Below are 56,872 nucleotides of genomic sequence, written 5' to 3' on the forward strand. Positions count from 1 at the left end.
GCCTCGGCGCCGATGCCGACGCCTCCTGCACGAGCTCGGCCAGCGTGTAGCCGAGCAGTTGCGCGATCTCGGCAAGGCGCTCCAGCGTGAAGCGGCCGCTGGCGAACAGCCGCTTCACGCTCGTCTCGGAGACGTCGAGCGCACGCGCGACGTCGCGGTAGGTCATGCCCTGCGCCTTCAACTGGCGCTTCAGCGTTTCGATGAGTTGGGCGGTTTCGGTCATATCGGTATCGAAAAATGATGCTCCAGGTCAGATATTAGGCTACCTGCGCTCACAGATGAGCACTTTCCGTTACTTGTCTGCATAATCCGCTCCGTCCTGTCACTCAACGACGGAGCCGAAATGACCACCCGAACCGAAACCGCCGCCTGTGAACCGCACCACACCGCTCCGCGCGAAGCCCGCGACACGGCTCGCACCCTGCCGCTCTCGACCGTGCGCACACTGGCCGCCGGCGCGCACGTCGGCGATCTCGTGTTCATCCGCGTGCCGGCCGGTGCGCCGCGCGACGCGGCAGGCACGACGGGCTCGACCGGTGCGTGGGCCAATCGCTTCGGCATCGTCGTCGATACGTCGGGCGACGAACCGGTGATCGCCGAATCTGCCGCGCTGGCATGGACGACGCTCACGCCGCTGTCGCGCTTCGTCGCCCGTACCGACGGCGGGCGCATCGCACTGGCCCGCCGCGTCGCGGCGCCGACCGCCGACGCGCAGCGCCGCGTGCATGCGACGGCCGAACAGCGGATCGACGCACTGCTCGGCAAGCGCTTCAACCCGCGGGTGCGACGCGGGTTCTGCGCGCGGTACGTGAGCGACGTGCTCGGCACGGACCCCGCTGCGACGCCGGCCGCCTTGCTGCGCAGCGGCGCGCTGACACTCGAATTCGACGGGATCGTGTTCGATCCCGGCCATGCCTGACAACGGGCGCGCTCGGGGAGACCGCATAACAACAAGAACAAAAGACAAAAAATAGCGACGGGCTGGCTGGAGGGCCGTGCACGGGGTCGTCACCGACGACGCGAAGCCCGATCGCTTTCATCCGCCGGACAGGCATCCTGTCCGGCGGATTTTTCATGGGCGCGCCGAACATAACGAACAGTTATGCGATTCGCTAAAAAAGGTCATTTTGCATAACTTTCCGGATTGGCTAAAGTCCTGCCATCCACTTTGCGAAAAACCTATCAGGAGACGCCCGATGGATTCCCCCACGATCCTCACGCCGCGCGACTGGCCGTCGCATCCGGCCTATGTCCACCCCGAGTACCGCTCGTCCGTGAAGCGCGGCCCGACCCGCCCGCTGATCCCGCTGAAAGAGAAGTTGCGCGACCAGTACGCGCCCGTCTACGGCGCCGAAGATCTCGGCGCGCTCGACCACGACCTGACGAAGAACGCCGTGAAGAACGGCGAGCCGCTCGGCGAGCGCATGGTCGTCACGGGCCGCGTGCTCGACGAAGGCGGCAAGCCGGTGCGCAACACGCTCGTCGAGGTGTGGCAGGCGAACGCGGCCGGCCGCTACGTGCACAAGGTCGACCAGCACGACGCGCCGCTCGACCCGAACTTCCTCGGCGCGGGCCGCTGCCTGACCGACGACGAAGGCCGTTACCGCTTCCTGACGATCAAGCCCGGTGCGTATCCGTGGGGCAACCATCCGAACGCGTGGCGCCCGAATCACATCCACTTCTCGCTGTTCGGCGATTACTTCGGCTCGCGTCTCGTCACGCAGATGTACTTCCCCGGCGATCCGCTGCTCGCGTACGACCCGATCTTCCAGGGCACGCCCGAGGCCGCGCGCGATCGACTGATCTCGCGCTTCTCGATGGACATCACCGAAGAAGGCTACGCGCTCGGCTACGAATTCGACATCGTGCTGCGCGGCCGCGACGCTACCCCGATGGAGCGCTGAACCATGACGACGCTGAAGCAAACCCCTTCGCAGACGGTCGGCCCGTACTTCGCATACGGCCTGTGCCCGCAGCAATACGACTACGACCTGAAGAGCCTGTTCACGCCGACGATCGCCGCGGCACACGCCGAAGGCGAGCACGTGCTGCTGGTCGGCCAGGTGTTCGACGGCGACGGCAACGTCGTCGGCGACGCGGTGCTCGAATTCACGCAGGTGGATGGCGCGGGCCGCTACCCCGCCTCGCGCGACGACATCGCGACTTCCGGCTTCACGGGCTTCGCGCGGGTCGGCACGGGCACCGATGCGCAGCAGCGCTTCGTCGTCGAGACGGTGAAGCCCGGCCGCATCGCCGCCGACGAGGCGCCGCACATCAACGTGACCGTGATGATGCGCGGGATCCTCACCCATGCGTTCACGCGCGTGTACTTCGACGACGAAGCCGCGGCGAACGCGACCGACCCCGTGCTGAATGCGGTGCCGGCCGAGCGCCGCGCGACGCTCGTCGCGAAACGCGACGCGCAGCCGGGCCGCCCGGTCGTCTACCGCTTCGACATCCGCATGCAGGGGCCGGACGAAACGGTATTCTTCGACGTTTGACGCGTGCGCCGGCGCATGCCGGCTTCGCACGCAACCGCACGCCGCGTGGCGCGATACCGACGGGCATCGCACCACGCGGCGTTTTTCTTGAGCCGTCGCGATCGTTCGATGATGCGTCGCATCGTGGCGAGTGGCGGCGGCGAACCCCGGTCGCCCGAGGCTTCCCGCCTCGATATCGAACGCCCGATTGAAACGCATGCTGCGACCGCACATGCATCGTCGGGCCAACGGGATATCGTTTGCGCGTTATGCGGCGTATCCTTCGTTATCCGCAACGAGCCGGAAGGATTAAATCGGGCGAGGCAATAATTACGCAATTCGTGCGCGACGCCGCCGAACGGGCCGTTCGCGCATTTTTTCTGACCGAGTGCCTTTAAACGCGTCCGACCGAATTTGGCGGGCGCGTATTTTTTTGCGCTGCGTCCGGCTAGCGCCGGATCTCCAGATATCGGCTCGGCGTGTCGCCGAGGATGCGGCGAAACGCCGACGTGAATGCGCTTGCGCTCGCGTACCCGAGATCGAGCGCGACGCGCGTCACCGGCTGCCCGTCGGTCAGGCGCGTAATCGCCGCGAGCATGCACACCTGCTGGCGCCATGCGGCAAAGCTCACGCCCGTCTGCGCGCGGAACTGCCGCGTGAACGTCCGCCGGCTCACGCCTGCATCGGCCGCGACCTGGTCGAGATCGGCCGCGATCGACGGCGACGCGAACAGGTGCCGGCACACCTTCGCCAGCCGTGCATCGGCCGGCAGCGGCGCATGCAGCGACAGGCGCGGCATCGTCGCGATTTCCGCGACCAGCAGGTCCATCAGCTTGCCCGCACGTCCGTCGACGTCGTACATGGCCGGCAGGTCGATCGCATCGTCGATCAGGTGCCGCAGCAGCGGCGACACGCCATACACGCCGCACTGCCCGGGCAGGCCGGCCGCCTGCGCGGCGTCGCCCGACACGAACGTATTGAGCATCGTGACCGGCCCGGTCATCGTCATTTCGTGCCGCACGCCCGCCGGCACCCAGCACGCGCGCTGCGGCGGCACCAGCCAGCGTCCGTGCGGCGTCGACACGCTGATCGTGCCGCGCGACGCGAACGCGAATTGCCCGCGCCCGTGCGCGTGCTCCGGAAACGTCGTGCCCGCCGCATAGTCGTTGGCGGTCACGACCACGTTCCGCGGAATATGTTCGTAGGGATCTAGCAGCGTATTTCTCACGGCCTGAATTCTATAGTTAATGACCCGATATCGAAGGCAGGTCGCCTTCGAACGATCTACGATCCGCTCCACCGTTGCGCGACCTCACGGCCGCCACACCCGTCGGCCTGATCGGCCGGATTGCAACTTCATCGGAGCGGACATGCCGAATACGTTTCATCGCGTGGGGGCCGGCCCCCACCCTGTTCTTGTACTGCCCGGCTGGTTCGGCGACGCCCATGCGTTCGAATCCGTCGAACCATGGCTGTCGCACGCGCACTTCACCTACGTATTCATGGACTACCGAGGTTACGGCCGCATGCGCGACGCGGCGGGCGACTACACGATCGACGAGATCGCCGCCGACGCGCTCGCGCTCGCCGACGCGCTCGATTTCGCGACCTTCAGCCTCGTCGGCCACTCGATGGGTGCGATGGCGGCCGAGAAAATCGCCGTCATGGCGCCCGAGCGTGTGCGCGCGCTGGTTCCGATCACCCCCGTGCCGTGCGGCGGCCTGCCGTTCGACGCGGAGAAGCGCGCGCTATTCGAGCGCGCCGCCGACCACGTCGCCGACCGCCGCACCATCATCGACCGCAGCACCGGCGGCCGGCTGCCGGCCGCCTGGATCGAGTGGAAAGCCGCGTATTCGGCAGCCTGTTCGTCGGCGCAGGCTTTCGGCGCGTACTTCCGCGCGTGGGCCGATACGGATTTCAGCGACGAGATCGCCGGTACGCACCCCGTCAAAGTGCTGATCGGCGAACACGATCCCGCGTTCGACATGGCGCTGATGGCGCGCACCTACCTGCGGCGCTATCCGCTCGCCACCGTCGACGTGCTGCCCAATGCAGGCCACTATCCGATGAACGAGACGCCGCTCGCGCTGGTCGCGGCGATGGAAGCGTTCCTGCTCGCCGCGACGGCCGGCCCCGCCGTCGTCGACTGACCGGCCGCGCGCAGGCGGCATCGTTGCGGCGCGCATCACCGCAGCATGAACGACATCGCCGACAGGCTGTTCAGCGTGCGCACCACGTGCTCGACCGACGGCCCGTCGAAACGCAGCGTCACCGCATCGACCCGCTCGAGCGACGGCAGCACGCCGAACAGGTCGGCCAGCGCGGCCGTCTGCACGCGCAGCGTGCAAGCCGCCGGCGCGGGCCGATGCGTGCCGGCACGCACGCCGGCCGACAGCGCCTGCGCCACCGCGTCGCGCGCGGCGGTCGCGATCCGCGCACACGACGCGGCCGGCGTGAGCGTGTCGCCGCTCGATGTGCCGCCGGCCGTCTTGACCGTCTCGAAACGCGCGTCCGGGAACAGCGGCCGCGTTTCCTCGGCGAACACGTCGTCGCCCGTGGCAAGCGCGACGTGCGCGCCATATTCGTGCGCCAGCGCGCCGTACAGCCCGGCTTCGCCGAGCTCGACGCCGTTCAGCCACACCTGCGTGAATGCAAAGCTGTTGATCGTGTGCGCGAGCACGCCGCGCGTCTGCGATTTCGCGTGAAAACCGATCATGAACACGAGATCGGGCCCCTGTTCAAGGCCTGCCATCATCCCGAGCGTGCGCGGCTTGCCGAGCACGACACGCGCACGCGCATCGAGCCCGTCGGGCAGCAGGTTGCGATAGCTGCCATGCGAATCGTTGACCCACACGGCCTGCGCGCCGCCCGCGAACGCGCCTTCGATCGCCGCATTCGCTTCGGCGGTCATCCAGCGACGCGCCCGTTCGTATTCCGGATTGCCGGCGCGCGTCTGCTCGGTGGCGAATACGCCGGCGACACCCTCGATGTCGGTCGAGATCAGGATCTTCATGACTGGGTCGAATACCCTTCGTTATCTTCGTTGAACAACCGCTCGAGATCGGGCACCGCGTCGCGCAGCGATTGCCGCACGTGGCCGTCGCGCCCGGCGACCGTCACGGCCTGCAGCAACGCGTCGGCGATCGCGTGCTCGACGCTTTCGGCCGCAGCCATGAACAGCGGATCGAGCGCCGCATCGGCCACGAGGGCCGGCAGCGCCATCGTCGATGCGTCGTGCGCGATCGTGCAGGCGGTCGAGAACGCAAGCGCGATGTCGCCGCTGCCATGCCCGTAGACGGATCCCGTACGGGCCAGCCCCGCACCGGCGCGGCGCGCGAGCCGCGACAACTGCCGCGCGTCGAGCGGCGCGTCGGTGGCGAGCAACAGGATGATCGAGCCCCGCTCGGGCGGCGCCGCGTGCGCGGCCTCGGCCGCCCGCCGTTGCGCGACGATGCGCCCGAGCGGCACGCCGCCGAGCGTCAGCATCGGCAACCGGCCGAAATTCGCGAGTACGAGCGCGCCGACCGTATACGGCCGGCCGGCCGCGACGGCGACGCGCGAAGCGGAGCCGATCCCGCCCTTCAGGTCGAAGCACGACATCCCGCGCCCGGCGCCAACCGCACCGCGTGCGACGTCGCGCGACGCCGTGCGGCACGCGTCGTCGTAATGCGCGGCCGTGACCGCGAACGCCTGGATATCGTTCAGATAGCCGTCGTTGCACTCGAACACGAGCGGATTGACGGTCGGCCAGTCGCGGCCGATCTGCGGATTCGCCGCGATCGCCGCGCGGATCTGCGCCTGGGCGACTGCGCCGACGCCGAACGTATTGGTCAGCGCGATCGGCGTATCGAGCGTGCCGAGTTCGCCGACCTGCACGAGCCCGACGCTCTTGCCGAAGCCGTTGATCACGGCCACGCCCGCGGGCACCTTGCTGCGGTACACGTCGCCCGGATGCGGCTTCACGACGGTCACCCCCGTCTGCACGCTGCCGGCATCGAGCGTGCAATGGCCGACCGTCACGCCCGGCACGTCGGCGATCGTGCCGCGCGGGCCGGCCGGCAGCGTCGCGGCCCACATCGGCGCAACACGCATCAGCGGCGCTCCAGCTTCGGATCGAGCGCGTCGCGCAGCCCGTCGCCGAGCAGGTTGAACGCGAGCACGGTCAGGAAGATCGCGAGGCTCGGGAAGATGGCGATGTGCGGTGCCGTCACCATGTCCGCGCGCGCCTCGTTGAGCATCGCACCCCACTCCGGCGTCGGCGGCTGCGCGCCGAGCCCGAGGAACGACAGGCTCGCGGCCGTGATGATCGACGTGCCGATCCGCATCGTGAAGTAGACGACGACCGACGACACGGTGCCCGGCAGGATGTGCCGCATGATGATCGTCCAGTCCGACGCGCCGATGCTGCGCGCGGCCTCGACATAGGTCATGTGCTTGAGCATCAGCGTGTTGCCGCGCACGAGCCGCGCGAACGCCGGGATGCTGAAGATCGCGACCGCGCAGATCACGTTGATCATCCCGTTGCCGAGGATAGCGACCACGCCGATCGCGAGCAGGATGCCGGGGAAGGCGAACAGTACGTCGGCGATGCGCATCGTGATGCGGTCCCACCAGCCTTCGTAGTAGCCGGCGAGCAGCCCGAAGAACGTGCCGATCACCGCGCCGAGCGCGACCGAGAAGAAGCCGGCCGCGAGCGAGATGCGCGTGCCGACGACGATCCGGCTGAAGATGTCGCGGCCGAGCGAATCGACGCCGAACCAGTGCACGGCCGACGGCCCCGCGTTCAGCGCATCGTAGTCGAAGTAGTTCTCCGGATCGAACGGCACGATGTGCGGGCCGACGAAGGCCAGCACGACGAGCGCCAGCACGAAGCCGCCCGCGACGAGCGCGACGGTCTGCTTGCGGAACTTGCGCCAGAATTCACGCCACGGCGTGCGGATCGCGGTCGGTGCGGCCGGCGCCGCGGGCTGGACAGTCGCGTTCATGCTCGCCTCACTCTCACTTGAACCGGATGGTCGGGTTGATGACCGCGTACAGCACGTCGACGGCCAGGTTGATCAGGATGAATTCGAGCGAGAACAGCAGCACGATCGCCTGGATCATGGGGTAGTCGCGCATCGTCACCGCATCGACCAGCAGGCGCCCGAGCCCCGGCCAGTTGAACACGACCTCGACGACGATCGAGCCGCCGAGCAGGAAGCCGAACTGCAGCCCCATCATCGTGACGACCGGGATCATCGCGTTGCGCAGGCAATGCTTGAGCACCACCATCGGCTCGTGCACGCCCTTCGCACGCGCGGTGCGCACGAAGTCCTCGTTCAGCACCTCGACGAACGATGCGCGCGTGAAGCGCGCCATCACGGCCGCGACCGCCGCGCCGAGCGTCAGCGACGGCAGCACGTAGCTCTTCCACGAACCGTCCGGCACGACCGGCAGCCAGCCGAGCTTCACCGAGAAGATTTCCATCAGCAGCATGCCGAGCGCGAACGCGGGAAACGAGATGCCCGACACCGCGATCGTCATGCCGAGACGGTCGGGCCAGCGATTGCGCCACACCGCCGACGCGATCCCGATCGCCATGCCGAACAGCGTCGCCCACCCCATGCTGACGAGCGTCAGCAGCAGCGTCGGCATGAAGCGCTCGCCGATTTCGGTCGATACCGGCCGCTTGCTGCGCGTCGACATGCCGAAATCGCCGTGCGCGATCTTCGTGAAGAAATTCACGAACTGCGCGGGCAACGGCCGATCGAGCCCGAGATCGGCACGCACGAGCGCGACCGTCGCATTGTCGGCTTCGGGGCCTGCCGCGAGCCGCGCCGGGTCGCCCGGCAGCAGGTGCACGAACATGAACACCAGCAACGCGACGATCGCGAGCGTGGGCAGCAGGCCGAGCAGCCGTTTGACGAGAAAATTCAGCATGGGGCACCGATCGAATCAGCGTGCCGGCGGCCTGCGCCGCCGGCACCGCGAGGCGGGCAAGCCGCCGTCATTTCACCGAGATTTCGTCGAAGTTGAACGAGCCGTCCGGCATCACGTACATGCCGTGCAATCGCTTGTTGCGCGCATAGACGATCTTCTCCTGCACCAGGAAGATCCACGGCGCGTCGGCCCACACCTGCTTCTGCGCGTCGGCGTAAAGCGAGGCCTTCTTCGCACGATCGGTCGTCTCGAGCGCCTTCGCGAGATCATCGTCGACGGCAGCGCTCTTGTAGTACGCGGTGTTGTAGAGCTTCGGCGGTGCCGATGCCGATGCGAGCAGCGGCGTCAGTGCCCAGTTCGCTTCGCCCGTCGATGCCGACCAGCCGCTGTAGTACATCCGCACCGGCGCCGTTGCCGGATCCTGGGCGCTCTCGACCTTCGCGACCCGCTCGCCGGCCTCGAGTGCCTGCACCTGCACCTTCACGCCAACCTGCGCGAGCTGCTGCTGGACGAACTGGATCAGCTTCTGCGCCGTCGAATGGTTGTACGCGGACCAGAGCGTCGATTCGAATCCGTTCGGATAGCCGGCTTCCTTCAGCAGCGCACGCGCCTTCGCCGGATCGTACGGCCAGGGCCCGAGCTTCGTCGCGTATTCGACGCCCATCGGCGCGACTCCGGTCTGCGGTGTCGCGTAACCGGCGAACACGACCTTCGCGAGCGCCTCCTTGTTGACCGCGTAGTTCAGCGCTTCACGCACCTTCGGGTTGTCGAACGGCTTTTGCTGCGTGTTCAGCGAAATGTAGCGCTGGATGATCGACGGCGACTCGATCAGTTCGATCTTCGCGTTGCTCTTGAGGTCGCTCGCCTGCTCGAACGGAATCGTGAACGCGAAATCCGCCTCGCCCGTCTTGATCAGTGCCGCGCGCGTGTTGTTGTCGACCACCGGCTTCCAGTCGATCGTGTCGACCTTCGGATACCCCTTCTTCCAGTAGCCGGCGAATTTCTTCACCTTCATGTCGTCGGTCTGCTTCCATTCGACGAATTCGAACGGCCCGGTGCCGACCGGATGCAGCGACACGTCACGCCCCCACTTCTTCAGTGCGGCCGGCGAGATCATCACCGCCGACGGGTGCGCGAGCGTATTGATGAACGCCGAGAACGGCTCGCGCAACGTGAACCGCACCGTGGTCGGATCGACCACCTCCGTCTTCTCGATCACGCGGAACAGGCCGTAGCGCTTCAGCTTGTTCGCCGGATCGGTCACGCGGTCGAAGTTCGCCTTCACCGCGGCCGCATTGAAGTCGGTGCCGTCGTGGAATTTCACGCCCTCGCGCAACTTGACCGTGTACACCTTCGCGTCCGGCGACGCCGTGTAGCTGGTCGCCAGGACGTTGACGAGCTTCATGTTCCGGTCGAAACCGAACAGCCCCTCGTAGAACGACTTGACGACGGCCTGCGACACCGTGTCGTTTGCGTCGTACGGGTCCATCGTCGTGAACGTCGAGTACACGGCGACCACGACGTTCTGCTGCGCGAACGCGGGCACCGCGACCGACAGCGCGAGCGCACCTGCTCCCGCCGCGAACAGCGCGCGCGGACGGAACATCGGGAACGAATACGGCTTGTTCATTTGGTCTGGCTCCTCTGGATGATTCGGTAACGCGTGGTGGAAATCGCGGTGCGACAGCATCCGCTCGGGAAAATAACGGCGTTGCCTGGCGCGTGCGCAGCTGCGGTCCATAGGCGCTCCGTCACGCAGTCAATACGCGCCGCCGACGCGATGCGTCGCGACGTAATGATCGGGACCGACCGCGACGAGCGGCGCGACGGCCGGCTCGTCGCCGATCGCGCGGATCGGGCTCGGGATTTCGTCCGCCGCGAGCTGGCGCGGCGCATGCCTGCGCGCGGGATCGGCCACCGGCACCGCGCTCATCAGCTTCTTCGTATACGGATGCTGCGGCGCCTCGAACACCGCGCGGCGCGGACCGATCTCGACGATCTGGCCGAGATACATCACCGCGACGCGATGGCTGATGCGCTCGACGACGGCCATGTCGTGCGAGATGAACAGGTACGCGACGCCGAGCTCGCGCTGCAGGTCGAGCATCAGGTTGACGATCTGCGCCTGCACCGACACGTCGAGCGCCGACACCGATTCGTCGGCGATCACGACCTTCGGGTTCAGCGCGAGCGCACGCGCGATCGCGATCCGCTGGCGCTGGCCGCCCGAGAATTCGTGCGGATAGCGGCGCGCGGCCTCGGGCGGCAGGCCGACCTTGTCGAGCAGCCAGTCGACGCGCGCCTGCGCTTCGCTGCCGCTGGCGACGCCATGCACGAGCAGCGGCTCCATGATCGAGAAGCCGACCGTCAGGCGCGGGTTCAGCGACGCGAACGGATCCTGGAAGATGAACTGGATGTTCCGGCGCAGCGCCTGCAGGTCATGCCCCTTCATTGCGCTGATGTCGCGGCCATCGAATTCGATCGAGCCGCTCTGCGATTCGACGAGGCGCAGCAGCGAACGGCCGGTGGTCGACTTGCCGCAGCCCGATTCGCCGACGAGCGCAAGCGTCTCGCCCGCGCGCAGCTCGAAGCTCACGCGCTCGACCGCATGCACGTACTGCGACACGCGGCCGAACACGCCGCTCTTCACCGGAAAGCGCGTCACGAGATCGCTCACGCGCAGGATCGGCGGCGCAGCGTGATCGACGGGCGGCTGCACATCGTCGTTCGCGGCGGATGCAGCCGCGATCGTCGCATTCGCGTCGTCCACCTTCAGCAGCGGGAATTTCTCGGGCGTGTCGGTACCCTGCATCGAGCCGAGCCGCGGCACGGCCGCGAGCAGCGCGCGCGTGTAGCGATGGGCGGGCGCCGCGAAGATGCGGTCCGACTCGCCCTCCTCGACCTTCTCGCCGCGATACATCACGAGCACGCGGTCGGCCACTTCGGCCACCACGCCCATGTCGTGCGTGATGAAGATCACGCCCATGTTCATTTCGTCCTGCAGCCCGCGCACCAGTTGCAGGATCTGCGCCTGGATCGTCACGTCGAGCGCGGTCGTCGGCTCGTCGGCGATCAGCAGCGCGGGCCGGCACGACAGCGCCATCGCGATCATCACGCGCTGCCGCATCCCGCCCGACAGTTGGTGCGGATAGCGCGCGAATACGCGACGCGCTTCCGGAATACGCACGAGATCGAGCAGCCGCAGCGCTTCCGCGCGCGCCTCGGCCGCGCCCTTCGACTGGTGCAGCGCGATCGCCTCGCTGATCTGGTCGCCGACCGTGAACACCGGGTTCAGCGACGTCATCGGCTCCTGGAAGATCATCGCGATGTCCGCGCCGCGGATGCCGCGCATCGTCGCGGCGCTCGCCTGCGCCAGATCGACGAGTGCGCCGCCGCGACGCCGGAACGCGATCCGGCCGCTCGTGATCTCGCCGCCGCCGTGCTCGACGAGCCGCATCAGCGCGAGCGACGTGACCGACTTGCCGGAGCCCGATTCGCCAACGATCGCGAGCGTCTCGCCGCGGTCGACGTGAAACGACACGTTGCGCACCGCGTCGAACGTCGCGCTTTCGCGGCGGAACGTGACCGACAGGTCCTCGACGGCCACCACGCGCTGTTCGGGCAGCACGAGGCCGGATGGGGTTCGGCTCGAAGTCATGCGGGTTCTCCTCGTGCGATCCGGATTCAGGCCGCGTCGTCGCGGTAGATGCCGACGACCGGCGCCTCGCCGACGCGCGCGTAGCCGCGGTACATCCCTTCGGTGTTGAACGGCATCGCGACATTGCCGTGCGCATCGACCGCGACGAGCCCGCCGCGGCCGGCGAGGCGCGGCAGCTTGTTCATCACGACGTCGTGCGCGGCGTCGGCGAGCGACGCACCGCGATAGGCGATCTGCGCGGCAACGTCATGCGCGGTCGCGAGGCGGATGAACATCTCGCCGGTGCCCGTCGACGAAACCGCGCAGGTCGCGTCGTCCGCATAGCAGCCCGCGCCGATGATCGGCGAATCGCCCACCCGCCCCGGCTGCTTGTTCGTGATGCCGCCGGTCGACGTCGCCGCCGCGATGTGGCCATGCAGGTCGCATGCAACCGCGCCGACCGTGCCGAGCTTGCGGTCGGGATCGAGCGGCTCGGCCGGCTGCGCCTTGCCGAACGCGAACGTCGCCGCATCGTGGTCGAGCATCACGCCGGACGCCGCGCGCGCCTTGAGCCACTGCGCATGGCGTGCCTCGGTGTCGAAGTAGCCGGGTTCCGCGAGTTCGAGCCCCTGCGCGGCCGCGAACGCATCGGCGCCCGCGCCGGCGAACAGCACGTGTTCGCTCGCCTCCATCACGCGCCGCGCAGCGAGCACGGGATTGCGCACGCGCGTCGCGCAACAGATCGCGCCGGCGCCGAGCGTCGCGCCGTCCATGACCGCCGCGTCGAGTTCGTGCTTGCCCTCGGCCGTGTAGACGGCGCCGCGCCCGGCGTTGAACAGCGGACAGTCCTCGAGCATCCGCACCGCGACGGTGACGGCATCGAGCGCGCTGCCGCCATCGGCCAGCACCTGCTGCGCGGCCTGCAGGATCGCGGTCAGTTCGGCCCGATACCGGCGTTCGGTGTCGGTATCCATCGCCTCGCGCAGGATCGTGCCTGCGCCGCCGTGAATCGCGACGATCGCGGGAGAATTCATGATTTTTTCGGACGAGAGGAAGGAGGATTGGCAGACGGCAGCGCCGCCTGCGGCTGCACGAGCCACGGCAGCAGGAATTCGGTCATCTCGGCAGCGGACTTCGCGGACCGGTGCGTGCGCAGCGCGACCGCATCGATCAGCGCCTCGATCATCGTGAGCACGGCGGCTTCCGACGTGGCCGCGAAACGCCGTTCGGCCTTGACGTACAGGTTCAGCGACGCGACCGGCGCCAGCGGCGATTGCGGGCCGTCGGAAATGCCGAGGACGCGTGCGCCGCGCGCCGCCGCCCGGCGGACCAGTTCGATCGTGTCCTTCACGTAGCGCGGAAACGCGAGCGCGATCACGAGATCGCGCGAATCGGCCGTGTACAGGCGCCGCGCCGCGTGCGACGGCCCGCCGAGCAGCGCGAGCGACTGCACGTTGTCGTGGCACACGGACAGCCCGTGCTCCATCAGCCCGCTGAGAAACGCGCTCGACCCGGCGCCGAGGATCAGCACGCGTCGAGCGCCGACGATCGCCTCGACCGCGGCCTCGACATCGGCCGCGTCGAGTTGCGCGCGCGTGCTCTGGATGTTGGCGGCAGCCTGGTCGAATACCGCGTCGATCCATGCCGCGCCGCGTACGCCGGGCTCCTGCTCCTGCGCGGAACGCAGCCGTTCGACCGGCCCGAGCGTCGCTTCGAAGCCGCGCACGAGCGCAGCGCGCATCGCCGGATAGCCGTCGAAACCGAGCGCCTTCGCGAAGCGGTTCGCGGTCGCGATCGACGCACTCACGGCCTGCGCGAGTTCGTCGATCCGCATCGTCGCCGCGCGAAACGGGTTCGCGAGCACGAATTCGCCCATGCGCCGGTGAATCGGCGTCATCAACGGCATCGCCGACGCGATCCGTTCGGCGATCGCGGGTTCTGCCTGAATGGCGTCGTGCGGAACGAGAGGCGTCATGCGAAGGGTCGTTGCAAGGATGATGAAAATCAATTTACACAATCCTTGTTCCGGAAAAAAATTAATTTTCATCAGGGTTGTCACGCCCTGTCGGCCGTCCGCCGGGCGCCGTGCCGTCGCCGAGCCCCGCCGCGCGGGGCTCGGCACGCGAGCGCCGTCCAGGTTCGCGCCCCGCCGCCGCCAGCACACCGGGAAAACCCCGATCATGTTCGTTCGAATGCAAATTGGCGTTGACCTGATTCGAATTCGAACATAGGATGCTCGAAAATGATCAGTCGTCAGATAACAATCGCGCCCAACAGCGACATAATTTTCGCTCGAACGGCGTAATTTCGACAAAAGCCGCTGGGAAGCGGCGGCCAGAATGATCGGACATCGTACAAATAAGGTAAAAGAGCCTTCCTGACCGGACGGCTCGCATGGATCAAGACAGGCTTTGCATGCCTGTCCTGCCCAACAGGAGACAGCAGTGAAAACAGTCAAGGCATTGCGCTGGTGGATCATCGTGCTCGTGTGTCTCGGCACGATCCTCAACTACCTCGCACGGAATTCCCTCGCGGTGCTCGCGCCCGAGTTGAAGCAGGTGTTCGCGATCTCGACGCAGCAGTACTCGTACATCGTCGGCGCGTTCCAGATCGGCTACACGATCATGCAGCCGGTGTGCGGATTCATCGTCGACCTGATCGGGCTGCGGCTCGGGTTCGCACTGTTCGCGATGCTGTGGTCGATCGTCGGCGTCGCGCATGGTTTCGCGTCGGGCTGGCTGTCGCTCGGCATCCTGCGCGGCTTCCTGGGGCTGTTCGAGGCCGCCGCGATTCCGTCGGGCATGAAGGCCGTCGCCGAATGGTTTCCCGATCGCGAGAAGTCCGTCGCGGTCGGCTACTTCAATGCGGGCACGTCGCTCGGCGCCGCGATCGCACCGCCGCTCGTCGTGTTCCTGTCGATGCGGTTCGGCTGGCAGGCCGCGTTCATGGCCACCGGCGCGCTCGGGTTCGTGTGGGCCGCGCTCTGGTACACGCAGTACCGGTCGCCGGCCGATCATCCGCGCATCACGCCGCGGGAGCGCGCGCTGATCCGCGACGGCCAGGCGACGATGCCGCCCGTGTCGAAGCGCCGCATCCGCGACGTCGTCACCGCACGGCGCTTCTGGGCCATCGCGCTGCCGCGCTTCTTCGCCGAACCGGCATGGCAGACATTCAGCTTCTGGATTCCGCTGTATCTCGCAACCGAGCGCCACATGCCGCTCACGCAGATCGCGATCTTCGCGTGGATGCCGTTCCTCGCGGCCGACGCCGGCGGCATCGCGGGCGGCTACCTGTCGCCGTATCTCGCGAAACGCTTCAGGCTGCCGCTCGTGTGGTCGCGCGTCGCCGGCGTCGCGCTCGGCGCGGTGCTGATGCTCGGGCCCGCGATGATCGGCCTCGTCTCGTCACCGTACACGGCCATCGCGCTGTTCTGCGTCGGCGGTTTCGCGCACCAGATGATCTCCGCGCTCGTCAACACGCTGTCGGCCGACGTGTTCGATTCCGAGGAAGTCGGCACCGCGAGCGGCTTCGCGGGAATGGCCGCGTGGATCGGCGGGCTCGGTTTCTCGCTGCTGGTCGGCGCGCTCGCCGACAAGATCGGCTACGCGCCGCTGTTCGCGTGCCTCGGCCTGTTCGACATCATCGGCGTCACGCTGCTCGCGGTACTGATCCGCGGGCAGTCGAAGCAGGAACGCCTGCTCGCCCAGCACGCCTGACATTTGCCCTCACCAGGAATCGCCTTCATGACTTCGCTCCTTCATCCGCCCGTGTTCCGCGTTGCCGGCAAGCATGCGAACCGCGTGCTGCTCGCGTCCGATGCGGGCGCCACCGTCGAGATCTTCGTGCTCGAGGACGACATCGTGCGCGTACGCGTGCTGCCCGACGCCACGGCGCGCAACCCGCGCACGTGGACGATCGCGCCGGGCCTCGACGACGTGCCGCTCGACGGGCGCGACCGCCTCGACCTCGACGGCTTCGCGCTGCCCGCCTTCACCCTCGTCGAGGACGACGACGGCCTGCACATCGAGACCGCGCAGATCCGGCTCGCCGTGCGCTGGCAAGGCGGCCATTGCACGTGGTCGATGCGCGGCGCGGACGGTACGTGGCGAGTCGCGCTGGCCGACCGCTCGACGCAGGCCTACAACTTCGGCTGGTGGGACGACCGCGCGTATCACTACGTCACCCGCGCGCACGGCGACAAGGTGTTCGGTCTCGGCGAACGCGCGGGCGAACTCGACCGCACAGGCGCGCGCTTCGAGATGCGCAACATCGACGCGATGGGCTACAGCGCGAAACATACCGACCCGCTGTACAAGCACATCCCGTTCTACATCACGTGGTCGCCGGACGCCTGCCAGGGCTTCGGGCTGTTCTACGACACGCTGTCGGACTGCTCGTTCGACATGGGCCGCGAACTCGACAACTATCACGGCCCGTACCGCTATTTCGTCGCCGAGCACGGCGATCTCGACTACTACTTCATCGCGTCGCCCGACACGCCGCTCGCGGCCGCGCGGCGCTTCACGTGGCTCACCGGGCGCCCCGCGCGCATGCCGAAATGGGGGCTCGGCTATTCGGGCTCGACGATGAGCTATACCGACGCGCCGGACGCGCAGCAGCAGATGAACCGGTTCGTCGAGCAGTGCGACGAGCACGACATCCTGTGCGATTCGTTCCACCTGTCGTCGGGCTATACGTCGATCGGCGCGAAGCGCTACGTGTTCAACTGGAACCGCGACAAGTTCCCCGACGCGAAGGGCTTCGTGAAGCACTACCGCGACCACGGCATCCGCCTGTGCGCGAACATCAAGCCATGCCTGCTGCGCGACCATCCCGCCTTCGACGATGCCGCGCAGCGCGGGCTGCTGATCCGCTCGGCCTCCGGCGAGCCTGCGTGGGTGCAGTTCTGGGACGAGGTCGGTGCGTACCTCGACTTCACGCAGCCGGACGCGTACCGCTGGTGGCGCGAGCAGGTCACGTCGGCGCTGCTCGAGTACGGGATCGAATCGACCTGGAACGACAACAACGAATACGAGATCTGGTCGCCCGATGCGCTCGCGCACGGCTTCGGCCAGCCGTTCCCGGCGCGCGAGGCGAAGGTGCTGCAGACGATGCTGATGATGCGCGCGTCGCGCGAAGCGCAGCGCGCCCATGCGCCGGCGCAGCGGCCGTTCCTCGTGTCGCGCTCCGGCGGCGCCGGCATGCAGCGCTACGTGCAGACCTGGTCCGGCGACAACCATACGTCGTGGGAAACGCTGCGCTACAACCTGAAGATGGGGCTCGGGCTCGCGCTGTCGGGCGTGTCGAACATCGGCCACGACATCGGCGGCTTCTCCGGCCCCGCGCCGTCGCCCGAGCTGCTGCTGCGCTGGGTGCAGTTCGGCATCTTCATGCCGCGCTTCAGCATTCATTCGTGGAACGACGACGGCACCGTCAACGAGCCGTGGATGTATCCGGAGATCACCGCGCAGATCGCGTCGCTGATCAAGCAGCGCTACCGGCTGCTGCCTTACCTCTATCACCTGCTGTGGCTGTCGACGACGCGCTACGAGCCCGTGCTGCGGCCGACCCTCGCCGATTTCCCCGGCGATGCGCGCTGCTACGACGCGTGCGACGACATGATGCTCGGCGACGCGCTGCTGGTCGCGCCGGTCGTCGCCCCCGGCCAGACCGAGCGCACGGTGTACCTGCCGTCGGGCGCGCGCTGGATGTGCTGCGCGAGCGCGCAGGCGTTCGACGGCGGCGCGAGCGTGACGCTGCCCGCACCGCTCGACACGCCGGTGATGCTGCTGCGCGAAGGCCGCGTACTGCCGCTGAACGTCGCGGAGCAGCATTTCGGCGCACGTGCCGACACGCGCGGCTTCCTCGTCGCGCCGCGCGTCGAGGACGGCGTCGCGTACGGCGAATGCGTCGAGGACGACGGCGAAACGGAAGCCTGGCGCGACGGCGAATACGGACTGTGGCGGATCGAAACCGGCCGCGAGGCGTCGGGCGTGCTCGGCGTGTCGGTTCGCTGGGACGGCCGCCCGGGCCGCCCGGCCGGACGCGTCGAGATCCTGCTGCCCGCATCGCTGCAGGGCCCCGTCGCCGTGCGCGGCGCGCGTATCGAGCAGGACGTGCCGCACGGCGCATGGCGTCGCATCGTCGTCGCGCTCGACGACTGAAGCACACCCGATCGGGCGGGCCGTTCGTGCGGCCCGCCGCCCGACACAGAGGAGGCGCTCCAGCCTCCCGCCCCGTTGAAAAGATGAAGAGATCCGGAGATCGACAATGAAAGCACCCGTCAACCGCTATGCAATCCTGATTTTATCGGCCGCATCGCTCGGCACGACCGCCGTCCACGCACAGAGCAGCGTGACGCTGTACGGCGTCGTAGACGATTCGATCGCGTACGTGAACAACCAGCAAGGCCACTCGAACATCTACATGCGCGACGGCAACCTGTATGCATCCAAGTTCGGGCTGCGCGGCGACGAGGATCTCGGCGGCGGCACGCATGCGATCTTCGACCTGCAGTCCGGCTTCAACCTGAATACCGGCGCGCAGGCCGCCGCCGGCACGATCTTCAACCGCCAGGCATTCGTCGGCCTGCGCAACGATCACTACGGCACGCTGACGGCCGGCCGCCAGTACACGCCCTACTTCCTGTTCGTCGGCCCGTATGCGTCGAGCAGCTGGCTGACCGGCGCGACCGGCGCACATCCGGGCGACATCGACGGCCTCGACACGACGATCCGCGTGAACAACTCGGTCACCTATACGTCGCCGACCTTCGCCGGGCTGACCGCGAGCGCGATGTACGCATTCGGCGGCATCGCAGGCGCGACCGGCAAGGGCAACACGTTCAGCGCCGCGCTGCGCTATGCGAACGGGCCGATCGGGATCGCGGCCGGCTACCTGCGGATCAACAGCTCGGGCTCGTCCGCCGGCTTCCTGAACCCGGCCACGGCATCGTCGGGCAGCTTCGCGGTATCCGTGCTGAACCAAGGCTACCTGACCGCGAAGGCCGTCGAGCAGGTCGCGGCGGCGGGCAACACCACGTTCGGCAACCTGACGATGGGCGTCAACTACTCGAACGTGAAGTACCTGCCCGGCAACGGCTCGGCGTTTGCCGACACGGCCGTGTTCAATACCTACGGCGCGCTCGCCGCGTACCGCTTCACGCCGACGTTCTCGGTGGCCGGCGCGTTCGCGTACACGCTCGCGTCGAAGGCGAACGGCGTCGCGAGCGCGGCCCGCTACCAGCAGTACTCGCTGAAGGAGTCGTACAGCCTGTCGAAGCGCACGACGCTCTATGCGCTGCAGGCCTATACGCATTCGAGTGGCCAGACGCTCGGCGCGCAAGGCGCCGGCCATATCGTCGACGCGGCGCCGATCGTCGGCGATTCGCAGCAGCTCACACCGTCGACCACGCACGGCCAGTTCGTCGGCATGGCCGGCATCGCCGTCACGTTCTGAACCTGCCCTGCAGCGCCTTCAGCGCGCTGCCGCCGCCCCGGACGATGCGTATTCCGCATGCGCCGTCCGGGCGCCCGATGGACGTTCGCCACGGCGTTTTTCGCACGCCGCCGGCCCACTCGGCGAACCGCACCGGTTTTCTCGATCGCCCCGATACCTTACAATTCGTCAGGTTGATCCCTTCTGCATGCCCCTTCTTGCAGTCCTGACACCGCGGTACACTCGACGCACGCCGTACCAGGGTCCGACGCGCGACGTGCGCGCCGGGCGGCGTCGCGCGTCGTTGCGCCCACAACTGGATGCCCGCCATGCCGGATTCCCGCCCCCCGCCCCGCACGACGTTCAAGCCGCAAGTCGTCCTGCCCGCGCTCGCCGTGATCGGCGCGCTGCTCGTCGTGTGCGCGCTGCGCCCAAGCGAAGCCGGCGCGCTCTTCTCCGCCGGCCAGCAATGGGTCATCGCACGCTTCGACTGGTTCTACGTGCTCGCCGTCACCGGCTTCCTCGTGTTTCTCGTGCTGATCGCCGCCAGCGGCTTCGGCAACATCCGCCTCGGCCCCGATGATGCCGAACCCGAATTCAGCTTCGTCTCGTGGACGGCCATGCTGTTCGCGGCCGGCATGGGCATCGGCCTCATGTACTTCGGCGTCGGCGAGCCGATGCAGCATTTCCTGAAGCCGCCGACCGTCGATCCCGGCACGCCCGCCGCCGCGCAGGAAGCGATGCTGATGACCTTCTTCCACTGGGGCTTCCATGCGTGGGCGATCTACGGGCTGATGGGGCTCGTGCTCGCGTACTTCGGCTTTCGCTACAACCTGCCGCTGACGCTGCGCTCGGGGCTGTATCCCGTGCTGCGCGAGCGCATCGACGGCTGGATCGGCCACACCGTCGACGCGTTCGCGCTGGTCGGCACGGTCGCCGGCATCGCGACGACGCTCGGCTACGGCGTGATGCAGCTGAGCGCGGGCCTGCATACGGTCGGCGGCTGGGACACCGGCAGCAACGTGTTCCGCATCGGGCTGGTCGCGGTCGTCGTGATCCTCGCCGGCGTGTCGGCCGCGACGGGCCTCGACAAGGGCGTGCGACGGCTGTCCGAGCTGAACCTGCTGCTCGCGTTCCTGCTGCTCGCCTTCGTGGTCGTCGCGGGCCCGACGCTGTTCCTGTTCCGCGCGCTCGGCGACAACCTCGGCCAGTACCTGTCGCATCTCGTCGATCTGTCGTTCCGCACCTATGCGTACGCGCCGCCGCGCGAGGAAGGCTGGTTCGGCGGCTGGACGATCCTCTACTGGGCATGGTGGGTGTCGTGGTCGCCGTTCGTCGGCATGTTCATCGCGCGCATTTCGCGCGGCCGCACGATCCGCCAGTTCGTGATCGGCGTGCTGCTCGTGCCGACCGCGTTCAACCTCGTGTGGATGACGGTGTTCGGCAACAGCGCGATCTGGCTCGATACGCACGGTGCGGCCGGCGCGCTTGCGCAGACGGCCACCAACGTCGATGCGCTGCTGTTCCGCTTCTTCGATTTCCTGCCGTTCCCGCAACTGCTGTCGATCGCCGCGATCGTGCTGATCGCGGTGTTCTTCGTCACGTCCGCCGATTCGGGCGCGTTCGTGATCGACCAGATCGCGACGCGCGGCAACGCGCACTCGCCCGTGTGGCAGCGGCTGTTCTGGGCCGCGCTGCTCGGCGTGACGGCCGCGGTGCTGCTCGTCGCCGGCGGGCTCGGCGCGCTGCAGGCGATGACGCTGATCGCCGCGCTGCCGGTCGCGATCATCATGCTCGCGCTGTGCTACGGGCTATGGCGCGGGCTCGCGGCCGACCGCGCGCACTATTCGCAGGACGTCGCGCCCGCGACGAGCTTCTGGACCGGCCAGCACTGGCGTCACCGCCTCACGCACATCCTGCGGCAGACAACCGAGGCCGAGGCGCGCCAGTGCGTCGCGGAAACGGTCGAGCCCGCGCTGCGCAAGGTCGCCGACGAGCTGCGCGCGAGCGGCGTCGACGCGCTCGTGCGGCGCGACAGCGACGATGCGGTGCGGCTCACCGTGCCGACCGCCGAGCATCGCGACTTCGTGTACGGCGTGCGCGTGACGGCGAAATCCACGGCGGCGTTCCTCGTGCGCGAGGCTGCCGAGCCCGATGCGGCCCGCGCGCACGTATACGGGATCGTCACGTTCTTCGAGGACGGCCGGCTCGGCTACGACATCGAATACCTGCGCGGCGACGAGGTGATCGCCGACGTGCTGCGCCAGTACGAACGCTACGTGTCGCTCGCCGCCGACACACGGACGCATCTGCTGAGCCGCGCGCCCGGACATGCAACGGAGGCCGAATGAGCACGTACGCGGCACGCGTCGTTCCGCCGTATCGCCCCGCCACGCCTGACGGAGCGTCGCGATGAACGCACTCCTGCAAAGCCGCTCCGCCGACCTCGTCGCGCTCGGCACGCTCGCGCTGCTGTATCTCGGCGGCGCCGGCATCGCGATGTGGCGCATCCGCGCCGCGGCGCCGCGCGGCAAGATCTACTGGATCGTCTGCATGGCACTGCTGTCGGGCGGCGCCGTCGCAATGGGCGGCAACCTGTCGCCCGTGCCGAACACCGGTGAAATGCCGCCCGGTTTCGCGCTCGGCGTCGAGGCCGTCCTGCTCGGCCTCGCGCTGGTGGCCGGCGGTTGCGCGTGGCTGATGCTGCGCGCGAGGAAACGCTGACGCGCACGCATTGCGCGGCGCAGTTTCCTCACGCGTGAACGGCAGCGCGCGAGCGGGCCGGCGCGCGACGATGCGCCCGGCGCCGTCTTGTCGCCACTACGTCACGCGGACGGCGCGCGCGCCGTCACGAGCCAGCACGCCGCATCGAAGCGCACCTGCGCGCCGTGCACGTAACGCTCGAACGCGGCACGCACCGTATCGACCACGCGCCGCCGCGTCGCTTCGTCCGTCTCCAGCAACGCAAGGCCCACCGGGCCCAGCCGCGCGATGTAGTCGTCCAGCGCAGGCTCGGGCAACACGCACGGCTTGTCGACCGGTTCGATCGCGACGTCGGCCCAGCCGCTGTCCGACAGCACCGACGCAATTCGGCGCCGGTCGCCGAACGCGAACTGGCCCGGCGCGCCGGGTTGCCGCGCGGGCAAGTTCGGCAGCAATGGTGCAGCCACCCGCTCGGCCGTCGTCATGAACGGGTTGTCGGCCGCGCTGCGCCATGCGACGAACCGCATCAGCGCGTCCGGCCGCGCCGCTTGCCGCAGGTTCGCGAATGCGCGAACCGGATCGTCGAAGAACATCACGCCGAGACGCGACACGATCAGGTCGACGCTCGCGGGCTCGAACGCATGCGTCTGCACGTCCGCGCACACGAAGCGGGCGGGCACGCCGCAGCGTTCGGCGCGCGAGCGCGCGGCGTCGATCATCCGCGCCGAGATGTCGATGCCCGTGCAGTGCGCATCCGCGCCGAGCCGCCGCGCGATCGCGAGCGTGACCGCCCCCGTGCCGCAGCCGACGTCGAGCACGCTGCGCGCGGACGACGCGGCCGCCGTGTCGGCGAGCAGCGTCTCGAACGGTTCGAACATCCGGTCCATCGGCGCCTGCGCATCGACCCACGCGCGCCCCGACGGGCCGTTCCACAACGCGGACTGCGTTTCATTGGGCCGGCTGGTTTCCATCGTCGATTCCCCTTCCGATTCATTGATGACGAACCGGACTGTGCTGCTTCAAGCCGGCTTGAGGTCAAGCCCCCGGCGGCGATGCCTGCCCATAAGCGAGAACCGTGTCGCACGCTGTTTTTTCACATTTCTTACATTCACGCTGCGTATCGTTGACGACTTTCCTACGGTGCCTCCCATGCGACGATTCCTCACACGCGCCCTGCTCGTGCGCTGCGCGCCCCTTGTTGCCCTCGCCGCGCTGTCCGCGTGCTCGAATCACATCGATACGCCGGACGATCCGGCCAGCGCATCGGTCAACGTCCAGGCCGCATGGGTCGAGATCGGCGATGCTAACCAGGCAATCGCGCGCGTCATCACGAACTACACGCCCGCGTCGGCCAGCGACCCGCTGTGCCCGCAACTGACCGTCGACGGCAAGCTGTCGCGCATGGCGCTGCGCGCGGGCGCCGCCACGCCGGCCCAGCGGCCGACCGCCAGCGATCCGGCCGATTCGAAACCGTCGAGCTTCCCGGTTTCCGTGTGCGAAACGACGCTGCCGGCCGGCGCGCAGGCGGCAAGCGTCGCGGGCCGCGCGCTGCCGCTGCCGAAAGCGCAGCCGCAGCGCATCGCGATCATCGCCGACACGGGCTGCCGGATGAAGAAGGCCGACAACGCATGGCAGGCGTGCAACGATGCAGCGGTGTGGCCGCTCGACACGATCGCGGCCAGCGTCGCGAAGCTGTCGCCCGATCTCGTGATGCACATCGGCGACTACCACTATCGCGAGAACGCATGCCCGCCGGATATCGCCGGCTGCAAGAACAGCCCGTGGGGCTACGGCTGGGATACGTGGCAGGCCGACCTGTTCCGCCCGGCAGCACCGCTGCTCGCGAAGGCGCCGTGGGTCGTCGTGCGCGGCAACCACGAGGAATGCGCACGCGCGGGCCAGGGCTGGTTCCGCTTCCTCGATCCGCGCCCGTATTCGGCGGCCCGCTCGTGCGACGATCCGGCCAACGACAACAACGCGAACTATTCGGAACCCTATGCGGTGTCGCTCGGCGGCGGCTCGCAGGTCATCGTGTTCGATACCGCGAAGGTCGGCCGCACGCCGCTCAAGACGACCGACGCGCAATTCGGCATCTACCAGAAGCAGTTCCAGACGGTCGCGTCGCTCGCGTCGAAGGCCGGCATGACGACGACGATCTTCACGAACCATCACCCGATCCTCGCGTTCGCGCCGATCGCCGGCAGCACGCCCGCGCCGGGCAACCTTGCGCTGCAGTCGGTGATGTCGAGCCTCAACGCGCAGGCGTACTACCCGCCGGGCGTGCACGTCGCGCTGCACGGCCACGTGCACGACTTCCAGGCGATCAACTTCTCGTCCGGGCACCCGGCGACGATCGTGTCCGGCAACGGCGGCGACAACCTCGACGTCGCGCTGCCCGATCCGTTTCCGGCCGGCCTGACGCCCGCGCCGGGCGCCGTGATCGAGCGGCTGTCGCACAACAACAGCTTCGGCTTCCTGATCATGGAGCGCCGCGCGGCGCCCGCGACGGGCTGGGTGTTCCATGCGTACTCGGCGGCCGGCAAGCTGCTCGCGTCGTGTGACCAGTCGGGCACGACGCTCGCCTGCGACAAGACGGGGTTCATCGCGCCGTGAGCGAAGGCGTTCGATGCGACGGCCGCGTGGTGCGCGGCCGGCAATTGCGGCACGCGCTTGCAGCCATGCTGCTCACCGGCGTGGCGCTCGCGGCCCACGCCGCGCCGGCCGAAACGGTACTGCTTCCCGGCGCGCCGCCGTCGCGCGTCGTCGATACGATCGGCAACGGCACGCCACAGGTGACAAGCAAGATCGACGCGGCCACCGCACGCTTCGCGCCCGACCCGACGCTCGTCGCGCTCGGCCGCCGGATCTTCTTCGACCCGCGGCTGTCCGAGCCGCGCGGCATGTCGTGCGCGGGCTGCCACGATCCGGGGCGCGCCTTCGCGCCGACGCTGTCGGCCGCGTCGCTCGCGGGGCCCGGCGTACCGGAAGGCAGCCGGCCCGGGCGCTTCAGCCGGCGCAACGCGCCGTCGCTGCTCTATGTGCGCTACGTGCCGCGCCGCCACTTCTACCAGGACGACGACGCGCCCGCGCCGTCGCCGTTCGGCGGCCTGTTCAGCGACGGCCGCGCGGATACGCTCGCCGAGCAGATCCGCGGGCCGCTGTTCGATTCGAACGAGATGAACAACCGGTCGCCGGCCGCACTGCTGCGCAAGGTCGATGCGACCGAACTCGCGCCGGATCTCGCCGCGCGTTTCGGTGCGCCGGTGCGGCGCGATCCCGAGCAACTGGTGCGCGCGCTCGGTTCGGCCGTCGAGGCGTATCTGCAGAGCGACGAGATGGCGCCGTTCACGTCGCGCTTCGACGCGTTCCTGCGTACCCGCAAGCCGCTCGCGCCGGCCGAGATGCGCGGCCTCGCGCTGTTCCGGAATCCGGACAAGGGCAATTGCATGACCTGCCACACGCTGTCGGACACGTCGAGCCGCCCGGAGCGCTCGCTGTTCACCGATTTCGGCTACGACGCGATCGCGGTGCCGCGCAACCGCGCGCTGCCGGCGAACCGCGATCCGCGCCATTTCGACAACGGGCTGTGCGACACCGCGCGCCGGCTGCGCTGGCCCGAGCCGACGCAATGGTGCGGCTACCTCCGCACGCCGGGGCTGCGCAACGTCGCGGTCAAGCAGACGTTCATGCACAACGGCGTGTTCACGACGCTGCGCGACGCGGTCGCGTTCTACAACACGCGCTCGACCGATCCCGGCTTCTGGTACCACGGCGCCAACACGTTCGACGACGTACCGGCCGCCTATCGCGGCAACATCAACGTCAACTCGACGCCGATGAACCGCCGGCCCGGGACGCCGCCCGCGCTGACCGACGCGGAAATCGACGACATCGTCGCGTTCCTCGGCACGCTGACCGACGCGCGATATACGGCGGTCGCGGCCCCCGTCGCCCCCGCCGCCCGGATCACGCGAACCGCCACGCCGGCGCGTTGACCCTGGCCGGATGGCCAATCGCATCGGCATCCGCTTGCGGTCGGCGCAAACACTGGTTATATTTACAGTACTGTATTTATGAACAGTGAGGTGCGCGATGGAACATCTGGTCCGTATCGTCAACGAAGCCGATCGCCAAGTGCTGGCATGGCTTCGCGCCCAGGTCGGCGATGCCCGCGTCGAGCGCGCGGCTCGCCAGCTCGGGCATACGCGCAAGCCCTTCCCGTCCGCCGTATGCCGGTATCTGGGCATGAGCGCGCCGGCCACGCTGCGCCAGGCCGACCGGCCGCGCGCCGCACGCGATTTCTCGGTCGGCGATCGTTACCTGTCGCTGATCCGCCAGCACCTCGCCACACACTCGGCCAGCCGATGAAATGGCGGCGGCTTGCCGCGGCGGCGCCTCGGCAAGCCGGCGCGCCCGCGTATTCGCCAGTCCGGCCGGCCGCCGCTGCGCTTACGCTGCCGCCGTGGCTTCCCGTACGAGGCGGCCGAGCGTTTCGAACGCCGCTTCGTGCGCCGCATCGAACACGCGCGTGCAGGCCAGCCGGATATAGCCGTCGAAGCGGTCGGAGTTCGAGAAGATCGAACCGGGCGCGATCCTGATCCCCTGCGCTAGCGCGGCATCGAACAGCGGCTCGGAACGCACGCCGTCCGGCAATGCGATCCACAGCAGCATCCCGCCCAGCGGCTGGTTCATCCGCGTGCCGGTCGGGAAATGTCGTGCGATTGCGTCGATCGTCACGTCGCGCTGCACGCGCAATTGAGCACGAAACCGGTGCAAGTGGCGGTCGAACGCCCCCGAGCCGACGAATTCGGCGGCCACGGCCTGCAGCAGCGCAGCGTTGTGCCGGCTTTGCGCGAACTTCAGCATCCTCACGCGCGCCTGCCAGCGCCCCGCGCTCATCCAGCCGAGCCGCATCCCGGGCGCCAGCACCTTGTTGAACGACGGGCAGTAGATCACCGTGCCATCGCGGTCCCATGCCTTGACCGGCTTGACCGTCTGTGGCCCTTCGACGAGCTCGCGATACGGCTCGTCCTCGATCACGGCCACACCGTGGCGCGAGCACAGCGCGACGAGCGCGGCCTTGCGCTCGTCCGGCATCACGCAGCCGAGCGGGTTCTGCAGGTTCGGCACGACGACCACGGCCCGAATGTCCGGATACGCGGCCAGCGCCACTTCAAGCGCCTCGATCGACAGCCCGGTCGTCGGGCTCGCCGGGATTTCGAGCGCACGCAGGCCGAGACTTTCGAGCAACTGGATCAGGCCGAAGAAGGCCGGCGATTCGATCGCGATCGTGTCGCCGGGGCGCGCCACCGCGCGCAACGCGAGATTCACGGCATCGACGCCGCCGCTCGTCGACAGCACGTCATCCGGTGTCACCGCCACGCCGTACGACAGCGCGCGTTTGGCCATCGTCTGCCGAAATTCGGGCGAACCGCCGACGGGCCCCGCATCGGTCAGCAACGTGGGCTTGCGTCGCAGCAGCCGGATCGCCAGCGCCTGCAGGCGGTCAGCCGGATACAGCGTGGCGAGCGCGGACGCGCCGCCGAGATTCAACGCGTCGGTTACCGCGTTCGCGCGGTCGATCACGTGCGACACGCGTTCATGCAGGCCCGCGAACGGTGGCTCGACGCGCAACGACGGCCCGTCGCTTTCCGGCAGCGTGGCGAGTGCAGCCGCCGCGCGGCGCCGCACGAAGTAGCCCGAGCGCGGCTTGGCCTCGCACCAGCCCGTATCCTCGAGCCGCCGGAACGCCTGGGTCGCGGTCGACAGGCTTACGCCGTGCTGCGCCATGAACGCGCGCACCGACGGCATCCGGTCGCCGGGCGACAGCGTGCCGGCCGCGATGATGCGGCGGTAATGCTCGGCGAGCCGTTCGTAAAGCGGCTCACCGTCCAGCGGCAATGGCGGGCGGGATGCGTTGGCAAAAGGCGTCATCGGAGGATCGTGCCCGCGCCGCCAGGCGCACGCCAGATACAGATCGGGAGAAAACCCACCGATACAGCAATACGAAATCGCCGCCTGCACCGCAGCAGATTCCCGTCCCCTGAATCTGTCGTGTCCGCACCTGTTTCCCTAACCTGATTGCACGCTATCGCTTCGCCATCGCGAGGCCGCGCAACCGGAGCAACCGGGAAAAGGAATCGCCATGCGGACGCAACACATCCGGCTCGACGCCGGGCAAAGCCACTTTGCGTGGTTCGACAAGGGCAGCCAGGTGATCGTGCTGGACGGTGCGCTTGCGGTCACGTTGCGTCACGGCGGGCTCGACTGGCTGCCCGACGCGCCGCAATACATCCGTCGCGTGCTCAACGAAGGCGAATGTCTGACATTCGAGACGGCCGGCCACGTGGCGTTGTCGGCCGGCGGTTCCGGCGTGGTCAGTACGACGGTCGTGGCGCCTGCAAACCCGAGAGGCTTGCTCGGGGCGTGGCGCGGAATCCTGGGCCGGCTGTCAGGGCGAGTGCACGGTGGCCATCACGTGCGGGAGCATTCCTGAAATCGCGACTTGCTACGTCGCGGCAAACGCCGGACAGCCCCCCGTCATCGCAACAACTGACTAACGCACCCTGCTCCCGCCATCCTTATCCGCAGACGCCGCCACGGCCGCCGCCATCAGCCCGGCATGCGACGGCCGTCACCTCAATGCGCGTTCCGGCGCCGCTCGACCCATTCGAAAATCGCCATCCCGGCCAGCATCGCGACGACGAACGCGATCCCCTTGGCCGACCCGAAGCCGATCGACACGATCGCGGGCCCCGGACAGAACCCCGCCATCCCCCAGCCGATGCCGAACACCGCGCTGCCTGCGACCAGCCGCACCGTGATTGCCCGCACCGCCGGCAACCGGATCGGCAGGCCGAGCCACGACAGCGTCCGGCGCTTCGCCCACGCGAACGCGAACACGGCCACACCCACCGCGCCGGCCATCACGAACGCGAGCGACGGATCCCAGCGGCCGGCCAGGTCGAGAAAGCCGAGCACTTTCTGCGGATTGGCCATGCCGGACACGATGAGGCCGATGCCGAACAGCAGCCCGCCCAGAAACGCGAATCCTGCCTGCATGTCAGCCTCCCACCGCGTGCAGCCGCACGAAGACGGTCACGAAGCCCGCGACCATGAAGGTCGCCGTCGCGACCACCGAGCGCAGCGCACCGCGCGACATCCCGCACACGCCGTGGCCGCTCGTGCAGCCGCCTGCGTACCGCGTACCGATGCCGACCAGCAGGCCGGCCGCCAGCAATTCAGGCCAGCTCGCGTCGACCTGCGGTGTCAGGCCGGCTCCGGCGACACGCATCACGACCGGCGCGACGATCATCCCGCCGACGAACGCGATGCGCCAGTCGCGCTCGCCCGCCCCCGCAGTCAACAGCCCGCCGACGATCCCGCTGATGCCGGCAATCCGGCCGTTGAACGCGACGAACCACGCGGCCGCGAGCCCGATCAGCACGCCGCCGGCCAGCGACAGCCACGGCGTGAAATGAAGCGCATCAAGCTGCATCGCGCGCCCCCTTCGCGGCCGCGCCGCAGAACTGTTCGTACAGCACGCCCATCACCGCGATCACGGCCGGGCTGTCGAGCGAATAGTGGATGTTCTTGCCGTCGCGGCGTGTACGGACCAGCGCGTTGTCCCGCAATACGCCGAGCTGCTGCGACAGCGTCGGCTGGCGAATGTCCAGCCGCGTCTCGAGATCGCTGACGCAGCGCTCGCCCTGCGACAGCTCGCACAGCAGCAGCAGCCGGTCGGGATTCGACAGCACCTTGAGGAGCGCGCAGGCCGATTCGGCGGCAGCGCGCATCTGATCGGGCTCGGGCAGCCCGGCGGGAAGAGCGTCGTTCATCGGGACAGGATTTCAATTAAAGCATCAATATTATATAAATTTATATATTGATGCATCCCGCCGCGCGTCCGCTGACGCCGCTGCTGCCCGCCTTCGCTCAGGCCTGCTCGCCCGCCACGCCATCGACACCCGCCGCCCGCGCCGCTTCGGCGCGCACCATGCCGAGCACCAGCACCGCGAGCGCCGCAATCGCGCACGGTGCCGCCACGACGGCAAACGCGGTCGACAGCGGCACGCCCATGGCCAGCATCGCGCCACCTGCCATCGATCCGACGACCGAACCGCCACGGCCGATCCCGTTCGCCCAGCTCACGCCGGTGGTCCGGCACGCGGTCGGATAGAACGCGGCCGACAGCGCATTCGCGCCGACCTGCGAACCCGACACGCAGAAACCGGCCGCGAACACGGCCAGCGCGGCCCCCCACGGCGACGCGGCAAACATGCCGATCGCCGCAACGAAGATGCCGGCCGCCGCATAGCTGCTGGCCAATACGCGATGCGGGTCGAAGCGATCCATCAACCCGCCGAGGACGATCGCGCCGAGCGTGCCGCCGACCTGGAACATCGCGGTCACGCGCGCGGCTGTCTGCAGCGTTGCACCGGTCGTGCGCAGCAGCGTCGGCAGCCAGCTCGACAGCAAGTAGATGACGAGCAGACTCATGAAGAACGTCAGCCACAGCAGCAGCGTGCCGCGCAGCAGGTCGGCATCGAACAGCCGGCCGAGCGGCGACCCGGCCGGCTTGCCGCCCGGCGCGACGAACGACGCGTGCGCGAGGTGCGGATCCGGTGCGATGCGGCCGAGCATCGCCGCGATCCGCGCGGCAGGCGCGTTCAGGTTGACGAGATAGCGCACCGATTCCGGCAGCCGCCAGGCGAGCACCGGCAGGAGCAGCAGCGGCGCGGCGCCGCCGACCACGAGCACCGAGCGCCAGCTGTGATGCTCGATCAGCGACGCGGCGGCGAGCCCGCCGAGCGCGGAGCCGATCGTGAAGCCGCAGAACATCGTCGTCACCAGCAGCGAGCGGCGGCGCGCCGGGCAGTATTCGGACGTCAGCGTGATCGCGTTCGGCATCGCGCCGCCGAGCCCGAGGCCGGTCAGGAAGCGCCACACGATCAGCTCGGCCGGGCCGCCCGCGCTTGCCGACGCGGCACTCGCGATGCCGAAGCACGCCACGCACGCGAGCAGCAGGCGCTTGCGGCCGAACCGGTCGCCGAACGGCCCGAACACGAGCGCGCCGGCCATCAGCCCGGCCAGCCCCGCGCCGAACACGGGCGCCAGCTGCGCGGGCGACAAGCCCCATTCCGCACGAATGACGGGCGCGATGAAACCGATCGATGCGGTGTCGAACCCATCGATCGCGACGATCAGAAAGCACAGAACGACGATCGCGGCCTGAAACGGCGCCACGCGATGCCGGTCGATCCATTCGCTGACGTCGATGGACAGCGTATCGGCCATGATGGTGTCTCCTCCAGGAAGGCGGTCGCGCGTCGTATGTCGTTGAAATGCGCGCCGCCGGATTCGGGCTGAACGGATGCGTTACGCGACCGTCTTCAGGCAATCCTCCGCGCGCCAGCCGTGCAGCCAGTCGAGCGCGTCGTAGAACCGCGCCTGCGTGCGGCCGACCCAGAGCCCGTTGCGCACCTGCCGCTCGACGCCTTGCGCGTGATAGATCCGCCCCATTTCCCGGGCCGAATACAGCACGCGCGCGGTACGCGGAATCCGCACGCGCTCGTACAGCGCGAACGCCGCCTCGAAATCGCCGTCGGTCCGTGCAACGGCTGCGCCGAGCGTCACCGCATCCTCGAGCGCCTGGCATGCGCCCTGCGCGATGTACTGCGTCATCGGATGCGCGGCGTCGCCGAGCACCGTCGCGCGGCCCGCGCTCCAGCGCTCGACCGGATCGCGGTCGGCGGTCGCCCAGCGCTTCCACGACGTCGGCCGGTCGAGCATCTGCTTCGGCAGCGGATGAATGCCGTCGAAGTACGACAGCACTTCTTCCTTGCTGCCCTCGCGCACGCCCCAGGTTTCCTGCTCGCGGCTGTGGAACGTGACGACGAGGTTGTACTGCCGCCCGCCGCGCAGCGGATAGTGAACGAGATGGCAATGCGGGCCGGCCCACACGACCGGCGCATTGATCTGCAGATCCTTCGGCATGTGGTCGACGTCGACCACCGCGCGATACACGACGTGGCCCGTCACGCGATGTTCATCGCCGATCAGCGCCTGACGGATCGCGGATTTCACGCCGTCGCAGCCGATCACCGCATCGGCACGATAGCGTTCGCCATGCTGGTCGATCACGGTCACGCCGTTGCCGTCCTGCTCGAAGCCGCACACCTGCGTGCTCGTCCGGAACGCGATCAGCGGGTGATCCTTCACGGCCTCGTAGATCGACAGATGGATGTCCGCGCGATGGATCACCGCATACGGATTGCCGAAGCGCTCACGGTACGCGGCGCCCGTATCGATGCGCGCGACCTCGCGTGCATCGATCGCATCCATCAGTTGCAGCCAGTCGGTGAACACCGCGCGGCCGCGTGCGGCCTCGCCGACACCCAGCGCGTCGAGCGCGTTGAATGCGTTCGCCGCGAGCTGGATTCCCGCGCCGATCTCACCGATCTGCCCGGCCTGTTCGAGCAGCTTCACGCGGATGCCCTGGCGCGCGAGTGCCAGCGCCGCCGCCAGCCCGCCGATACCGCCGCCGATCACGAGTACGTGCCGGCCGTTGTTGTGTGTCTCGCCCATCTCTGTCTCCTGCTTCGTGTTATGCGACGTAATCCGGTTGCCGCTGCGGCTGCGCGGCGTCGAAAGCCGGCTCGTGGCGCGCGTGTTCGAACACCGCGAGGCTGCGCGGATACGCGCTCAGGTCGCAATCCATCCGCGACGCGTTCGCGACCTGCGGCACGAGGCACACGTCGGCGAGCGTCGGCGTGGCGCCGAAGCACCACGGGCCCTCGTCCGCGCGGGCCAGCAGCCGCTCGACGCCGGCCATCCCTTCCGCGATCCAGTGGCGATACCACGCGGTCTTCTGCTGCGGCGTGACCTTCAGCTCGCTGTCGAGATAGCGCAGCACGCGCAGGTTGTTGACGGGGTGGATGTCGCACGCGATCAGCGCGGCCAGTTCCAGCACGCGTGCCCGGCGGCGCGGTTCGAGCGGAATCAGGCGAGGCGTCGGCTGGATCTGGTCGAGGTAATCGAGGATCGCGAGCGACTGGCCGAGACGGAAATCGCCGTCGGCCAGCGCCGGCACCGCCGCCGACGGATTCACCTGCGCGACGTAAGCGGCATCGCGATGCTCGCCGGTGCGGATATTCACGGGCAGCGTGTCGTACGGCAATCCTTTCAGCGCGAGCGCGATGCGCACCCGGTAGGACGTCGAACTGTTGAAGAAGCTATGCAGTTGCACGATGTGGCCTTTCGGGGAAAGCGCGTCAGACCACGCGCACGGTCAGTTCGCCGAGGCGCTCGACGCCGACCTTCATCACGTCGCCGGCCACCACCGCGCCGACACCTTCCGGCGTACCCGTGAAGATCACGTCGCCCGGTTCGAGGCGGAAGAACTTCGACAGGTCGGCCACCGTCTCCGCTACCGACCAGATCAGGTGCGACACGTCGCTCTGCTGCTTCGTCGCGCCATTGACGGTCAGCCACAGTCCGCCCTGCTCGAAATGACCGACGTCGCTTGCCGGATGCACGGGCCCGATCGGCGCCGAGCGGTCGAACGCCTTGCCGATTTCCCACGGCCGGCCCATCTCGCGCATCTTCATCTGCAGGTCGCGGCGCGTCATGTCGAGGCCGACCGCATAGCCCCACACGTGTTCGAGTGCATGATCGAGCGGAATATCCGAACCGCCCTTGCCGATCACCGCGACGAGTTCGGCTTCGTAGTGATAGTTCTGCGTCTGCGACGGATACGCGAGTTCGAGCGTTTCGCCGTACGCGACCGGCACGACCGAATCGGCCGGCTTGCAGAAGAAGAACGGCGGCTCGCGATCGGGATCGAAGCCCATTTCACGCGCATGGGCCGCGTAGTTGCGGCCGACGCAATAGACGCGGCGTACTGCGAATCGGGCATCGCTGCCGGCGACGGGCAGCGCGACGGGCGCTTCGGGCGGGAAAACGAAAGTCATGAACGGCTCCAGCGTAGGCATGAATGAAGGCGTGCGCCGCCACGACGGCGCACGGAAAACGGATCGTCGAACGCGGGCGGTATCAGTCGCGCGCTTCGCGCAGCAGGTTCAGCGCGGACAGCACGGGCCGGTCGGAATAGCTGAACAGCACGCTGTCGGACGACGCCGACAGCCGCACCGGCGCCCATGACGGCGCGACGAAGATGTCGTGCGGCTCGAACGCGAATGCGTTGTCGCCGATGTGTGCAGTGCCGGCGCCTTCGACGACGCAGTAGATCGTCGCGTCGGTGCTGCGGTACGTACGGCCGTCGAAACCGGCGGGCAGGAACTGCATGAAGGTGGCGATGGTCGGCATCGGCCAACCGCCGGTCGCGGGGTTCACATAGCGCAGCTTCACGCCGTCCCACGCATCGAGTTCGCCGTTCCGGTACAGCGCGTCGAGCGCCTCGCGGCTGCGTGCATACGGATAGCTGAACACCGGCGACGTCGGATCGCTCACGCGATGCCGCACCGGCACCATGTTGTGACCGAAGCGCGCGAGGCTGTCGCCTTCCGGGCGATTCACGGGCTGCACGGCTTCCGGATAGTTCTCCGCGAAACCGGCGTCGAGGCTCGCGACGAGCGGAATGTCGAGCCCGTCGAGCCACACGACCGGCTCGCCGCCCTCGTCCGCCGACGGATTGCCGTGGTCGTGCCACGCCCACGACGGCGTGATGATGAAGTCGCCCGGATGCATCGTCGTGCGCTCGCCGTTCACGGCCGTCCATGCGCCGCGCCCTTCGACGATGAAGCGCAACGCCGACTGCGTGTGCCGGTGGCTCGGCGCGATCTCGCCCGGCAGGATCAGCTGCAGCCCCGCATACAGGCTCGGCGTCATGCTCGACTTGCCGGGCAGCCCCGGGTTCTCCAGCACGAGCACGCGGCGCACGGCTTCTTCCGCGCTGATCACGCTGCCGGCCTGCATCACGAGGTCGCGTACCTGCGCGTACTTCCAGATCGCGGCCTGCGCGGCCGGCTGCGGCGATTTCGGCACGAGGTTGTGCAGCGATTCCCACAGCGGCGCGAGGCGCTGCTCGGCGATCCGTGCGTAGTAGGCGGCGCGCGACGCGTCCGGTTGGGTCGTCATGATGTCTCCTTCGAGGCGGCCGATCGGCGTCGGCGCCGGGTCTGTCTGGTCGGGGACCGTGCTGCAGTCCGTGAGTGGATTTATATTCGACGCAGCCATACCCGGTAAAATGGTCAAATCATCTGATTCATATAATTCTGGATATACCTTCTCGAGACGAGGCATGCGATGGACTGGACCCACCGGCTGCGATTGCGGCATCTCCAGGTACTGCTGAGCCTGGCCGGCACCGGCAACCTGAGCCAGTCGGCGGTGGCGCTCGCGACCACGCAGCCCGCGCTGTCGAAATGGCTGAAGGAGCTGGAAGAGGATGTCGGGCTGCCGCTGTTCGAGCGGCATGCGCGCGGCCTGCGGCCGACGCCGTACGGCGAAGCGTTGATCGAGCACGCGCGTCGCGTCGAAGCGCAGCTCGACGTCGCGCGCGACGACATGGCCGCGCTGCGCGAAGGCGGCAGCGGCCTCGTGACGATCGGCACGTCGGGCGTGGCGGCGGCCGACACGGTGCCGCTCGCGGTGTCGCAGTTGCTGAAGCGGATGCCGCGCGCGCAGGTGCGGCTCACCGAAAGCACGATGAACCAGCTGATGCCGCAGCTCGCACGCAGCGAACTCGATATTGTCGTCGGCCGCTCGGGATCGACCTCCGTCGATCCGCTGTTGCATGCCGAAGCGCTGTACGTCGATCCGGTCGTGTTCGTCGCGCGGCCCGACCATGCGCTCGCCGGCGCGGCGTCGGTCGGCTGGGACGACGTGCTGGCCTACCCGTGGATCGTATGGCCGTCCGGCACGCCCGTGCACAACGCGCTGGAAGCCGCGCTGAATGCAGCCGGCCGCGTGCAACCGCCGCACTGCGTCGAATCGAATTCGTCGATCCTGAACCTCACGCTGCTGAACAACACCGACCTGCTCGGCGTCGCGTCGCAGCGTGCCGCGCGGCGCTTCGCGCAACTGAACGCGATCCGCATCCTGCCGATGGAGCTCGAGGGCCAGGGCGCGGTGTCGATCTACTGGCACCCCGACAGCGCGAACCGCGCGGCCGTGGCCGCGACGATCGAGTGCCTGCGCGCCTGTGCGGCACCGCAAGTCGGCGGATGGGAGAAAGTGACGGTGGAGTAAGCGGCGCGGCCCGGCGCGAACCGGGCCGCCTGGACGCGACGCGTCACGCGCGATCGCAGGATGCGGTGCCGTCGAGCATCAGCGTGCCGACCCGCGCGGGGACGAGCGGCGTGCGCGGCACCGGCGGCGTCCAGCCGAACAGCGTCTGCGCGGCCGCGCCGCACACGCGGCCCTGGCACGCGCCCATCCCGCAACGCGATTGCAGCTTGGCAGCCGTCCAGCCAGGTGCCTGTGCGACCGAGTCGAAGCGCACATCCTCGCAACGGCACAGCAGCGTGTCGGGCCGCGCGAGCCGGCGGATCGGCTCGCGGATCGCAAAGCGTTCGCGCACGGCATCCGCAAAAGCCTGCCAGTGCGCGCGCCGCGCGACGAGCGCAGCCAACGGCGCCGTCTGCCCGGTCGCCGCGTAGCCGGCGATTTCGCCTTCGACCATCGCGAGTTCGCTGCCGCCGACACCCGTGCACTCGCCTGCTGCGAAATACCCATCGCGGCTCGTGCGCTGGTGCGCATCGACCACCACCGCGCCGTTGTCGATCCGGCAGCCGAGATGGCTCGGCAGCACGGTGTTCGGCACGAGGCCGAAGCCGCATGCGAGCCGGTCGCAATCGACCTCGAACGCACGATCGCCCTGCCGGATCCGCACGCGTTCGAGCCGCTTGTCGCCAAACGCCTCGACGACATGCGCAGCGGGCCGGTACGCGGCCGTGACGAGCTTCGCGGCCTGCACGAGCTTCGACGGCCAGCGCCACAGCCCCGCACCGAAGCCGGCCACGTCGCCCCATGCGGCCTGCTCGAGCACGTGCGACACGCGCGCGCCGGCGTGACGGGCGGTCGCCGCGCTCGCGAGCAGCAGCGGCCCGCTGCCGGCGATCACCGTGCGCTGCCCGCGCACGTCGAGGCCGTACTTGATCAGCGCCTGCAAACCGCCCGCCCCGGTGACGCCGGGCAGCGTCCAGCCCGGAAACGGCAGCAGCAGCTCGCGGGCACCGCAGCAGAGGATCAGCGTCCGGAAATCGAGCAGCCGCCCGCGCTCGTCGTCCTCGAGCAGCAGCGTGCCCGGCTGCGTTTCGGCGACGATGCGCGTCGCCGCGAGATGCGTGACGTTCGGCTGCCGCAGCACGGCGAGTCGTTCGGCGGCGGCCGGCGCAGGCGTGGCCGCTGCACCCTGCCGCCAGATCTGCCCGCCCGCGCGCGGGTTGTCGTCGACGATCGCGACCGTCGCGCCGCTTTGCGCGGCGGCCCGCGCGGCCGACAGCCCGGCCGGGCCCGCGCCGACGATCGCGACGTCGACGCTCAGTCGTTCCTGTTTCATCGCGTGCGCTCCACGTGCATCCCGTCGCGGCACAGCGTCTGGCACGCCAGCCGGCGCCGGCCGTCGATCGTCATCCGGCATTCCTGGCAGATGCCCATCCCGCAAAACGGCGCACGCGCCGCACCCGTGCACGACACACGCGTCGTGTCGTCGCCGCTCGCCGCGACGGCGGCCGCGACGGTCGCACCGTCGGCCACCGTCAGCGCGCGACCGTCCAGATGAATGATCATGTCAGCCTCCGCCGGGCCGCCCCAAGGGCGTAGCAGGGAATTCGCAGAGCATCGCTCTGCGCCTGCGTAGCCGGCCGGCTTTGCAAAGCCGGCCGTGGGCGGCTGACCGCCCCCTCGGGGGGCGCCTCGCATGGGACCGGATTAAGCGCTGAAGCGCCAACGCCGGTCGACAGCGAACGAAGTGAGCGTGGGGGTCGTTTCATGTCAACACTCCGGCCAAGGACGACGCGGTCAGGAAGCGTCCCGGCAAATACGGTTCGATATCGATCGGCGGCCGCTCGCCGGCCATCAGCGCGGCAACGAGCCGCGCGCTGCCCGGCGCCGTCGTCACGCCGAGCCCCTCGTGCCCGACCGCGAGCCACACGCCCGGCCTTGCCGGGTGCTCGCCGAGCAGCGGCAGACCGTCGGGGCTCGCGGAGCGGAAGCCGGTCCATGAGCGGATGCCGTTCAGGTCGGCCAGATCCGGCAAATAGCCGACCGCGCGGCGCAGCATGCGTGCGAGCACGGGCGGCTCGACGCGCGCATCCTCGGTGTCGAACTGGCGCGACGAGCCGATCAGCAACTGGCCGGTCGGCCGTGGCTGCACATTGAACGCGACCGACGTGCCGTCGCTCGCATGCGCGCTCGCCGCATAGCCGAGCTCGACGAGCTGGTGCGACACGTGTCCCGGATAGCGGTCGGTAATCAACAAGTGGCCCTTTTTCGGACGCAGCGGCAATTCGGGCAGCAGCGTGCGCGCGGCGACGCCATTCGCGACGACCACGCGCTCCGCACGCAGCGTGTCGCCGCTTGCAAGCGTCACGCTCGGGCCATCGACCGCGCCATCGACCGCGACGGCCCGGTCGCGACGCAACGTGATGCGCGGCGCGCGCTGCAGCAGCCAGTTCGCGGTAACCGGCGCGTAGAGAATCGCGTCGCCGGGAATCTTCAGCGCGCCGCCGAGGCCCGTGCGCAGCATCGGCTCCAGTTGCGCGAGCGCCGCCGCGTCGATCAGTTCGCCGGCCACGCCGTGCGCGGCGAGCGTCGCCTGCTTCGCACGTGCCAGATCCATCTCGTGCGCATCGGCCGCGAGCCACAGCGTGCCGCAGTTGCGATAGGCGCAGCCTTCCGGCATCTCGCCGCTCAACGCGCGCCACAACTCGATCGAGTAACGGCTCAGCGCGAGCTCGGCCGCGTTGTCGTCCATCGCGACGAGGTGGCCCATCCCTGCGCCGGTCGCGCCGCCGCTCGCGTCGTCGACGACGAGCACGCGCAGCCCGCGCTGCGCGAGTTCGTGCGCGCACGCCGCGCCGACGATGCCGGCGCCGATCACGACGACGTCGGTCTTCGTTTCGCTCACGACCCGATGCCCCAGCCGAACGGGTCGTCTGCCTCGATCAGCAGCGTCGCTTCCGCGCTCAGGTGCGCGCTGCCGCGGATCGTCGGCACGATGCCGCCGTCGGCCTGCTCGTAGCTCGCGTGGAACACGCTGCCGATCACGCTCGCCTGCCGCCACACGGCGCCCGGCGCGAGCTTGCCGTCGGCCGCGAGGCACGCGAGCTTCGCGCTGGTGCCGGTGCCGCACGGCGAACGGTCGTACGCGAGGCCCGGGCACAGCACGAAGCTGCGGCTGTCGTGCTCGGGATCGTCGGCGAACAGCTCGATATGGTCGATCTCGCCGCCGTTCGCGCCGGTGATGCCCGCCCGTTCGAGCCCTTCGCGCACGGCCGACGCATACGCGGTCAGCGCCGCGACGTTGTCGCCGGCCACGCGCTGCCCGTGGTCGCTGATCAGGAAGAACCAGTTGCCGCCCCACGCGATGTCGCCCTTCACGGGGCCGTATCCCGGCACGTCGAGCGCGACGCCCTGCGCATGGCGATACGCGGGCACGTTGCGCACGCTGACCGACAGGTCGTCGTGCAGCGTGGCCTCGACGGTGCCGACGGGCGTTTCGATCCGGTGCACGCCGGGCGCGATGCGCCCCATGTGATGCAGCGTGCGCACGACGCCGATCGTGCCGTGCCCGCACATCCCGAGGTAGCCGCTATTGTTGAAGAAGATCACGCCGGCCGCCGCGTCGGGCGAGACGGGTTCGCACAGCAGCGCGCCGACCAGCACGTCGCTGCCGCGCGGCTCGAGGATGCACGCGGTGCGGTAGCGGTCGTGCTCGCGCGCGAGCACGTCGCGGCGCTCGGCCATCGTGCCGTTGCCGAGCGACGGAAAGCCGGACACGACGAGCCGAGTGGGTTCGCCGCCCGTGTGCGAATCGATGATCTGGATGCGCTTCATCATGAGCTGTCCGAAGTGGGGAAAGGAGCATAGCTTCCTCCGTCGCGCGTCCGTCCGCTTGTGGCTTTTCGATGAGGACGACGACGAAATCGGCATAGTCCGACGCGCCCCTCCCGCGCCGGCCGGCCGCTGTGCCGATTTCGTCATTTTGCTCCGCGATACGACTCAAGCGTGATGGGCGTTTGCGCGGCGATACTGGTTGCCACACCGACACACCCGTCGGCCGACCGATACGAACGTAGGAGATTTCAGTGAGCCGAAACGCCATTCAGTGGACCGGGGTTTTCCCGGCCGTCAGCACCCAGTTCAAGCCGGACTTTTCCCTCGACATCGACGCCACGCACCGCGTGGTCAAGAACCTGGTGAACGACGGCGTGTCGGGCCTCGTGGTCTGCGGCACGGTCGGCGAAAACACGTCGCTGTCGACGAGCGAGAAACTCCAGGTGATCGAGGCCGCACGCGACGCGGCCGGCGGCAAGATTCCGGTGATCGCCGGCATCGCCGAATTCACCACCGAATTCGCACGCAACACGGTGCGTGAAGCGCAGCGCGTCGGCGTCGACGGCGTGATGGTGATGCCCGCGCTCGTGTACTCGGCGAAGCCGCACGAAACCGCCGCGCACTTCCGCGCGGTCGCGACGAGCACCGACCTGCCGGTGATGGTCTACAACAACCCGCCGATCTACAAGAACGACGTGACGCCCGACGTGCTGATCGCGCTGCAGGATTGCGAGAACATCGTCTGCTTCAAGGATTCGTCGGGCGATACGCGCCGCTTCATCGACCTGCGCAATGCGGTCGGCGATCGCTTCGTGCTGTTCGCGGGCCTCGACGACGTCGTGGTCGAGAGCATCGCGGTCGGCGCCGAAGGCTGGGTGTCGGGCATGTCGAACGCGTTCCCGAAGGAAGGCGAGACGCTGTTCCGCCTCGCGAAGCAGAAGCGCTTCGACGAAGCGCTCGCGCTCTATCGCTGGTTCATGCCGCTGCTGCACCTCGATGCGCGCCCCGACCTCGTGCAATGCATCAAGCTGTGCGAAGAACTGGTCGGCCGCGGCAGCGCGATCACGCGTCCGCCGCGCCTCGCGCTGCAGGGCGACACGCTCGCGGAAGTGAAGGCGATCGTCGCGAAGGCGCTCGAAACGCGCCCGGCACTGCCCGACGTCGGTCTCTGATCGACTCCCCTGCGGCGGCGCGCGGGCCTGCCCTGCACACCGCCGCCTCTGGTCCGGCATTGGCCCGCGGGCCCGTTCGCTCCGGCGCCCACCCGCGCCGCAGGTGAGCGGCCCGCGGCCCGCCCCGGTCGTTCGAACCGGGCGACGCCGGCCGGCAGGCGTGCGCGCTGCTCCGTCGGAGCGCGCGCAACTCGCGCCTGCACCGCCATTCCCCCAGGAGACAAGCCCATGCCAGGCCAAGGCAACGCTCACCCGTCTGTCCCGCTTTCCCGTTCCGCGCACCCCGACGCGGGTCACGGCAAGTTCAAGAAACAGCTGTCGCTGACCGATCTCACCTTCATCGGTCTCGGCGCCATTTTCGGTTCGGGGTGGCTGTTCGCCGCGAGTCACGTGTCGACGATCGCGGGCCCGGCCGGCATCTTCTCGTGGCTGCTCGGCGGCTTCGCGGTGCTGCTGCTCGGCATCGTCTACTGCGAACTCGGTGCCGCGCTGCCGCGTGCCGGCGGCGTCGTGCGCTACCCGGTGTTCTCGCACGGCCCGCTGCTCGGCTACCTGATGGGCTTCATCACGCTGATCGCCTTTTCGAGCCTGATCGCGATCGAGGTCGTCGCCGCGCGCCAGTATGCGGCCGCGTGGTTTCCGGGCCTCACCGTCGAAGGATCGAGCGACCCGACCACCGTCGGCTGGCTCGTGCAGGCCGCGCTGCTCTGCTTCTTCTTTTACCTGAACTATTCGAGCGTGAAGACGTTCGCGAAAGCGAACAACATCATCAGCATCTTCAAGTTCATCGTGCCGCTGGCGGTGATCGCGGTGCTGCTCACGTTCTTCAAGCCCGCGAACCTCACCGTGCAAGGCTTCGCGCCGTTCGGCATGCCGGGCATCGAGATGGCCGTGTCCGCCGGCGGCATCATCTTCGCGTATCTCGGGCTCACGCCGATCGTGTCGGTCGCGAGCGAGGTGCGCAATCCGCAGCGCACGATCCCGATCGCGCTGATCCTGTCGATCCTGCTGTCGACGCTGATCTACGTGCTGCTGCAGCTCGCGTTCATCGGCAGCATCCCGACGGCGATGCTCACCGGCGGCTGGCACGACGTGAGCAAGGCGTTCTCGCTGCCGTACCGCGACATCGCGCTCGCGCTCGGCGTCGGCTGGCTCGCGGTGATGGTGGTCGCCGACGCGATGATCTCGCCGAGCGGCTGCGGCAACATCTACATGAACGCGACGCCGCGCGTCGTCTACGGCTGGGCGAAGACGGGCACGTTCTTCAAGGTGTTCACGCGCGTCGACGAAGCGTCGGGCATCCCGCGCGCAGGCCTGTGGCTCACGTTCGGCCTCGCGATCTTCTGGACGCTGCCGTTCCCGTCGTGGGAAGCGCTGATCAACATCGTGTCGGCCGCGCTCGTGCTGAGCTACGCGGTCGCGCCGGTGTCGGTCGCTGCGCTGCGCCGCACCGCGCCCGACCTGCCGCGGCCGTTCCGCGCGAGCGCATTCGGCCTCACCGGCCCGGCGTCGTTCGTGATCGCCGCGCTGATCGTCTACTGGTCGGGCTGGAGCACCGTGTCCTGGCTGCTGGGCCTGCAGATCGTGATGTTCGTCATCTATCTCGCGTGCCGCCGCTGGGTGCCGACCGCGCACCTGAGCCTCGCCGAGCAAGTGCGCTCGTCGGCTTGGCTGATCGCGTTCTACGCCGCGATGATCGTGCTGTCGTATCTCGGCGGCTTCGGCGGCACGGGCCGGCTTGCGCATCCGTACGACACGGTCGTCGTCGCGGCCGTCGCGCTCGTCATCTACTACTGGGGCGCCAATACCGGCGTGCGCGCCGACAAGCTGCAACTCGACGACGACGAGGACTGACGCACCCGCGCCCTTTCCCATGATCCCTGCGGCCGGGCGCACCACGCCCGGCCCCTGCTTTTTCCGAGGAAAACCATGCAACTCACAGGTCAACTGCTGATCGGCCAGTCCGCCGTCGCCGGACAGAACGGCACCCTCCACGCGATCGCCGCCGCCACCGGCGAACCGCTCGAACCCGCTTTCGGCGGCGCGAGCCGGCACGACCTGGAGGCGGCCTGCGCGCTCGCCGACGACGCGTTCGACACCTATCGCGAAACCTCGCTCGAAGCCCGCGCCGCGTTTCTCGACGCGATCGGCCGCCACATCATGGCGCTCGGCGACGACCTGATCGAGCGCTGCGTCATCGAAACGGGGCTGCCGCGCGCACGCATCGAAGGCGAGCGCGGACGCACGGTCGGCCAGCTCGCGCTGTTCGCGTCGCTCGTGCGCGACGGCGGCTTTCTCGACGCGCGCATCGATCCGGCGCGCCCCGAACGCAAGCCGCTGCCGCGCGTCGACCTGCGGTTGCGCAACGTCGCGGTCGGGCCCGTCGCCGTGTTCGGCGCGTCGAACTTCCCGCTCGCGTTCTCGGTCGCCGGCGGCGATACGGCATCGGCGCTCGCGGCCGGCTGCCCGGTGATCGTCAAGGCCCATTCCGCCCACCCGGGCACGTCGGAACTCGTCGGCCGCGCGATCCAGCAGGCCGCGCGCGAATGCGCGATGCCGGCCGGCGTGTTCTCGCTGCTGTTCGATGCGTCGCGCGAGATCGGCCAGGCGCTCGTCGCCGATCCGCGCATCAAGGCCGTCGGCTTCACCGGGTCGCGGCGCGGCGGCGTCGCGCTGATGCATATCGCGGCCGCGCGAGCCGAGCCGATTCCGGTCTATGCGGAAATGAGCTCGATCAATCCCGTGCTGCTGTTTCCCGCCGCGCTCGAGGCGCGCCACGACGCGATCGCGCCGCAGTTCGTCGCTTCGCTCACGCTCGGCGCCGGCCAGTTCTGCACGAACCCGGGCCTGGTGCTCGCCGTCGACGGCCCCGCGCTGCGCGCGTTCGAAGCCGCGGCGGCCGATGCCGTACGCGCGGCGGCCGCGCAGACGATGCTGACGCCGCCTATCCACGCGAGCTATGCGCAAGGCGTCGCGGCGCTGCGCGAGCACGACGCGGTCGAACTGCTGGCGGAAGGCGCGACAGGCGGCCGCCACCAGGCCCGCGCGGCGCTGTTCGCGACCTCGGCCGACGCGTTCATCGCGCACCCCGAGCTGCGCGACGAAGTATTCGGCCCCGCGTCGCTGATCGTCCGCTGTCCGGATGCCGACACGCTGCATCGCGTGCTGAAGTCGCTCGACGGCCAGCTGACGATCGCCGCGCATCTCGCCGACGGCGACGCAGCGCTGTTCGCCGCGCTGCGCCCGACGCTCGAACGCAAGGCCGGCCGCATTCTCGTCAACGGCTTCGGCACCGGCGTCGAGGTCGGCCATGCGATGGTGCACGGCGGCCCGTTCCCCGCGACATCCGACACGCGCACGACCTCCGTCGGCGCACGCGCGATCGAGCGCTTCCTGCGCCCCGTGTCGTACCAGGACCTGCCGGACGCGCTGCTACCGGACGCGATCCGCAGCAGCAATCCGCTGAAGGTGCCGCAACGCATCGATGGCGTACCCGCGCCGCGCGAGGTGAACCATGTCTGAGCAAAGCGCCGAAGTCGTCCTGTCGCTCGACGAGGTCCACGCGCTCGCGCTGCGCGTGCTGACGCACAACGGGATGTCCGACGCGCATGCGCGGGCCATCGCCAACGTGATCACGCAGGGCCAGCGCGACGAATGCCATTCGCACGGCGTGTACCGGCTGCTCGTCTGCGTGCGTTCGCTGAAGAAGGGCAAGGTCGATCCGCAAGCGGTGCCGACGCTGCGCAAGCTGTCGTCGTCGATCGTTTCCGTCGATGCGCATCGCGGCTTCTCGCTGCTGAGCTTCGAAACCGGGTTGCCGGTGCTGGTCGGGATGGCGAAGGCGCACGGGATCGCCGCGATGACGATCAATCACTGCTACCACTTCTCCGCGCTGTGGCCCGAGGTCGAGGCGATCGCGGCCGAGGGGCTGGTCGGCATCGCAATGAACCCGAGCCACAGCTGGGTTGCGCCGGAAGGCGGCCGCGAACCCGTGTTCGGCACGAACCCGATCGCGTTCGCGTGGCCGCGCCCGGGCGGCGAGCCGTTCGCGTTCGATTTCGCGACGAGCGCGATCGCGCGCGGCGACATCGAGTTGCACGCCAAGCAAGGCAAGGCGATTCCATCGCACTGGGCGATCGATGCCGACGGCCAGCCGACCACCGACCCGAAGGCCGCGCTGCAGGGTGCGATGCGCACGTTCGGCGGTCACAAGGGCTCGGCGCTCGCGGCGATGGTCGAATTGCTCGGCGGCGCGCTGATCGGCGACATGACGAGCCGCGAATCGATGGACTTCGACGAAGGCGTCGGCGCGACGCCGTGCCACGGCGAGCTCGTGATCGCGTTCGACCCGAAGGTGTTCCTCGGCGACGATCTCGACGCAGGCCTCGCGCGCGGCGAACGGATGTTCGAGTCGATCGTCGCGCAGGGTGCGCGGCTGCCGTCGCAACGGCGCTTCGACGCCCGCGCGCGCAGCATCGCGAACGGCGTGCGGGTTCCGAAGGCGCTGTACGACGAGATCCTGACGCTGCTCGACTGACGCCGGGGCGGCGCGGATTCGTCATCGACGAGCAGGCGACTCCACCGCCGCCCGAACCGGCCGGGCGGACCGCCCGTCACCACCCGCCCCTTACGCCGCCCGCACCCGTCGCCGGCCCCGTGGGCGCCACGCCCGCGGCGGCTGTGGGATAATCGACGGGTTTGCCCAGGGCGCAGCTCAAGAGGTTGTTCGCACGGGCGCGAGAGAGGCCTTTATTCCCCGTGCCTCCACCCTTTTCCGCGATCTTTCTTCAGCAACCACAATGCCCACTTACCGTTCCAAAACCTCCACCGCCGGCCGCAACATGGCAGGTGCGCGCTCGCTGTGGCGCGCCACCGGCATGAAAGACGACGATTTCTCGAAGCCGATCATCGCGGTCGTCAACTCGTTTACGCAGTTCGTGCCCGGGCACGTGCACCTGAAGGATCTCGGCCAGCTCGTCGCGCGCGAGATCGAGGCCGCGGGCGGCGTCGCGAAGGAATTCAACACGATCGCGGTCGACGACGGCATCGCGATGGGCCACGACGGCATGCTGTATTCGCTGCCGAGCCGCGACATCATCGCCGACTCGGTCGAGTACATGGTGAACGCGCACTGCGCGGATGCGATGGTGTGCATCTCGAACTGCGACAAGATCACGCCGGGGATGCTGATGGCCGCGATGCGCCTCAACATTCCGGTGATCTTCGTGTCGGGCGGCCCGATGGAAGCCGGCAAGACGCGCCTCGCGAACCCCGTTACCAAGACCGTCGAACTGAAGAAGCTCGACCTCGTCGATGCGATGGTGATCGCGGTCGACCCGTCGTATTCGGACGCCGAAGTCGCCGAAGTCGAACGCTCGGCCTGCCCGACCTGCGGCTCGTGCTCGGGCATGTTCACTGCGAACTCGATGAACTGCCTGACCGAAGCGCTCGGCCTGTCGCTGCCGGGCAACGGCACGGTGGTCGCCACCCACGCCGATCGCGAACAGCTGTTCAAGCGCGCCGGCCGCCGCATCGTCGAGCTGACGCGCCAGCACTACGAGCAGGACGACGAACGCGTGCTGCCGCGCTCGGTCGGCTTCGCCGCATTCGAGAACGCGATGACGCTCGACATCGCGATGGGCGGCTCGACCAACACGATCCTGCACCTGCTGGCGATCGCGCAGGAAGCCGGCATCGACTTCACGATGAAGGACATCGACCGCCTGTCGCGCTCGGTGCCGCAGCTGTGCAAGGTCGCGCCGAACACGAACAAGTATCACATCGAGGACGTGCACCGCGCAGGCGGCATCATGGCGATCCTCGGCGAGCTCGAACGCGCCGGCAAGCTGCACACCGACGTGCCGACCGTGCACGCTCCGACGCTGAAGGATGCACTGGACCAGTGGGACATCGTCCGCACGCAGGACGATGCGGTCCGCACGTTCTACCTGGCCGGCCCGGCCGGCATCCCGACGCAGGTGGCGTTCAGCCAGGACACGCGCTGGCCGAGCCTCGATCTCGATCGCGCCGAAGGCTGCATCCGCTCGTACGAGCATGCGTTCTCGAAGGAAGGCGGCCTCGCGGTGCTGACGGGCAACATCGCGCTCGACGGCTGCGTGGTGAAGACTGCCGGTGTCGACGAAAGCATCCTCGTGTTCGAGGGCGCGGCTCACGTGACCGAATCGCAGGACGAAGCCGTTGACAACATCCTGAACGACAAGGTCAAGGCCGGCGACGTGGTGATCGTGCGCTACGAGGGCCCGAAGGGCGGCCCGGGCATGCAGGAAATGCTCTACCCGACCAGCTACATCAAGTCGAAGGGGCTCGGCAAGGCCTGCGCGCTGCTGACGGACGGCCGCTTCTCGGGCGGTACGTCGGGCCTGTCGATCGGCCACTGCTCGCCGGAAGCGGCAGCCGGCGGCGCGATCGGCCTCGTGCGCGACGGCGACCGGATCCGCATCGACATCCCGAACCGCACGATCAACGTGCTGGTGTCGGACGAGGAACTGGCGCGCCGCCGCGAAGAGCAGAACGCGAAGGGCTGGAAGCCGGCGCAGCCGCGTCCGCGCAAGGTGTCCGCCGCGCTGAAGGCCTACGCGAAGCTGGTCATGTCGGCCGACAAGGGCGCCGTGCGCGACCTGTCGCTGCTGGACGACTGACGCAACAGGCCAGGCTGGCGGTCGGTTGCGGGCCATGCAGCCGACTGCTCGCCCGAATCAAAAGCCGCTCTCCGGAGCGGCTTTTTTTCGTTCGGCGTACGGAGAAACCGCGGCGCCGGCGCATCAGTGACGGAATTCTTCGGGGCCGCCACCGCCTCCGCCGTGGGTACCGCCACCATTTCCACCACCTTGCGGCCGCGCATAACCGCCGCCGCCCCCGCCTCCCTGGCGCACCGGCGGCGGCATCGGACGCGCGTCGCCACCCGGCGCGGGCGTCGGGCGCACCACGGCCGGCGGCGGGCTGGCCGGACGCGCGTTGCCCGCCCCGCCCGGCATCGGTGAAGGCGCCGGTGCCGCCGGCGGCGGTGTGCGGATCGCGCCGTTCCAGCCGCCGCGCGCAGCCGACGGCCGCGTGTCGTGCACGGGCGGCTGACCGCCCGGTACAACCTGCATCGGCCCGCCCGGCTGCGGACGGCCTTGTCCCGGCGGCACGCCTCCGGGGCCGAGCCTCGGTTCCGGACGATGCGCCCAGCGATCGCGGTCGTGGTACCACGGGCGGTGCCGGTAATAGCGATCCCAGTACGCACCGATCGCGAATCCCGTCACGGGGACACCGATGATCGCGCCGTACTCGAGTAACGGCACGTAATTGCCCTGGTACGGATACTCGAGCAACTGCGCGTCGATCCAGCCGCGCACGCCCGGCAGCGCGACGTCGCACCACGAGTAGTCGCTCAGGCAGCCGAATACGTCCAGCGCGGTATCGGGCGGGATCTGCGCGACCACCGGATAGTCGGGCGCCGGCCCCGCAAACAGCTCGGCCGGCGAGTTCGTGTAAGCGCTGCTCTGCGCGTCGGCCATGCCCGGCACGGCTGCAAGGCCGGCCAGGGCGACGCACAGACTTCGGACAAACGTGTTCCTCATGATGCTCTCCCGCGCGGTGCCGCCGCGCGCCGGTCAGTGCCGATGGCCGCCGCCCCAGTGGCCGCCACCCCAATGCCCGCCGCCCCACGGACGATGCCAGTACCCGCCGCGCCCGCCCCAGTAACCGCCGCCCCAGCGGCCCCAGAAGCCGATCGTGACGGGTGGCCCGTACCAGCCTGAGTAATACGCGGGGTAGTAGTACGGATAAGGCGGTGGCACATAGGCCGGTGCGACATACACGGGCGCCGGCGCATCGGCGTAGTCCGGTGCGGCAGGCACCGTGGAGGGGGCCGGGCCGGGCGCGGCCGGTGCAACCGGAACTTCGCGCTGCGTCACCGTGGCGGGTACGGGCGCGTAATAAGGTGCATAGCCGTACGGGCTCGTGTAGTAGCAGCCGCCCAGCGTCAGCGCGGCCAGCGCGATGACGGCGGGCCTCGCGGCGGGAATCGGGGTCATCTGTTGCTCCGGCAGAATCCGCGCGCCGCCGCCGGGCGCGCGCCTGACTCTAGCTTACGTCCCCTGCAGATTTCCGCGCGTATGATCGGTTACTTTTTGTTTCCTGCCGCGGACGGTGCGGGCGGGCATGCGGTGTGCTGACCCGTCCGCGGCGCCCGCGTTGAAGTTGGTGCAAATGCCCTCAACTTGAACGATGTCAGGCTGACCGGCGCGGACAGGTGTTCGCGAACGACCGGCGGCCGCCCACCGGCGAGCTTCGGCCCGCCCAGACAGGAGCGCGGCTCGCGCCGCCATCGACATGACTACGCCACGCCCCACTCCCCGGGCGGACACACCGCTCGATCCGATCATCCAGTTGCTGGCGCTTGCCGGTGAACAGGGTTATCTGACACACGCCGACCTCGTCGACGCGCTGCCGCCCGAAAGCGACAGCCCCGATGCGCTCGACGTCGTGCGCGCCGCGCTGGCCGACATCGGCATCGCCGTGCTCGACGAGCCGGCCGTGCCTGCGCCGTTCGCCGGCGCGGCGCCGGTCGACGTCGATCGCGACGCGCTCGACGAAGGCCGCGCGATGCTCGGCGATCTGACACGCGGCACGGCCGCGTCGACCGATCCGCTCGCGCTCTACATGCGGCGCATGCAGGCCGTGCCGCTGCTCACGCGCGAAGGCGAAATCGTGCTCGCCCGCGAAATCGAGACGGGCCGCCATCAGGTGCTGCACGCCATCGCGGGCTATCCGGCGGCCGTCGACGCGCTGCTCGCGCGTCACGGCGCAACGGGTGTGGCAGGTGCGACCGGCACGGCCGACGAAGACGCAGGCGATACGCCCGCGCCCGCCCGCTACGACGTGCTGCAGGCCGCGGTGTCGACGTTGCGCGACGCATTGCAGGCGCAGGGCTTCCGTTCGGACGCATACCGCGACGCGCGCAACGCCGTTGCCGCCCTGCTCGGCTCGCTCGCGTGGATTGCACCGGCCGTCGACGACGCCAGCCGCCTCGTGCGTACGCTCGCAACCGCGCCGCCTGACGCCGCGACCGGCGAAGCCGCCTGCTTCGACGCGGTTGCGCGGCGGGCGCTCGCGGCCGCGCTGAACGACGGCCAGCAGAAAGTGCGCGATGCGACGCGCGCGATGCTCGAAGCGAACCTGCGGCTCGTGCTGTCGATCGCGCGCAAGTACATGAACCGCGGCGTCGACCTGTCCGATCTCGTGCAGGACGGCTGTCTCGGCCTGATGCGCGCGATCGAGAAGTTCGAATACCGGCGCGGGTTCAAGTTCTCGACCTATGCGACCTGGTGGATCCGTCAGGCGATCACGCGGGCGGTCGCCGATCGATCGCGCACGATCCGCGTGCCGGTGCACGTCGGCGACCAGTACCAGCGCGTGCAGCGGCATGCGCTGCGCTTTCGCCAGCGCACGGGCCGCCGGGCGACGCCGGCCGAACTGGCGGCCGAAACCGGCCTCGCCGAGGACAAGCTGCGCGCGGTGCTCGCGCTGCCGGCAGAGCCCGTCTCGCTCGACACGCCGCTGCCCGACGCGGACACCGGGCTCGTGGAGCTGATCGAGGATCAAACCTCGGCCAGCCCGTTCGAGCAACTGGCCGACACGCGCATGCGCGACTGCGTGCGCTCGCTGCTCCGGTCGGTCACGCCGGCCGAGGCCGACGTGCTGCGCCGGCGGTTCGGCCTCGGCGGCGCCGAGCCCGATACGTACGACGCCATCGCGCAGGACGCGGGCATGTCCCGCGAACGCGTGCGGCAGATCGAGAAACGGGCGCTCGCCGCGCTGCGCACGGCCGCCGAGGCCGAGAACGCGCAGTCGTTCCTCGACGCGTAAGCGCCCACGCGACGCACGGTCATGCCGCCAACCGGCACGACCGTGCGCTTCGCACATGTGCTACGTTTGCCATTGACGTGCATCAAGTTTTCTTCGTCGCGTGTCGCGACAATGGTGAAAAGTCGACCGGCGCATCGTTCGCCGCGTCCGTTCCGTTTGAGCTTCCCCAGGTCCCTTGCCATGCAGACGACCGCCAGCCAAACGCTCGAGGAAAACCGGCACATCGCGACCTGCCTGCGCGAGGCCGCGCAACGGCTGGCCGACCAGGGCGCGAATCCGTACCGGGTCGCCGCCTACCGCGCGTCGGCCGAGACGGTCGATGCGCTCGACCGCGATATCCGCACCGTGTTCGAATCCGGCGGCATCGACGCGCTCGGCGCGCTGCCCGAGATCGGCACGGGCGTCGCGCAGGCGATCGCCGAGTTGCTGGTGACGGGCCGCTGGCGCCAGCTCGACCGGCTGTGCGGCGACGCCCAACGCACGTCCGCGTTCGAAGCCGTGCCGGGCATCGGCCACGCGCTCGCGCTGCGCATTCACGACCTGCTGCACATCGATACGCTCGAGGAGCTCGAACGCGCGGCCCGCAACGGCCAGCTCGAAACGATCTCGGGCGTCGGCCCGCGGCGTGCGGCCGGCATCCTCACCGCGCTCGACGACGTGCTGAGCCGCCGCCGGCGCTGGCAGGGTCACATGCAGCACGCCGGGCCCGGCACGGAGCCGCCCGTCGAGCTGCTGCTCTACATCGACCGCCAGTACCGCAACAAGGCGGCCGCCGGCGTGCTGCCGACGCTCGCGCACCGGCGCCTGAACGCGGACGGCTACGTGCCGCCGCCCGTGATGCACATGACCAAGGGCGGCTGGCATTTCACCGCGGTGAGCCTGCATGCCGCGATGCGCACGCCGGAAGCCGGCCGCCCGACGGACTGGGTTTCGCTCTATTTCTACGACGCCGTGCAGTGCGAGCACCAGCGCACCGTCTTCACCGAGACGTACGGTTCGCTCGTCGGCAAGCGCATCGTGCGCGGACGCGAGATGGAATGCCGCGTGTATTACGCGGGATGAGTCAGTCGTCGGCGGTCTCGTCGATGTCGAACGCGACGTCGAGCATCGACGCGATCTCGCGACATGCATGGGTGAGTGTGCGTGTGCGGCGATCGGAATAGTCCGCCGCGAGATAGAACCAGGTCGAAAACGACCCGTAATCGTCTTTGCCGTCCCGGTTCGGTACGTCGAACCAGAACGTCACCATGTAGCCGCCCTTCCAGCGAACCGGAATCACCTGCGTGAGCCGCAGTCTCGTGATTGCACCGTGGCGGAACCGGAAGCTGTCGTCACCAACGCGGAACCCCGACCACGCGCCGTCGCTCGACACGAACACGGTCAATGCATCGTCCGGCAAGGCGACGGACAAGACCCCTTCCGGGGCCAGGTCGGCCGCCGACACCATCGCCGCCCCCGAACCGTCACGCCCCGTCTCGACATCCACGTATGCTGCGATCGTCCGCTTCGCCTTGTCGTAGAAACTGCGCGTGACGTCGGACCGCACGGCGTCGGCAATCAGCACCAGTTGTTTGAATCGTGCACGCTCGCCATATCGAAGCGGCACGTCGGGTGCGTCGTCGGATTCGTCAGCCGGTTTATCCTCAAGACCATCGGCCCGTACAGGCGGTGCGGTCATGACAGGCGGTTCAACGCCCCCGCGCCGCCGATTCACCCAGGCGATTGCCCACGCCAGCAGCACAGGCGGCGTCACCATCGTGACGGCCGCCGTCGCGAGCCCGGCGAGCACCCCGTAATGCGGCGCGACTCTCGATGCCGCATACGCGGCAGGAAACACCAGCAAAATCCACACGCTGCAACCCCGTTGTTCCTGTTTGCGATGTCCGGCACCGCATGACTTGACGCACCACCCTGCCATCGAGCCGCCACGCCAACCCGCGGATGCCCGCTCGCCGCCTACGCGCCTTCCGCCTTCGTGCGACGCGCCGGATGGCGATGCGCGGCGATGCGCAGCAGCTTCTGGAACGACGGACATTCGAGATGGCTGGGCGCCGCGCACACGGCCGCGTGCCGCAGCATGTCGCGCACGGCGCCGAGACGGCGGATCGTGCGGTCGAGTTCGTCGGCCTTGCCGTCGAGCTTCGCGCGATCGATCGCGGGCCGGCCGTCCGCACCGACCATCGCGAGGATGTCGTCGAGCGAGAAACCGGCCTCGCGGCCGAGCGCGATCAACGCCAGGCGCTCCAGCACCGACTCGTCGTATTGCCGCCGCAGCCCGTGCCGGCCGATCGGAACGATCAACCCCTTTTCCTCGTAGTAGCGCAGCGTCGATGCGGGCAATCCCGAGCGCCGTGCCACGTCCGCAATGTCCAGACGGCTCATGCTTGACCTCAAGTGAACTTGAAGTTGCAAGATAGTTGCTCGACTCCGTGAAAACAAGCGTGAACCGCCATGAGACCGATAAAACAGCCCTGTATTCCGCTGTGCCGCCCCTTCGCCACCGTCTGCTGCGGAGGGGCGCGATGAACCCGCCCGGCATCCTGCTCGACCTGCTGCTGATCGGCACGGGCGCCACGCTCGTGATGGATCTGTGGACGCTGTTTCGGCGGCGGGCTTTCGGCATTCCGACGCTCGACTACGCGCTGGTCGGCCGCTGGCTCGGCCACATGGTGCAAGGGCGGTTCCGGCACGTGTCGATTGTCGCGGCCCCATCCGTGCCGGGCGAGCGTGCCCTCGGCTGGATCGCCCATTACGTGATCGGCATCGCGTTCGCGGTGCTGCCCGTCATGATCGCGGGCACCGAATGGATCGCCGCGCCTACACCGCTTCCCGCGCTCGTCGCCGGCCTCGCCAGCGTGGTCGCGCCGTTCTTCGTGATGCAGCCGGCGTTCGGCTTCGGCATCGCGGCGTCGCGCACGCCGCATCCGGGCGTCGCGCGCCGGCGCAGTCTCGTCACGCATCTGTCGTATGGCGTGGGGCTCTATCTCGCGGCGTACACACTCGCGGCGCTGGCGCGCTGAACACCGGGATTGACATGAAGCGCGCCGGGTAGCGCGCGTTGAACCGGCAACCGCCGGCGTGCGCCATTCATCTGCGCGCTCGTTGTTTTCAATGCATCCGGCGCGCCCGAACGGCCACCCGCGTCACTCCCCGCCGCAGTCGATCAGGTTGCGGCGCACGCGCCCGAGCAGCCGCACCAGCGTATCGCGCTCGTCGGGCGTGAAGCCGTGCAGCCCGTCGTCGGCGACGGTATCGCCCACTTCCAGCATCTGCGGAAAGATCTCGCGCGCCTTGTCGGTCAGGCGGATCACGAACGCGCGGCGGTCTTCGTCGTTCGCGATGCGTTCGATCCAGCCATAGCTTTCCATCCGGTCGAGCAGGCGCGTGAGCGAGATCGGCGTGATCTCGAGCCATTCGGCCAGCCGCGCCTGATTCATCTCGCCCTTCCACGTCAGGTACGCGAGCACGCGGCTTTGCGCCCGCGTCAGCCCGATGCGCTTCGCGCGCCGGTCGAACAGGCGTCCGTTCAGGCGGGCCACGTCGGCGATCAGATAGCCGATCCGGTTCTCGTAGGTCTTGTCCATCAGCCGATTATAGGGTCAAGCCGCCGGCGGACCGCGGCTCGCGCCCGGGCGATAAGCGACTATATAATAAGCGTGCTTATAATATGAGCCATACCGGATCGCCGCGCACGGCGACCACCCCACGGAGACACCCGCTTGAACCCCGCCGCCGACGCCCCCGCCTCGCCCGCCCTGAACCGGCCGATGCTGACCCTGTCGATCATGCTCGCCACGCTGATCCAGACCCTCGACAGCACGATCGCGAACGTGGCGCTGCCCCACATGCAGGGCACGCTGTCCGCGTCGCAGGACGAAATTACGTGGGTGCTCACCTCCTACATCGTCGCCGCGGCGATCGCGACGCCGCTCACCGGCTGGCTGTCCGACCGGCTGAGCGTCAAGCGGCTGCTGATCGTGTCGATTGCGGGCTTCACGGTGGCGTCGGCGCTGTGCGGTCTGTCGGAGACGCTCGTGCAGATCGTCGGCGCGCGGCTGTTGCAAGGTGTATTCGGCGCCGCGCTGGTGCCGTTGTCGCAGTCGATCCTGCTCGACATCAACCCGCGCGAGAAACAGGGCCAGGCGATGGCGATCTGGGGGATGGGCGTGATGGTCGGCCCGATCCTCGGCCCGACGCTCGGTGGCTGGCTGACCGACAGCTACAACTGGCGCTGGGTGTTCTTCATCAACGTGCCGATCGGCGCGTTCGCGCTGGCCGGCGTGATGACTTTCCTGCCCGCGCGCGCGCCGCGCCCGCACGTGAAATTCGATGCGTTCGGCTTCGCGACGCTGGCACTCGCGATCGGCGCGTTCCAGGCCATGCTCGACCGCGGCGAACAGCTCGACTGGTTCGGGTCGTACGAAATCCGCATCGAGGCGCTCGCCGCGGCGCTCAGCTTCGCGTTCTTCCTCGTGCATACGGCGACCGTCGGCAAGGCGTCGTTCTTCAAGTCGGAACTGCTGCGCGACCCGAACTTCGCGACGGGCACGCTGTTCATCTTCGTCGTCGGCGCAGTGCTGTACGCGACGCGCGCGCTGCTGCCGCCGATGCTGCAGAACCTGATGGGCTACCCGGTCGCGACGACGGGCCTCGTCACCGCGCCGAGCGGCGCTGGCACGATGATCGCGATGCTGTTCGTCGGCAGGCTGCTGAAATACGTGGATGCGCGGATGCTGCTGCTCGCGGGGCTGGCGATTTCCGCGCTCGCGCTGTGGCAGATGATGCAGTACACGGTCGTACTGTCCGAAGCGGACATCGTGTGGCCGGGCGTGATCCAGGGCTTCGGGCTGGGGCTCGTGTTCGTGCCGCTGAGCGCGCTGTCGTTCTCGACGCTGCCGCCCGACCTGCGCGCGGACGGCACGGCCACCTACAGCCTGATGCGCAACATCGGCAGCAGTATCGGCATCTCGATCGTGCAGACGCTGATGACGCGCAACACGCAGGTCGCGCACGCCGACCTCGCCACCCACGTCACGCCGTTCAACCCGGCCGTGCAGGCAATGGCCGTCAGCCGCGTCGACCTCGCGCTGCTCGATCGCACGATCAACCAGCAGGCGACGATGATCGCGTACCTGAACGACTTCAAGCTGATGTTCGTCGCGACGCTGCTGATGATCCCGCTGTTGCTGCTGATCCGCCCGCCGCAGAAAACGGCGAGCGTCGACGTCGCGCACGCGGCGATGGACTGACGGGCGCGCATGCGCCCGCCGCAGGCCGCGTCAGGCCTTCATCGTGCCGGTCCGCACGTAGCGCTCGTGCCACGACAGCGCTTCGGCGAGCAGGTGCGGCGTGTGCTTGCCGAAGCTCTCGCGCGACGCGCGCTCGAAGTAGTCCTCGAGCATCGGCCGATAGTCGGGATGCGCGCAGGTCGCGATGATCTTGCGCGCGCGCTGCTTCGGCGACAGGCCGCGCAGGTCGGCCAGGCCCTGCTCGGTGACGACCACCGCGACGTCGTGCTCGGTATGGTCGACGTGGCTCGCCATCGGTACGATCCGCGAGATCGCACCGCCCTTCGCGGTACTCGCCGACATGAAGCACGACAGGTAGCCGTTGCGCGCGAAGTCGCCCGA

53 protein-coding genes (2 of these 53 running past the window's edge) are annotated in these 56,872 nt (G+C 68.8%); 23 read left to right on the forward strand and 30 right to left on the reverse strand.

Annotated features, from left to right (window positions below; genetic code table 11):
- On the reverse strand, positions 1-223 hold the 5' portion of the coding sequence (locus DIE03_RS04855) for a helix-turn-helix domain-containing protein (RefSeq protein WP_124448010.1). 515 nt of this gene lie to the left of the window's left edge; 223 of the gene's 738 nt are visible here — the first part of the coding sequence; the start codon lies at positions 221-223; the stop codon falls past the left edge of the window.
- A 120-nt stretch (positions 224-343) separates the two neighbouring features.
- Here DIE03_RS04855 and DIE03_RS04860 point away from each other — a divergent pair, with 120 nt between their 5' ends.
- The 3 genes from DIE03_RS04860 to pcaG all read left to right on the forward strand — a co-directional run bounded on the left by DIE03_RS04860 (position 344) and on the right by pcaG (position 2,501).
- Complete coding sequence (locus tag DIE03_RS04860) at positions 344-919, forward strand: YiiX/YebB-like N1pC/P60 family cysteine hydrolase (RefSeq protein WP_124448012.1); 576 nt, start codon at positions 344-346, stop codon at positions 917-919.
- 277 nt (positions 920-1,196) lie between these two features.
- Positions 1,197-1,904, forward strand: a complete 708-nt coding sequence (gene pcaH / locus DIE03_RS04865; RefSeq protein WP_006489685.1) for a protocatechuate 3,4-dioxygenase subunit beta — start codon at positions 1,197-1,199, stop codon at positions 1,902-1,904.
- A gap of 3 nt (positions 1,905-1,907) precedes the next feature.
- Positions 1,908-2,501: a protocatechuate 3,4-dioxygenase subunit alpha gene (pcaG, locus tag DIE03_RS04870; protein ID WP_124448014.1), complete on the forward strand. Its 594-nt coding sequence runs from the start codon at positions 1,908-1,910 to the stop codon at positions 2,499-2,501.
- A gap of 427 nt (positions 2,502-2,928) precedes the next feature.
- Here pcaG and DIE03_RS04875 read toward each other — a convergent pair whose 3' ends face one another.
- Positions 2,929-3,708 (reverse strand): helix-turn-helix domain-containing protein, encoded by a 780-nt coding sequence (locus DIE03_RS04875; protein WP_124448016.1) that lies wholly within the window; start codon positions 3,706-3,708, stop codon positions 2,929-2,931.
- A 142-nt stretch (positions 3,709-3,850) separates the two neighbouring features.
- On the opposite strand from DIE03_RS04875, the gene DIE03_RS04880 reads away from it, so the two are divergent.
- Positions 3,851-4,630 (forward strand): alpha/beta fold hydrolase, encoded by a 780-nt coding sequence (locus tag DIE03_RS04880; protein ID WP_124448150.1) that lies wholly within the window; start codon positions 3,851-3,853, stop codon positions 4,628-4,630.
- 35 nt (positions 4,631-4,665) lie between these two features.
- Here the strand turns inward: DIE03_RS04880 and DIE03_RS04885 are convergent, their stop codons facing one another.
- From DIE03_RS04885 to DIE03_RS04920, 8 genes are all read right to left on the reverse strand, one after another.
- Positions 4,666-5,493 (reverse strand): M55 family metallopeptidase, encoded by an 828-nt coding sequence (locus tag DIE03_RS04885; protein WP_124448018.1) that lies wholly within the window; start codon positions 5,491-5,493, stop codon positions 4,666-4,668.
- On the reverse strand, positions 5,490-6,572 hold the full coding sequence (locus DIE03_RS04890; RefSeq protein ID WP_124448020.1) for a P1 family peptidase: 1,083 nt from the start codon (positions 6,570-6,572) through the stop codon (positions 5,490-5,492). Before DIE03_RS04890 ends, DIE03_RS04885 begins: the two co-directional genes overlap by 4 nt.
- A complete protein-coding gene (gene gsiD / locus DIE03_RS04895; protein WP_124448022.1) occupies positions 6,572-7,465 on the reverse strand; it encodes a glutathione ABC transporter permease GsiD in 894 nt (297 codons plus the stop codon). Before gsiD ends, DIE03_RS04890 begins: the two co-directional genes overlap by 1 nt.
- A gap of 13 nt (positions 7,466-7,478) precedes the next feature.
- Positions 7,479-8,399 carry a glutathione ABC transporter permease GsiC gene (gene gsiC / locus DIE03_RS04900; protein ID WP_124448024.1) on the reverse strand — a complete coding sequence of 307 codons (921 nt, stop codon included), beginning with the start codon at positions 8,397-8,399 and terminating at the stop codon, positions 7,479-7,481.
- 67 nt (positions 8,400-8,466) lie between these two features.
- Positions 8,467-10,029, reverse strand: coding sequence for a glutathione ABC transporter substrate-binding protein GsiB (gene gsiB / locus DIE03_RS04905; protein ID WP_124448026.1), 1,563 nt, complete (start codon positions 10,027-10,029; stop codon positions 8,467-8,469).
- Positions 10,030-10,158: 129 nt separating this feature from the next.
- Positions 10,159-12,057 carry a dipeptide ABC transporter ATP-binding protein gene (locus DIE03_RS04910; RefSeq protein ID WP_124448028.1) on the reverse strand — a complete coding sequence of 633 codons (1,899 nt, stop codon included), beginning with the start codon at positions 12,055-12,057 and terminating at the stop codon, positions 10,159-10,161.
- Between the two features lie 26 nt (positions 12,058-12,083).
- Positions 12,084-13,070 (reverse strand): isoaspartyl peptidase/L-asparaginase family protein, encoded by a 987-nt coding sequence (locus tag DIE03_RS04915; protein WP_124448030.1) that lies wholly within the window; start codon positions 13,068-13,070, stop codon positions 12,084-12,086.
- Positions 13,067-14,011, reverse strand: coding sequence for a MurR/RpiR family transcriptional regulator (locus DIE03_RS04920; protein WP_124448032.1), 945 nt, complete (start codon positions 14,009-14,011; stop codon positions 13,067-13,069). Before DIE03_RS04920 ends, DIE03_RS04915 begins: the two co-directional genes overlap by 4 nt.
- 469 nt (positions 14,012-14,480) lie before the next feature.
- Between DIE03_RS04920 and DIE03_RS04925 the strand changes: the two genes are divergently transcribed.
- The 5 genes from DIE03_RS04925 to DIE03_RS04945 all read left to right on the forward strand — a co-directional run bounded on the left by DIE03_RS04925 (position 14,481) and on the right by DIE03_RS04945 (position 22,197).
- Positions 14,481-15,752: an MFS transporter gene (locus tag DIE03_RS04925; RefSeq protein ID WP_124448034.1), complete on the forward strand. Its 1,272-nt coding sequence runs from the start codon at positions 14,481-14,483 to the stop codon at positions 15,750-15,752.
- 27 nt (positions 15,753-15,779) lie between these two features.
- Entirely contained in the window at positions 15,780-18,200 is a 2,421-nt protein-coding gene (locus DIE03_RS04930; protein ID WP_124448036.1) for a TIM-barrel domain-containing protein, read from the forward strand.
- A gap of 106 nt (positions 18,201-18,306) precedes the next feature.
- A complete protein-coding gene (locus tag DIE03_RS04935; protein ID WP_124448038.1) occupies positions 18,307-19,494 on the forward strand; it encodes a porin in 1,188 nt (395 codons plus the stop codon).
- Positions 19,495-19,802: 308 nt separating this feature from the next.
- Positions 19,803-21,824 carry a BCCT family transporter gene (locus DIE03_RS04940; protein WP_124448040.1) on the forward strand — a complete coding sequence of 674 codons (2,022 nt, stop codon included), beginning with the start codon at positions 19,803-19,805 and terminating at the stop codon, positions 21,822-21,824.
- Between the two features lie 61 nt (positions 21,825-21,885).
- Positions 21,886-22,197, forward strand: a complete 312-nt coding sequence (locus DIE03_RS04945) for a hypothetical protein (RefSeq protein WP_124448042.1) — start codon at positions 21,886-21,888, stop codon at positions 22,195-22,197.
- Positions 22,198-22,298: 101 nt separating this feature from the next.
- Here DIE03_RS04945 and DIE03_RS04950 read toward each other — a convergent pair whose 3' ends face one another.
- The gene (locus DIE03_RS04950; RefSeq protein ID WP_124448044.1) at positions 22,299-23,147 is read right to left on the reverse strand and encodes a class I SAM-dependent methyltransferase; all 849 of its coding nucleotides are present in this window, start codon (positions 23,145-23,147) and stop codon (positions 22,299-22,301) included.
- A gap of 178 nt (positions 23,148-23,325) precedes the next feature.
- Between DIE03_RS04950 and DIE03_RS04955 the strand changes: the two genes are divergently transcribed.
- From DIE03_RS04955 to DIE03_RS04965, 3 genes are all read left to right on the forward strand, one after another.
- A complete protein-coding gene (locus DIE03_RS04955) occupies positions 23,326-24,789 on the forward strand; it encodes a metallophosphoesterase (RefSeq protein ID WP_124448046.1) in 1,464 nt (487 codons plus the stop codon).
- Complete coding sequence (locus DIE03_RS04960) at positions 24,786-26,171, forward strand: cytochrome-c peroxidase (RefSeq protein WP_185658101.1); 1,386 nt, start codon at positions 24,786-24,788, stop codon at positions 26,169-26,171. Before DIE03_RS04955 ends, DIE03_RS04960 begins: the two co-directional genes overlap by 4 nt.
- Positions 26,172-26,268: 97 nt before the next feature.
- Entirely contained in the window at positions 26,269-26,544 is a 276-nt protein-coding gene (locus tag DIE03_RS04965; protein ID WP_034191604.1) for a hypothetical protein, read from the forward strand.
- An 81-nt stretch (positions 26,545-26,625) separates the two neighbouring features.
- Here the strand turns inward: DIE03_RS04965 and DIE03_RS04970 are convergent, their stop codons facing one another.
- On the reverse strand, positions 26,626-28,110 hold the full coding sequence (locus DIE03_RS04970; protein ID WP_124448048.1) for a PLP-dependent aminotransferase family protein: 1,485 nt from the start codon (positions 28,108-28,110) through the stop codon (positions 26,626-26,628).
- Positions 28,111-28,321: 211 nt separating this feature from the next.
- On the opposite strand from DIE03_RS04970, the gene DIE03_RS04975 reads away from it, so the two are divergent.
- Entirely contained in the window at positions 28,322-28,672 is a 351-nt protein-coding gene (locus DIE03_RS04975) for a hypothetical protein (RefSeq protein WP_124448050.1), read from the forward strand.
- A gap of 143 nt (positions 28,673-28,815) precedes the next feature.
- Here the strand turns inward: DIE03_RS04975 and DIE03_RS04980 are convergent, their stop codons facing one another.
- The 8 genes from DIE03_RS04980 to gtdA form a co-directional block, all read right to left on the reverse strand.
- Entirely contained in the window at positions 28,816-29,238 is a 423-nt protein-coding gene (locus tag DIE03_RS04980) for a DUF6691 family protein (RefSeq protein WP_124448052.1), read from the reverse strand.
- A 1-nt stretch (position 29,239) separates the two neighbouring features.
- Positions 29,240-29,674, reverse strand: coding sequence for a YeeE/YedE family protein (locus tag DIE03_RS04985; RefSeq protein WP_124448054.1), 435 nt, complete (start codon positions 29,672-29,674; stop codon positions 29,240-29,242).
- Positions 29,664-30,014, reverse strand: a complete 351-nt coding sequence (locus tag DIE03_RS04990; RefSeq protein ID WP_124448056.1) for a helix-turn-helix transcriptional regulator — start codon at positions 30,012-30,014, stop codon at positions 29,664-29,666. The genes DIE03_RS04985 and DIE03_RS04990 overlap by 11 nt, the downstream gene beginning before the upstream one ends.
- Positions 30,015-30,111: 97 nt before the next feature.
- Entirely contained in the window at positions 30,112-31,473 is a 1,362-nt protein-coding gene (locus tag DIE03_RS04995) for an aromatic acid/H+ symport family MFS transporter (protein WP_124448057.1), read from the reverse strand.
- Positions 31,474-31,554: 81 nt separating this feature from the next.
- Positions 31,555-32,763: a 3-hydroxybenzoate 6-monooxygenase gene (locus tag DIE03_RS05000; protein WP_124448058.1), complete on the reverse strand. Its 1,209-nt coding sequence runs from the start codon at positions 32,761-32,763 to the stop codon at positions 31,555-31,557.
- 19 nt (positions 32,764-32,782) lie between these two features.
- Positions 32,783-33,424, reverse strand: a complete 642-nt coding sequence (maiA, locus tag DIE03_RS05005; protein WP_124448059.1) for a maleylacetoacetate isomerase — start codon at positions 33,422-33,424, stop codon at positions 32,783-32,785.
- A gap of 25 nt (positions 33,425-33,449) precedes the next feature.
- Positions 33,450-34,148, reverse strand: coding sequence for a fumarylacetoacetate hydrolase family protein (locus DIE03_RS05010; protein WP_124448060.1), 699 nt, complete (start codon positions 34,146-34,148; stop codon positions 33,450-33,452).
- 82 nt (positions 34,149-34,230) lie between these two features.
- A complete protein-coding gene (gene gtdA, locus DIE03_RS05015; RefSeq protein ID WP_124448061.1) occupies positions 34,231-35,274 on the reverse strand; it encodes a gentisate 1,2-dioxygenase in 1,044 nt (347 codons plus the stop codon).
- Between the two features lie 168 nt (positions 35,275-35,442).
- Here gtdA and DIE03_RS05020 point away from each other — a divergent pair, with 168 nt between their 5' ends.
- A complete protein-coding gene (locus DIE03_RS05020) occupies positions 35,443-36,387 on the forward strand; it encodes a LysR family transcriptional regulator (protein ID WP_124448062.1) in 945 nt (314 codons plus the stop codon).
- Positions 36,388-36,430: 43 nt separating this feature from the next.
- On the opposite strand, the gene DIE03_RS05025 is transcribed toward DIE03_RS05020, so the two are convergent.
- The 4 genes from DIE03_RS05025 to DIE03_RS05040 form a co-directional block, all read right to left on the reverse strand.
- Positions 36,431-37,699, reverse strand: a complete 1,269-nt coding sequence (locus DIE03_RS05025) for an FAD/NAD(P)-binding oxidoreductase (protein WP_124448063.1) — start codon at positions 37,697-37,699, stop codon at positions 36,431-36,433.
- Positions 37,696-37,929, reverse strand: a complete 234-nt coding sequence (locus DIE03_RS05030; protein ID WP_124448064.1) for a 2Fe-2S iron-sulfur cluster-binding protein — start codon at positions 37,927-37,929, stop codon at positions 37,696-37,698. Before DIE03_RS05030 ends, DIE03_RS05025 begins: the two co-directional genes overlap by 4 nt.
- 199 nt (positions 37,930-38,128) lie before the next feature.
- Complete coding sequence (locus DIE03_RS05035; protein WP_124448065.1) at positions 38,129-39,268, reverse strand: FAD-binding oxidoreductase; 1,140 nt, start codon at positions 39,266-39,268, stop codon at positions 38,129-38,131.
- Positions 39,265-40,197, reverse strand: a complete 933-nt coding sequence (locus DIE03_RS05040) for a 4-hydroxyproline epimerase (RefSeq protein WP_124448154.1) — start codon at positions 40,195-40,197, stop codon at positions 39,265-39,267. The genes DIE03_RS05035 and DIE03_RS05040 overlap by 4 nt, the downstream gene beginning before the upstream one ends.
- Before the next feature lie 251 nt (positions 40,198-40,448).
- Between DIE03_RS05040 and DIE03_RS05050 the strand changes: the two genes are divergently transcribed.
- From DIE03_RS05050 to ilvD, 5 genes are all read left to right on the forward strand, one after another.
- Positions 40,449-41,369: a dihydrodipicolinate synthase family protein gene (locus DIE03_RS05050; protein ID WP_006484863.1), complete on the forward strand. Its 921-nt coding sequence runs from the start codon at positions 40,449-40,451 to the stop codon at positions 41,367-41,369.
- 228 nt (positions 41,370-41,597) lie between these two features.
- Positions 41,598-43,223 carry an APC family permease gene (locus DIE03_RS05055; protein WP_124448066.1) on the forward strand — a complete coding sequence of 542 codons (1,626 nt, stop codon included), beginning with the start codon at positions 41,598-41,600 and terminating at the stop codon, positions 43,221-43,223.
- A gap of 75 nt (positions 43,224-43,298) precedes the next feature.
- Positions 43,299-44,891 (forward strand): aldehyde dehydrogenase (NADP(+)), encoded by a 1,593-nt coding sequence (locus DIE03_RS05060; protein ID WP_124448068.1) that lies wholly within the window; start codon positions 43,299-43,301, stop codon positions 44,889-44,891.
- A complete protein-coding gene (locus tag DIE03_RS05065) occupies positions 44,884-45,906 on the forward strand; it encodes an Ldh family oxidoreductase (protein WP_124448070.1) in 1,023 nt (340 codons plus the stop codon). The genes DIE03_RS05060 and DIE03_RS05065 overlap by 8 nt, the downstream gene beginning before the upstream one ends.
- A 262-nt stretch (positions 45,907-46,168) precedes the next feature.
- The gene (gene ilvD, locus DIE03_RS05070) at positions 46,169-48,028 is read left to right on the forward strand and encodes a dihydroxy-acid dehydratase (protein ID WP_124448072.1); all 1,860 of its coding nucleotides are present in this window, start codon (positions 46,169-46,171) and stop codon (positions 48,026-48,028) included.
- Positions 48,029-48,151: 123 nt separating this feature from the next.
- On the opposite strand, the gene DIE03_RS05075 is transcribed toward ilvD, so the two are convergent.
- Together DIE03_RS05075 and DIE03_RS05080 are read right to left on the reverse strand one after the other, a co-directional pair.
- Positions 48,152-48,952 carry a peptide-binding protein gene (locus DIE03_RS05075; protein ID WP_124448074.1) on the reverse strand — a complete coding sequence of 267 codons (801 nt, stop codon included), beginning with the start codon at positions 48,950-48,952 and terminating at the stop codon, positions 48,152-48,154.
- 33 nt (positions 48,953-48,985) lie between these two features.
- Positions 48,986-49,408, reverse strand: coding sequence for a hypothetical protein (locus DIE03_RS05080; RefSeq protein ID WP_124448076.1), 423 nt, complete (start codon positions 49,406-49,408; stop codon positions 48,986-48,988).
- Positions 49,409-49,706: 298 nt separating this feature from the next.
- Here DIE03_RS05080 and DIE03_RS05085 point away from each other — a divergent pair, with 298 nt between their 5' ends.
- Both DIE03_RS05085 and DIE03_RS05090 read left to right on the forward strand, forming a co-directional pair.
- Positions 49,707-51,242 (forward strand): sigma-70 family RNA polymerase sigma factor, encoded by a 1,536-nt coding sequence (locus DIE03_RS05085; RefSeq protein WP_124448077.1) that lies wholly within the window; start codon positions 49,707-49,709, stop codon positions 51,240-51,242.
- Positions 51,243-51,422: 180 nt separating this feature from the next.
- Complete coding sequence (locus DIE03_RS05090) at positions 51,423-52,304, forward strand: helix-hairpin-helix domain-containing protein (RefSeq protein ID WP_124448079.1); 882 nt, start codon at positions 51,423-51,425, stop codon at positions 52,302-52,304.
- 1 nt (position 52,305) lies between these two features.
- Here the strand turns inward: DIE03_RS05090 and DIE03_RS05095 are convergent, their stop codons facing one another.
- Both DIE03_RS05095 and DIE03_RS05100 read right to left on the reverse strand, forming a co-directional pair.
- On the reverse strand, positions 52,306-53,079 hold the full coding sequence (locus tag DIE03_RS05095) for a hypothetical protein (protein WP_124448081.1): 774 nt from the start codon (positions 53,077-53,079) through the stop codon (positions 52,306-52,308).
- A 119-nt stretch (positions 53,080-53,198) separates the two neighbouring features.
- On the reverse strand, positions 53,199-53,624 hold the full coding sequence (locus DIE03_RS05100) for a helix-turn-helix domain-containing protein (RefSeq protein WP_124448083.1): 426 nt from the start codon (positions 53,622-53,624) through the stop codon (positions 53,199-53,201).
- 140 nt (positions 53,625-53,764) lie between these two features.
- Here DIE03_RS05100 and DIE03_RS05105 point away from each other — a divergent pair, with 140 nt between their 5' ends.
- Positions 53,765-54,262: a DUF2938 domain-containing protein gene (locus DIE03_RS05105; RefSeq protein WP_124448084.1), complete on the forward strand. Its 498-nt coding sequence runs from the start codon at positions 53,765-53,767 to the stop codon at positions 54,260-54,262.
- 123 nt (positions 54,263-54,385) lie between these two features.
- On the opposite strand, the gene DIE03_RS05110 is transcribed toward DIE03_RS05105, so the two are convergent.
- The gene (locus DIE03_RS05110; protein WP_124448086.1) at positions 54,386-54,826 is read right to left on the reverse strand and encodes a MarR family winged helix-turn-helix transcriptional regulator; all 441 of its coding nucleotides are present in this window, start codon (positions 54,824-54,826) and stop codon (positions 54,386-54,388) included.
- Between the two features lie 135 nt (positions 54,827-54,961).
- Here DIE03_RS05110 and DIE03_RS05115 point away from each other — a divergent pair, with 135 nt between their 5' ends.
- Positions 54,962-56,491: an MDR family MFS transporter gene (locus DIE03_RS05115; RefSeq protein WP_124448088.1), complete on the forward strand. Its 1,530-nt coding sequence runs from the start codon at positions 54,962-54,964 to the stop codon at positions 56,489-56,491.
- 30 nt (positions 56,492-56,521) lie between these two features.
- On the opposite strand, the gene DIE03_RS05120 is transcribed toward DIE03_RS05115, so the two are convergent.
- Positions 56,522-56,872, reverse strand: the 3' end of a protein-coding gene (locus DIE03_RS05120; RefSeq protein ID WP_124448090.1) for an acetyl-CoA hydrolase/transferase family protein. The gene runs 1,164 nt beyond the window's last position; 351 of the gene's 1,515 nt are visible here — the last part of the coding sequence; the start codon falls outside the window, past its right edge; it ends in the stop codon at positions 56,522-56,524.

The sequence above is a fragment of the Burkholderia sp. Bp8992 genome (assembly GCF_003853705.1).
Classification (GTDB): domain Bacteria; phylum Pseudomonadota; class Gammaproteobacteria; order Burkholderiales; family Burkholderiaceae; genus Burkholderia.

Excerpts from the sequence above, each read along its gene's own strand:
- DIE03_RS05090 (WP_124448079.1), top strand. The coding sequence starts at position 51,423 with ATGCAGACGACCGCCAGCCAAACGCTCGAGGAAAACCGGCACATCGCG.
- DIE03_RS04990 (WP_124448056.1), bottom strand. The coding sequence starts at position 30,014 with ATGAACGACGCTCTTCCCGCCGGGCTGCCCGAGCCCGATCAGATGCGC.
- DIE03_RS04940 (WP_124448040.1), top strand. The coding sequence starts at position 19,803 with ATGCCGGATTCCCGCCCCCCGCCCCGCACGACGTTCAAGCCGCAAGTC.
- DIE03_RS05010 (WP_124448060.1), bottom strand. The coding sequence starts at position 34,148 with ATGACTTTCGTTTTCCCGCCCGAAGCGCCCGTCGCGCTGCCCGTCGCC.
- DIE03_RS04890 (WP_124448020.1), bottom strand. The coding sequence starts at position 6,572 with ATGCGTGTTGCGCCGATGTGGGCCGCGACGCTGCCGGCCGGCCCGCGC.
- DIE03_RS04910 (WP_124448028.1), bottom strand. The coding sequence starts at position 12,057 with ATGACTTCGAGCCGAACCCCATCCGGCCTCGTGCTGCCCGAACAGCGC.
- DIE03_RS04945 (WP_124448042.1), top strand. The coding sequence starts at position 21,886 with ATGAACGCACTCCTGCAAAGCCGCTCCGCCGACCTCGTCGCGCTCGGC.
- DIE03_RS04955 (WP_124448046.1), top strand. The coding sequence starts at position 23,326 with ATGCGACGATTCCTCACACGCGCCCTGCTCGTGCGCTGCGCGCCCCTT.
- DIE03_RS04860 (WP_124448012.1), top strand. The coding sequence starts at position 344 with ATGACCACCCGAACCGAAACCGCCGCCTGTGAACCGCACCACACCGCT.
- gsiB (WP_124448026.1), bottom strand. The coding sequence starts at position 10,029 with ATGAACAAGCCGTATTCGTTCCCGATGTTCCGTCCGCGCGCGCTGTTC.
- DIE03_RS05060 (WP_124448068.1), top strand. The coding sequence starts at position 43,299 with ATGCAACTCACAGGTCAACTGCTGATCGGCCAGTCCGCCGTCGCCGGA.
- pcaG (WP_124448014.1), top strand. The coding sequence starts at position 1,908 with ATGACGACGCTGAAGCAAACCCCTTCGCAGACGGTCGGCCCGTACTTC.
- DIE03_RS04980 (WP_124448052.1), bottom strand. The coding sequence starts at position 29,238 with ATGCAGGCAGGATTCGCGTTTCTGGGCGGGCTGCTGTTCGGCATCGGC.
- DIE03_RS04935 (WP_124448038.1), top strand. The coding sequence starts at position 18,307 with ATGAAAGCACCCGTCAACCGCTATGCAATCCTGATTTTATCGGCCGCA.
- DIE03_RS04930 (WP_124448036.1), top strand. The coding sequence starts at position 15,780 with ATGACTTCGCTCCTTCATCCGCCCGTGTTCCGCGTTGCCGGCAAGCAT.
- DIE03_RS04995 (WP_124448057.1), bottom strand. The coding sequence starts at position 31,473 with ATGGCCGATACGCTGTCCATCGACGTCAGCGAATGGATCGACCGGCAT.
- DIE03_RS04950 (WP_124448044.1), bottom strand. The coding sequence starts at position 23,147 with ATGGAAACCAGCCGGCCCAATGAAACGCAGTCCGCGTTGTGGAACGGC.
- gsiD (WP_124448022.1), bottom strand. The coding sequence starts at position 7,465 with ATGAACGCGACTGTCCAGCCCGCGGCGCCGGCCGCACCGACCGCGATC.
- pcaH (WP_006489685.1), top strand. The coding sequence starts at position 1,197 with ATGGATTCCCCCACGATCCTCACGCCGCGCGACTGGCCGTCGCATCCG.
- DIE03_RS05105 (WP_124448084.1), top strand. The coding sequence starts at position 53,765 with ATGAACCCGCCCGGCATCCTGCTCGACCTGCTGCTGATCGGCACGGGC.
- DIE03_RS04880 (WP_124448150.1), top strand. The coding sequence starts at position 3,851 with ATGCCGAATACGTTTCATCGCGTGGGGGCCGGCCCCCACCCTGTTCTT.
- DIE03_RS04920 (WP_124448032.1), bottom strand. The coding sequence starts at position 14,011 with ATGACGCCTCTCGTTCCGCACGACGCCATTCAGGCAGAACCCGCGATC.
- DIE03_RS05040 (WP_124448154.1), bottom strand. The coding sequence starts at position 40,197 with ATGAAGCGCATCCAGATCATCGATTCGCACACGGGCGGCGAACCCACT.
- DIE03_RS05025 (WP_124448063.1), bottom strand. The coding sequence starts at position 37,699 with ATGAAACAGGAACGACTGAGCGTCGACGTCGCGATCGTCGGCGCGGGC.
- DIE03_RS05110 (WP_124448086.1), bottom strand. The coding sequence starts at position 54,826 with ATGGACAAGACCTACGAGAACCGGATCGGCTATCTGATCGCCGACGTG.
- DIE03_RS04985 (WP_124448054.1), bottom strand. The coding sequence starts at position 29,674 with ATGCAGCTTGATGCGCTTCATTTCACGCCGTGGCTGTCGCTGGCCGGC.
- DIE03_RS05100 (WP_124448083.1), bottom strand. The coding sequence starts at position 53,624 with ATGAGCCGTCTGGACATTGCGGACGTGGCACGGCGCTCGGGATTGCCC.
- DIE03_RS05055 (WP_124448066.1), top strand. The coding sequence starts at position 41,598 with ATGCCAGGCCAAGGCAACGCTCACCCGTCTGTCCCGCTTTCCCGTTCC.
- DIE03_RS04975 (WP_124448050.1), top strand. The coding sequence starts at position 28,322 with ATGCGGACGCAACACATCCGGCTCGACGCCGGGCAAAGCCACTTTGCG.
- DIE03_RS05020 (WP_124448062.1), top strand. The coding sequence starts at position 35,443 with ATGGACTGGACCCACCGGCTGCGATTGCGGCATCTCCAGGTACTGCTG.
- gsiC (WP_124448024.1), bottom strand. The coding sequence starts at position 8,399 with ATGCTGAATTTTCTCGTCAAACGGCTGCTCGGCCTGCTGCCCACGCTC.
- DIE03_RS04915 (WP_124448030.1), bottom strand. The coding sequence starts at position 13,070 with ATGAATTCTCCCGCGATCGTCGCGATTCACGGCGGCGCAGGCACGATC.
- DIE03_RS05080 (WP_124448076.1), bottom strand. The coding sequence starts at position 49,408 with ATGACCCCGATTCCCGCCGCGAGGCCCGCCGTCATCGCGCTGGCCGCG.
- DIE03_RS05030 (WP_124448064.1), bottom strand. The coding sequence starts at position 37,929 with ATGATCATTCATCTGGACGGTCGCGCGCTGACGGTGGCCGACGGTGCG.
- DIE03_RS04965 (WP_034191604.1), top strand. The coding sequence starts at position 26,269 with ATGGAACATCTGGTCCGTATCGTCAACGAAGCCGATCGCCAAGTGCTG.
- DIE03_RS05075 (WP_124448074.1), bottom strand. The coding sequence starts at position 48,952 with ATGAGGAACACGTTTGTCCGAAGTCTGTGCGTCGCCCTGGCCGGCCTT.
- DIE03_RS04970 (WP_124448048.1), bottom strand. The coding sequence starts at position 28,110 with ATGACGCCTTTTGCCAACGCATCCCGCCCGCCATTGCCGCTGGACGGT.
- DIE03_RS04885 (WP_124448018.1), bottom strand. The coding sequence starts at position 5,493 with ATGAAGATCCTGATCTCGACCGACATCGAGGGTGTCGCCGGCGTATTC.
- ilvD (WP_124448072.1), top strand. The coding sequence starts at position 46,169 with ATGCCCACTTACCGTTCCAAAACCTCCACCGCCGGCCGCAACATGGCA.
- DIE03_RS05065 (WP_124448070.1), top strand. The coding sequence starts at position 44,884 with ATGTCTGAGCAAAGCGCCGAAGTCGTCCTGTCGCTCGACGAGGTCCAC.
- DIE03_RS05000 (WP_124448058.1), bottom strand. The coding sequence starts at position 32,763 with ATGGGCGAGACACACAACAACGGCCGGCACGTACTCGTGATCGGCGGC.
- gtdA (WP_124448061.1), bottom strand. The coding sequence starts at position 35,274 with ATGACGACCCAACCGGACGCGTCGCGCGCCGCCTACTACGCACGGATC.
- DIE03_RS05085 (WP_124448077.1), top strand. The coding sequence starts at position 49,707 with ATGACTACGCCACGCCCCACTCCCCGGGCGGACACACCGCTCGATCCG.